Here is a 56926-nt window from a genome sequence, read left to right as displayed (position 1 = left end):
TGACCTCGGCATCCTCATCGCGACGCTGGGGCCGGTGGCGTTGGCGGCGCGGGCCCAGGCGAACCTGCAGACCGCGCAACTGGAGGCGTACCTGATCGCCGCCTTCACCAAGATCCAGTCGACGTTCCAGGTGTACTGCGACATGTACTTCGACCGGTTCTTCCTGCCAATCCCGAACGAGGAAGAGGTTTGGCAGATCTACCCGGAATTGTTCATCCCCGGCTACTTCTACTGCTCGGAACATGCTGGCGGACCGATGGCCACCCGGCACGAGTACGCGCTGTGGCGCTGGGGGGTGTTCGCCGGCTATCCGGATCCGTCCAACCCAGGTCGGATGTTGAACTACTATCCCCACTGGCAAGCGCTTCGCGACAGTGTCGCACAACGATCGCTGTCCGGAATCCTCACCAACGCCCTCGCCGAGCTTCGATCCTAATCCCCCGTTACCCCACCAGCCCCGAACGGCCCGCAGGAAGCAGGTGGGGCAAAGGAAACACGTTGCCCTGGTCGCGATGGCGCATGTCCGGTCATTGCCGAACAGCGAACACCGGTCAGGACAGGTACTTTGCGAACCAGTCGAGCATGGGCTCGGGGCGGCGCTGGAACTCCAGGTAGCCGTCCCAGCGCGCGGTCGTCCCTTCGATCCAGTGCAGCTTCTTCTCGGTGATGGGGATGTTGTCGTACATCGTCTGGACGTCGCTGGGGTCGGTGAGGATGTCATCGCGTACCTGGTAAAGGAAGGTGGGGACGCGGACACTGCGAGCCCATTCCTGCGGGCTGCGGCGGGCGAAGCCGATGCCGGTCTGCCGGATGATGAGCTGTTCCAGGTCGTCGAGCCGGCCCGCCGCGTCGAGCATCGCCAGTCGGCGTTCCATGATGACCCGCGCGGTCACCGGCTGCGGTGCGACGAGGCAGCGTACGCCCTCGAACGCCTCGGGGAACTGGGTCATGGCAGCGAAGGTGGAGCTGGCGCCGAGGCATCGGCTGAACAGGCCGATGGCCGCGTCGCGGGTGTCCGGGCGGTGGCGGGCGTAGGTGAGTGCGCCGACGACGTCGCGGGCCTCGAAGAGGCCGCTTGAGCTGATGCCGCCGTTGCCGGCGCCGCTGAGACCGTGGTTACGCAGGTCGTAGGCGAGGACGTGGTAGCCGGCGTCGTGCAGGATCCGGTAGTCGGGTACGAAGTCGACCTCGAATCCGTTGCCGCTGGCTGCCCAGGCCGAGTGCCAGGGCTCCAGGTGGGTGGGCAGGCCGGCGCGGGTGAAGCCCATCGGGTGGTTCGCGATGACCAGCCTGGTCGCGCCGGGCGCGGGCAGGAACCAGCCCTCCAGCGGCACTCCGTCGCGGGACGGGAAGGTGACGTCCTCGACGTCGAGTCCGAGTTCGCCCGGCGAGCGCAGCACCGGTGAGCGGGGTGGGTAGCTGAATCCGGCCGCGATCCGGTTCAGCAGGTCTGCGATCCGGTCCTCGGCCGGCGCCTGTCGTACCTCGGTCATGGTGGTCAGCTCCTTTCCTTGCGGTCGTCCTCGCCGAGCAGACGCGCACGGGCTGCGGCGAGAGCGTTGGCCATCGCCCCGAGGGGACGGGCGAAGGTGGTCGTGGGTGCCGGCGCGGGACCGGTCTTGACGGTGATGGCGTGCGGGTAGACGAATTCGAGGAGTCCTTCGTCGCCGTGCTTGCGGCCGTGGCCGCTGTGTCCGCGCCCGCCGAACGGCAGCCCGGCGTGCTGCGAGAAGGCGAGCGCGTCGTTGACGCTGGTCATACCGACGCGCAGGCGGCGGGCGATGTCCTCGCCCCGGTCGCGGCTGAACACGGCGCTGCCCAGGCCGTACGGGCTGGCGTTGATCCGGGTGATCGCCTCCTCGGTGTCGCGGACCCGGACGATCGACAGCACCGGCCCGAAGGTTTCCTCGGTGGCGGCCAGGGCGTCCGGCGGGACGTCGATGAGGATGGTGGGTTGGATGTACCGGTCGTCGGTGGTCCCGTCGGCCGGTGGGCCGACCACGGCGGTGGCGCCCCGCTGGAGTGCGTCGGCGACGTGGTGGCGGATGACCGGGATCTGGGCGGGCAGTGGGACCGGGCCGATCAGGTCGTCGTCGCCACTGCCGGCATGCACCCGCCCGGCGTGTGCGGCGATCTTCTCCACCAGGGCGTCGTGCACGGCGTCCACGACGTAGGCCACTTCGAGGCTGATGCAGCCCAGGCCAGCGTTCTGGAGGGCACCCCAGGTGATGTGGGCGGCGGCGTCGTCCAGGTCGGCGTCCCCGGCCACCACGACGGCGTCGTTGCCGCCGAGTTCCAGCAGCATCGGGGTCAGGCGCGGGGCACAGGCCGCGGCCACGGCCCGACCCGAGCGGACGCTGCCGGTGAACGCGATCTTGTCCACGCCGGTGGTGAGGTGCTGACCCGTGGCGGCGAAGCCGACGACGGTCTGGAAGGCGCCGGGCAGGTCGGGTACGGCCCGACGCCAGGACCGGGCCAGCCACACGCCGACTCCGGGGGTGATCGGGCTGGGCTTGAGGATGACGGCGTTGCCGGCGGCCAGGGCGTGGATGACGATCGCTCCTGGGGTGCCGAGCGGGAAGTTCCACGGCCCGATCACGCCGACCACGCCGTAGGGAAGGTGTTCCACCCACGCCCGCTGGTTCGGCATCGAGGCCGACGGGGGAACCTCGCGGCGGCCGAGGACCCGTTCGACGTTGTCGAGCACGAAGGTCAGGTGCCCGAGGACGGAGAGCACCTCTGCCCGGCCGTCTTCCAGGGACTTGCCGTTCTCCGCGTGGATCAGCGCCGCCAGGTCCTCCCCGCCCCGGGCGATCTCCCGGCGCCAGGCACGCAGTCGTACCGCCCGTCCTTCGAAGCCGAGGTCCCACCACGGCCCGGCGGCCGTCCGCGCGACCTGGACCGCCGCACCCACCTGCTCCGGACCCGCCGCCGGGTAGCGGGCCAGTTCCCGACCGGTGCTCTGGTCGAGGGTGATCACCTCTGCGCCGGTGGCGGCCGGGTCGCCGTCCCGGGTCGTGCTGTTCCCGATCTGCGTGCTCATCGTCGTGCCCCGATCGTCGAGTGCTGGTCAGGCGTGGGCGCCGCGCCGTCGAGGGCGGTGCGCCGAATCAGCGTCAGTACGTGTGCGCGCAGCTCCGCGAATCGGGGCAGGCGCTTGGTGGTCACCTGGTCACGCGGGCGGGGAAGGTCGACCGGCACCGTTTCGAGCACGACGCTCGGACGCGCGGACATCACCACCACCCGATCCGCCAGGTAGACCGCCTCGTCGATGTCGTGCGTGACGAGGAGCATGGTGACGCCGGTGTCGTCGCGTACCCGCAGGATCAGGTCTTCGAGGTCCGCGCGGGTCTGGGCGTCCACCGAGGCGAACGGCTCGTCCAACAGCAGGATCTCCGGCGCGTACGCCAGACCCCGGGCGATCGCCACGCGCTGCTGCATGCCGCCGGAGAGCTGCCACGGGTAGCGGTCGCCGAACCCGCTCAAGCCCACCGCGTCCAGCGCCGTGGCGACCCGCTCGGCGCGGTCGGCCGCCGACCGGTACCGGTTGCGCAGCGGCAGGCCGACGTTGCGTTGCACGGTGAACCAGGGCATCAGCGAGCGGCTGTAGTCCTGGAATACCGAGGCGATCTCCTTCGGCGGCCCGGTGACCGGGGCGCCGTCGAGGGTGACCGTGCCCGACGACGGCTTCAGCAGGCCGCAGAGGCACTTCAGCATGGTCGTCTTGCCGGCGCCGGACGGCCCGACGATGCAGACGAACTCCCCCTTGTCGACCGTCAGGGTCAGGTCGCGGATCGCCTCGACGGCCTGGCCGCCGGAGCCGTACGTTTTACGCAGGTTCGTTACCGAGAGCATGTCAGTTCCTTTCCGTCATGCCGATGTGCCAGCTCAGGACGCGTCGTTGCAGGACGAGGAAGAGGGCGCTCAGCGCCACCCCGAGCAGGCCGAGCAGCACGGTGCCGGCCCACATCTGCGGTACGTCGAAGGAATTGCGGGCGCTGAGGGTGACGAAGCCGACGCCGTTGGTCGCGGCGTACAGCTCGGTGACGACCATCATGATGAAAGCGATCCCCAGCGCCGTGCGGATGCCGGCGAAGATCTGCGGTGCCGCCGCCGGCAGCAGTACGAAGGCCAGCCGCTGCGCCGGGGTGAGCCGGTACGAGCGGGCCACGTCCTCCAGGTGCGGGTCTACCCCACGGACCGCGTCGACCGTGTTCAACAGCACCGGGAACAGGCACACGAACGCGATGACCAGGATCTTCGAGCCGTCGCCGATGCCGAACAGGACGACGCTGATCGGGATCAGTGCGGTGCCGGGTAGCGAACGGCCGAACTGCACCGCCGGGTTCAGGGCCTGCATGAGCAGCCGGCTGCGGCCGAGCGCCGCGCCGACGGCGATCCCGACGACCGTCGCGATCAGCAGGCCGGCGAGTAGCCGGGTGACGCTCGGGACCAGATCCGAGCCGAGGCGTGTGAACAGCCAGGATTCCTGGAAGGCGGCCAGCACCTCGCGCAGCGGCGGGTAGAAGGGCGACGTGCTGCCCGCCGAGGTCGTCCACCAGAGCAGCACGAGCAGCACGGGTACGAGCAGCCGAAGGACGATTCTCATCACGCGTGACCTCCTCATGCCTGCTGCGTCCGGTAGGCGGAGTGCCAGCGCAACGCCCGCCGTTCCAGCCGCTCGAAGACGGCGTTGAGACCGACACCGAGCAGGCCGGCGATGACGATGACGCCGTACGTCGCGTCGTACAGGCCGTTGCCCGCGTACGTGGCCAGGGTGTTGCCGAGGCCGGGTACGGCGCCGATGAGTTCCATCGCGATCGCCACCAGCAGCGTGATCGTCGAGGCGATCCGCAGGCCGGTGAAGAAGTACGGCAGCATGCTCGGGGCCGTCACCCAGACCAGCCGCTGCGGTGTGGTCAGTCCGAACACCCGTGCCGTGTCGGTGGTGACCGGGTCGACGTCCCGCACGCCGTAGAGCGTCTGGAGCAGCATCGGCCACAGGGCCGCCACCGCCGCCAGTACGACCACCACCACCGGCCTGGCGCCGAGCAGCAGCAACATGATGGGCAGGTAGACCACGACCGGGATCGGACGGAGGAACTCGACGATGCCGAGCAGCAGTTCGTTGACCACGGGGACGCTCGCCATGGCGGCGCCGACGAGCACGCCGACCGTGACACCGACGATCAGCGCGACGGCCCAGTGCGCCAGCGTCTGCGACACGGCCGTCCAGACAACGGCGGTGCCGATGTTGGCCCAGAGCCAGGCGGCGATGTCGGAGACCGGCGGCACCTCGGCCGGGAGAACGCCTGTGCCGGACAGCACCTCCCAGCTGCCGAGCAGCGCCGCCGTGGTGAGTACGGGTAGCAGCAGGGTGGGTCTCATCGCCTACTCCGAGACCCGGAGCCCGCGCGGGGGCGTCCCGAGGTCGTGCGCGTCCGGCGATTCCGACCAGGTGAACTCGTCCAGCGCCGGTGCCGTGTCGATCCGGTCGTAGTCGACCATCAGCCGGGCGATGAGTTCCGCCGAGCGTCGGTCGATCCCGCTGACGTACCAGGGCAGTGGCAGCTCCGCCACCGCCTCGGGAGGTGCGCCGGTGGTCCGTACGATCGTCGCCCGGACCGCTTCCGGGTTGTCGTTGGCGTACGTGGTCGCCTCGCCCCACGCCTGGAGGAAGCGGCGCATCACGTCCGGATTCCGGTCCACGAACCGTTGGGAGCCCATCAGGATGCTGGGCACACTGCGCGGGCCGAGCGCACTGGTGGCGGGGTTGCCGAGGGAACGGAACCCGCCGCCGGTGAGTAGTTGACCGGCGAACGGCTCCAGGGTGCTGATCGCGTCGACGCGGCCCTGCCGCAGCGCGGCGACCTGGTCCTCGAAGGGCACGGCGAGGATCCGGACCGCGCTCGGGTCGCCGTCCGCCCGGCGCACCGCTTCGAGGACGGTCAGGTCGAAGAAGCTTTCCAGGCCGTTGACGGCGACGGTCCGGCCGGTCAGGTCCGCGAACGACCGGATGTCGCTGGCCTCCGGCACGACCAGGGAGAACGCGTCGCCCTCCGGCGACTCGTAGTCGGTGACCAGTGAGGTGACGATCTGCACCGGGAAGCCGGCGGCGACGGCGGCCGGCACTGCGGTGATCTCGCTGACGGCTAGTTGGATCTGTCCGTTGAGGAGCAGTGCGACGCTGTTGGCGCTGGCTCCGGAGCCCGGCACCTGGTCGATCTCGAAGCCGTACCGTTCGAAGATTCCCTGGTCGATGCCGAGCGAGAGCTGCGCGTTGTTGGCGGTTGGGCTGAAGTCGATGACGAGTCGGGTCAGGCCCGATTCGGTTGTCTCGGCCGGTTCGCCGTCGGTGCCGCAGGCACCCGCGACGGTGAGCAGGCCGAGGGCGAGGCTCGTGGCGATCAGCGTGCGGCGGGATCTCCGGTGTGTTGGGTTCGCCCTCTGCGTCCAGTGCATGTCCATGATCCCCTTCCGTGCTCAGCTCGCTTGAGTGGATGGAGCGTCGGTGAGGTCGACGGCATCGACCCGCATGACGAGAGTATCAAGACATTGATATGGCGCAAGGCATGAATCCAGATCAAGGTGCGGTAAGCTCCTTGACCGTGACCGACGAAACGGCAGTGACTTTCGATCGCGAAGAGATGCTCGGCCGCGTCGCGTCGACACTGCGCCGGGCCGACCTCGCCGTACTCGCCGCCAAAGAGCCGCCGCTACGCAAGATCGGCGTGTCAGGCTCGCTCTACGCCCTCCTGGCCAACCTGGGAGTGACGCCCGGCCTGACCGGCGCCGAACTGGCCCGCGTGGTCGGGGTGACGCCGCAGGCGATCACACCGCTGGTCGTGAAACTCGTCGAACGCGGCCTGATCGAACGCCGAACCCACCCGCGCCACGCGAACATCCAGGAACTGCACCTCACCGACAGCGGACGCCGCGAGACGGCCAGAGCCGACCGGCTCATGCTGCACCTGGACAACCACATCCGCGATTCGCTGGGCGACGAGGACTACCAGCGACTACGCGTACTGCTTGACGTGGTCATCAAGACCATGCCCTCCTGGGTTCCTCCGCCGGACGAATCGTCCTGACGTTCGGTCGCCCTGCGGCAACCTCACCTCGACTACGGCGACGCACTGGTGCGACCAAGCGATCCACGCCGGGGCAGTGCGGGCGATCGTGTTCATGCGGGTTGTGGCCATCGGGTGTGGTGGCCGTCGATCACGACGCGGTGGGTGTGGACCCACGCGGCCCCGTCCCACGTGGCGTCGTCCAGGTGCTCGTGGTCAGTGCCAGCGCCGTGCCTGTGCCGGACGGTGACGGTGAGACCGGCTGGCCAGAGTCGGGCGGCGATGAATCCGGCCGTGAGCACCATGCCCGCGAGGAGCGTCCACGCTGCGGTGAAGCCTGCGGTTGCTCCGACCCAGCCGGTGAGGGGGTAGGTGATCAGCCAGCCGGAGTGGGACAGTGAGAACTGGGCTGCGAACAGGGCTGGCCGGTCGGAGGTGGCCGACGATGCACGCAGGATCCGGTTGATCGTGACCATGATGAGGCCGCCCGCGAAGCCGATGAGGAGCCACACGCAGATCGCGAGGGGCCACGACGGCACCGCAGACAGCAACAGTGCTCCCAGCATTGCGACCAAGGCCGTGGTGGTCCCGACACGTAGTGCGCGTCGTTCCTGAAGCCGGCGCAGCAGCGGCGGCGTTCCGAAGGCCGCCGTGACCGTTCCGAGGCCGGCGACGGCGAGCAGGAGTGGGACCTGTGATTCGGGGGCGTCCAGCAGGTCGCGTACGACGTTGACGGTGCTGACGACGGTGATGGAGCCCGAGCCGGCGACCACCATGTTCAGTGCCATCACCGCCCGTAGGCGCGGGGTGGCCGCGAACACGCGCAGTCCCGCCAACAGTCGCTCAGCAAACCGGATGCGGCTGCTGCGTCGTGCTCGGGGAACCACGGCTGCGCTCACGAACAGCGCCGACACGAGAAACCCTACGGCGGTCCCCACGAAAAGAAAATTGAAGTCGATGACGAGGAGCAGTCCGGCGGCGATTGCCGGGCTGGCGATGTTCTCCGCCGAAACGGCTACCTGCGACGCGGAGACCGCCTTCGTGTAGTCGTCCTCGTCTTCGATGACATCGGGGAGCACGGATTGGAAGGTGGGCGTGAACGTGGCCGACGCGGCCTGTAGTACGGCGATGAGGACGTAGACCTGCCAGACCGCGTCGACCCACGGCAGCAGCAGGACCACCCCGAGCCGGATCGCGTCAGCGCCCACCATCACCACGCCACGCGGCACCCGGTCCAGCCCTGCTCCGACCAGTGGCGATACGCACACGTACGCGACCATCTTGATCGCCAACGCGGTCCCGAGAACCTCGCCAGCCCGCGCCCCCGCGATGTCGTACGCGAGCAGGCCGAGAGCCACCGTCGCCAAACCAGTGCCGACGAGCGCGATCACCTGGGCAGCGAACAGCCGCCGGTAGGTTCTGTTGCCCAGTAATCCACGCACGGAATATCGGTCACCTTTCCCGCAGCGATTGCCAGGAGGACGATATTCGGCAAAGTCGAATGCGACAACGGTGCTATTGCAAGAACAGTGCAATGAGGAAACCCGTGCAATCACACATGATGCGCCGCTGCCGGACCACAGCAAAACGAGGCGGGGTCGGCGACCACGCCGCAGCGGATGTTCTTGACCGTCGGATTGCCCGCCACCACCATGGCAGCAATGGACGACGCAACGAGGTTGCGCTTCGGCCGACGCCGGCGGCACGGCCCGCACGCCACCCTGAGTCCGGTCTGGTCGACTGCGAGGGGCGCATACGTCAGCGCGCAGGAAGGCGAGGGCTGGCTTCGGCTGGGTTGTCCTCGTACCGCATCCGCTGCTTCAAGCCTGGCCCTCTCACCCGCCACCGAACTCACCGCCGACGACATCGACCACGCCGTCGCCAGTCTCACGACGTAAGCAGTGGTCGTGCAACTCGACCTGCCGCCCGAACCCGTAACCACGCTGCTGAGCCACCGCCGCGCACCGATCGTCATCGGCAACCTCGTTCCCCACCCCCAACTCGACCACAGCGTCCTGCAGCGCCTGGACATCCTCGTGGTCAATCAGCACGAAGCCGCCGCCATCCTCCGGAACACCACCGATGATCCCGTGATGGCCGCAGTCGCATTACGGCGCCTCGGCCCCCGTGCCGTCATCGTCACCGCAGGCCAGCACGGCGCCGCCTACGCCCATCCCGACGGAGTCGGCACCGCACCCGCACCCACCGTCCAGGCCGTCGACACCACCGGGGCCGGCGACGCCTTCCTCGGCAGCCTCGCCCTCGACCTCGCCCGCGACATCCCACTACCCGACGCCATCACCACCGCCGTCCGCACCGGCTCCCACACCGTTCAACACATCGGCGCCCACACACCGACCGACACGACCTAGACCGGCGCCGCGTACGGATACGCCGAGGTGCCCGCAGCCGGGGCTTATCGCTGCGAAGGCGCCCGTTGACGAGCCGTAGCCGGCCCACGGGTTCAGGTGCCGTGATGATCAACCGTGGGCGTCTCACGCTGCCCGTTGACCGTCCTCGCACCCGGGGTGTTAACTGTTAACAGTTTTCAGGAGGTGACAGTGTTCGACGGTAGGCCGATCCGGACGGAGTCGCTCGGTGAGCGACTCGCCACCGAGCTGCGGCGACGCATCATCGCCGGGGACGTGCCGACCGGCACCCGGCTGGTGGAGGAGGAGCTGGCCGAGTCCTTCCAGGTCAGCCGGGGACCGGTCCGGGACGCGATCAAGATCCTTCGGGCCGAAGGGCTGGTCACCGGCACCGGCCGGTACGCCGTGACCCGCTCGCTGAGCGCCGCGGACATCGACGAGCTGATGGCCCTACGGGAGTCGTTCGAACTGCTCGCCGCGGAGCGGGCCATCGCCGGGCACCGGGAGGTCCTCGCCGCCGCGCTGCGGGCCGCCCTGACGGAGATGGACGCCGCCGTGGCCGTACCCGACGCGGCTGCCTTCACCAGTGCGGACCTGCGGTTCCACAGCGCCTTCTTCGAGGTCGCCGGACTGACCCGGCTGAACGTGCTGTGGCACCAGTTCCGCCCGACCATCGAGGGACTGCTGCACGCCTCCGGCAAACGGCTCGACGATCTCGCCCCGTCGGCGCGAGAGCACCACGACCTCGCCGACCTGGCCGCCGCAGGCGACGTGACGGCGGTCAAGACCGAACTACACCGGCACCTACGGACCACCTGCGCGCGGCTACAGGCCACGGCCCCGGCACCCGCCACCTCAACGAAGGATTCGACACTGTGACCGCGTACCCCCAGGCGGCCCTGATCAGCGCGCTGCCCACGCTCTTCGACCAGCACGGCGCGGTCGATCTCGATGCCACCAAGGCCGCCTACGAGGGGCTGGCCGACACGCCGCTGGACGGCGTCTTCGTCGCCGGCACGACCGGCGAGTTCACCACCCTCAGCGACGAGGAGCGGCTGGCGGTCTGCGCGGTGGCCGGCGCCGTCTTCGGCCCGGAGCGGACCTACTGGCACGTCGGGGCCGCTTCCACCCACCAGGCCGGGCAGCTCACCGCGGCAGCGGTCGACCAGGGTGCCCGGCGGCTGGCGGCGCTCACCCCCTACTACTTCCCCGCCACCGAGGCCGCGCTGCTGAGGTACTACGACACGGTGGTGGCCCGGGCCGCCGGCATACCGGTGTACGGGTACGTGTTCGCCGAGCGGACCACCACCTCGGTTTCGCCGGAGCTGCTCGGTCGACTCGCCGGGACCGGGCTGGCCGGTGTGAAGATCAGTGGCGAGGGCAGCGCGGCGGTTGCCGCGTACCTCGCCGCCCTGCCCCACCCGCAGATCGAGGTCTACTCCGGCGCGGACCTTGAGTTCGCCGAGGTGGTGGGGATCGGCGCGACCGGCGTGGTGTCCGGTGTCAGCTCCGTGCTCCCCGCTCCCTTCCTGGAGGTACGCGACGCCCTGCGGGCCGACGACCCCGTGGCCCTGCGGGTCGCCCGGGAACGGGCTCGACGCGCCGTCGCCGCCACCCGGCACGGCAACCTCGCCCATCTGAAGGCGGTTCTGGAGCTGCGTGGCGTGGCCACCTCCGGCCTACGCGCCCCGCTCGACGGGATCTCGCCGGCCGACCGCCGTGCGTTGGCGGCCGACGTCGCCGACCTGTTGTGACCCCACCCCCTGCCCGTCCCGCAAGGAGACCCCTCGTGAGCACCTACCTGTTTCCCCCGCCGGCCGAGGAGATCAGCGCCGAACCTGGCGTCGTCTACACGGTGGCCAGCGGTGATCTGCGCCAGTCCGCGAACGTCACCTGCTGGCCGGCGCAGCGGCAGTTCGAGAACGACCTGGCGGCAGCGGTCGACGCTCTCGGCTGGCGGGTCCAGCGCGCGCACCCGGAGGACACCGGCGAGGGGCACGGCTTCATCGCCAGCCAACGCCAGGGCATCGAGGTCTTCCGCACCATCCCGCCGGACGCGCCGCTGATCGTCGCCGAGGCGGTCTGGCAGTACAGCCACCATGTGCTCGCCGGGCTGCGTACCCACCGGGGGCCGATCCTCGTGGTAGCCAACTGGAGCGGCCAGTTCCCCGGTCTGGTCGGCCTGCTCAACCTGACGGCGAGCCTCACCAAGGCCGACGTCGCGCACTCCATCCTGTGGAGCAAGGACTTCACCGACGACTGGGCGGTGCGCGGGCTGCGGACCTGGCTGGCGACCGGGATCCTGACCCACGACCTGAGCCACGTACGCGACCTGCCGCAGCTTCCGGCGGCCCCGGAGGTGGACCTGGGTCGGGCCCTCGCCGCGCAACTGCGCCGCGACAAGGCGATCATCGGTGTCTTCGACGAGGGTTGCATGGGCATGTACAACGCGATCATCGACGACGAGCTGCTCAACCCGCTCGGCATCTACAAGGAGCGGCTGTCGCAGAGCGCACTCGTCGCCGAGATGGCCCGGGTCGGCGACGACGAGGCACAGGCGGTGCGCGACTGGCTGGACGCCGCAGGGATGACCTTCCACACCGGTACCGACGAGGCGAGCGAACTCACCGACGCGCAGCTGCTCAGCCAGTTCCGCATGTATGTCGCCGCGCTGCGGATCTCCGACGACTTCGGCCTGGACGCCGTGGGCATCCAGTACCAGCAGGGGCTCAAGGACACCGTGCCCGCCAGTGATCTCGCCGAGGGTCTGCTCAACAACGTCGAGCGACCGCCGGTGCGCAGCCGTGACGGCGCCCGCGAGCTCTACCCGGGCCAGCCGCTGCCGCACTTCAACGAGGTCGACGAGGGCGTGGCCGTCGACTCGCTGGTGACCAACCGGATCTGGACCGCGATGGGGCTGGACCCGGCGACCACGCTGCACGACATCCGGTGGGGCGACGACCACGACGGGCGCTTCGTCTGGGTCATGGAGATCTCCGGTTCGGTGCCCGCGTCGCACAACGGCGGCTACCACCGCAGCTACAGCATGCGGCAACCGCCGATGTACTTCCCGCTCGGCGGCGGGACCCTCAGCGGGGTGTCCAGGCCGGGCGAGATCGTCTGGTCCCGGGTCTTCATCGCCGACGGGGTGCTGCACGTCGATCTCGGTCGGGGCACCGTCGTCGAACTGCCGGAGGAGGAGACCCGCCGACGTCTCGACGCGACCACTCCGCAGTGGCCGATCATGCACGCGGTGCTGCACGGGGTCGGCCGCGACCAGTTGATGGCCCGGCACAAGGCCAACCACCTCAACGTGGCGTACGGGCTCGACGCGGCCAGCGCCGACCGGGCCCTGCTGGCCAAGGCGGCGATGTTCGAGGCGCTCGGCGTGGTCGTGCACCTGTGCGGGGACGTGCGGATCTGATGGGCCCGCTGCTGATCGGCATCGACCTGGGCACCGGGAGCAGCAAGGGCGTCCTGACCGATCCCGAGGGGCGGGTGCTGGCCACGGCCGTGCGGCCCCGGCCGAGGTCGATGTCGATGCCCCGGGCGGGCTGGGCCGAGGTCGACGCCGAGGCGGTCTGGTGGGCCGACGTCACCTCGATCGCGGCCGAGTTGACCGGCCGCGCGGGTGGCGCGCCGATCGCCGCCGTCTGCGTCAGCGGGGTCGGCCCCTGCCTGGTGCTCTGCGACGCCGACGACCGGCCCGTGCGGCCGGCGATCCTGTACGGCGTCGACATGCGGGCCACCGCCGAGATCGACGAGCTGACCGACCGGTACGGCGCCGACGCCGTCCTGGAACGGTGCGGCGCGCCGATCACCACCCAGGCGGTCGGCCCGAAGGCGCTCTGGGTCCGCCGGCACGAACCGCAGGTGTGGGCACGGGCGCGTCGCTGGTACAACTCCAGTTCGTACGTGGTCGGCCGGCTCACCGGCGAGTACGTCATCGACCACCACACCGCCAGCCAGTGCGTGCCCTGGTACGACGTCACGGCCCGGCGGTGGCACGAACCGTGGTACGAGGAGATCGCGGCCGACCTGCCGGCACCCCGGCTGGCCTGGTCAGGCGAGGTGGTCGGCACGGTGACCGCCGCAGCGGCCGAGGCCACCGGTCTGCCGGCCGGCACGCCGGTCTGCGCGGGCACCGTGGACGCCTGGGCGGAGGCGGTCAGCGTCGGCGTCCGTACGCCCGGCGACCTGATGCTCATGTACGGCTCGACCATGTTCTTCGTGCAGATGCTGCGGGAGGCGGCCCGGCATCCGCAGCTCTGGAACACCGCCGGCGTCGCGCCCGGCGACCATTGCCTGGCGGCGGGAATGGCCACCTCCGGCAGCCTGACCAGTTGGTTACGTGACCTGGTGGGTGAGGTGCCGTTCGAGACGCTGGTCGACGAGGCGGCCGGAATCCCGCCGGGCGCCGACGGGCTGCTGGTGCTGCCGTACTTCGCCGGTGAACGGACGCCGATCTTCGACCCCGACGCCCGGGGCGTCATCGCCGGGCTCACCCTCCGGCACGGCCGTGGCCACCTGTTCCGGGCGGTGTACGAGGGAATCGCGTTCGGCATCCGACAGATCCTGGACCTGCTCGACACCGAGGCCAATCCGGTGCGCCGGCTGGTCGCGGTCGGCGGTGGCACCCAGGGCGGGCTGTGGACGCAGATCGTCAGCGACGTGACCGGACGCCGCCAGGAGGTACCCCGGGTGACGATCGGGGCCAGCTACGGCGACGCGTTGCTGGCGGCCATCGGGGCGGGCCTGGTGCCGCCCGAGACCGACTGGACGGTGCCGGGGCGACTCGTCGAACCGAACCCGGCGAACCAGGCCACCTACGATGCCCTCTTTCCGCACTACACCTCGCTGTATCCGAGCAGCCGACAGGAGGTACACGCGCTGGCCCGGCTCCAGCGGTTGGCCACGGTCGAGAACGGCCCCGCCGGGTCGCCGCCGGACTGACCTGTCGGCTACCCGGACACGAGGCGACATCAGCTCTGGAGGGCGCAGACCGGAAGCACGCCAGAAATCGATTTCACCGCGCGGGGGTTCACGTCGTGGCGCCCGGCCGGCGCGGCCGGGTCAACCTGCCGCGCCCGGTCGCACGCGCCTGGCCGGTCGCCTGCTCCCGGACCGGCGGCTGGCCGAGGCGGGGTGACTGCTTGGCGCCCACCACCGCGTCCGCCGCACTCGCCCGGCTTCCGGTCGGCACCGTCCGACCATCGGCCGACGCCGAACCGGTGGCCGAGGTCGCCGGAGCGGCGGTCGGGGTCGGTTCCGCCTCGGCGGTGCGGCGGGAACTGCCCCGGATCTGCAGCCGGGTCGGCAGCACGAGGCGTTGCGGCTCGATGTCGGGCGCGTGCCGCCGCTTGAGCAGCAACTCGGCGGCGGCCTGGCCGATCTCGTACGCCGGCTGATGCACGGTGGTCAAGGCCGGCCGGACCAGGTGCGACCAGAACGTGTCGCCGAAGGCGGCCAGGCCGATCGTCGGCGGTCGCAGGCCACGGTCGTAGAGCGCCTCCAGGGCGCCCGCCGCCATCAGGTTGTTGGTGGCCAGCACCGCGTCCGGCGGCTCGGCAAGGTCGAGCAGTTCACTCATCGCCTGGTAGCCGCCCCGGACCCGGAAGTCGGAGTAGATCACCCGGGGCCGCCGGCGCGGGGCCTCGCCCTCACGGTGGGCGCGCAGGAAGCCGCGTAGCCGCACCATCGCCGCCGACGAGGCGCGCGGGCCGGTGATGCAGGCGACCCGGCGGTATCCCTCGTCCAGGAGGTGCCGGGTGGCGGTGTACGCGCCGATCTCGTCGTCGGCGGTGACGGTGTCGATCGTCGCCGACTCCGGGGATCGGTCGACCGCGACGACCGGAACGCCCCGGTCCAGGAGGGCGGTGACATCGGTTTCAGCAAGCGAGGCCGGGAAGATGACGACGCCCGCCATGTGTTCGGCCAGGGCGACGTCGAGGTACTCCGCCTCTTTCTCCGGGTCGTCGTCGGCGTTGCACAGCACGACCGAGAGATTGCTGGCCCGGGCCACGTCCTCCACACCTCGGGCCAGCGCGGTGAAGAACGGGTTCTCGATGTCGGAGATGATCAGAGCGAGCACGTCGCTGCGCTGTCTGCGCAGGCCACGGGCCACCCGGTTGGGCCGGAACCCCAGCTCTTCGCAGACGGCCCGGACGCGGGCGGCGCGCTCGGGGCTGACGCTGCCGCCGTTGAGCACCCGGGAGACGGTGGCGGGCGAGACGTCGGCCGCCTTCGCCACGTCATAGATGTTGGCCATCGGGTACCCCTCTGGTTCGTCGAGCCACCGAGGGCTCTGCTCGCACGCGGTCAGGATCGCCTCTTGACACGGCCCTGACCGGGGGCGTTAACTCTTGCGAAACCAATCTGAAATCGATTCCAAGATAGTACCCCACAGCGCGTTCAGGAGGTACTCCTCAGTGGTCACCATTCTCCCGCAGCCACCGCCCACCGGTGGGGCTCCGATCGCCATCACGGTCGGCACCCTGGTCACCGGTGGTCTGGTCGCCGCTCACCGGTCGGGTGCACGCCGGTGAGCGCCACGTCCACAGTGGTCACGGCCGGCACGGATCACCGACCGTCGGCCGCCCCACCACCCGAGGGCGCTAACGCGGCCCGCCGACGCCGACTCGGCCCGGTGGCGCTCTACCTGCCGGCCCTGGTGCTCGTCGCGCTTGTCTCGGTCTTCCCGATCGCCTACGCGCTTCGGCTCAGCGTCTACCGGACCCGGGCCCTGCGCACGGTCGAGTTCATCGGCTGGGACAACTTCGCCACGGTGCTCGGGCCAGCCGGCTGGGCCGACATCGCCCGCACCTTCGTGTACGTCGTCGCCTCCCTCCTGCTGGCCGTGCCGCTCGGGCTCGCGCTGGCGGTCCTGCTCAACAAGCAGGTCCGGTTCGTCCGGCTGTTCCGGGTGGTCATCCTGCTGCCGTGGGTGGTCTCCCAGACCGTCGCGGCCCTGCTCTGGAAGTGGCTACTCAACGGCCAGTACGGCCCGCTGCACGGTCTCTTCGGCGGCGAGGGCCCACTCTCGTCGACGTGGGGCTCGATGGCGTCACTGATCGTGGTGAACGTCTGGCTCAGCTACCCGCTCGCCACGATCCTCTGCCTCGCCGCGCTACAGACCGTACCGGCCGAGCAGATCGAGGCGTCCCGGGTCGACGGCTGCACCCCACGTCAGTCGTTCTTCCAGGTCATCGTGCCGACGATCCGGTCGACGCTGCTGATCCTCGTGATCATGCTGACCCTCCTCTACTTCAACATGGTCACGCTGGTCTACACGCTCACCGGCGGTGGACCGTTCTCCGGCACGCAGGTGCTCAGCCTCAACGCGTTCCTACAGTCGTTCCAGTTCTTCAAGATCGGCGTCGGTGCCGCGTACAGCGTCGTGCTCTTCGTCCTCAACATCGTTTTCGGTGTGGCGTACATCCGGGTTCTCAAGGGGAAGAACGATGGCTGACACCCTGACCGGCACCGCGACCCCAGCCGGCACCCGGGCCTCCACGCCGAGCGTCGGCGCGGCGCGCGGCGCCGCCCGGTCCGCCCGCCGTCCGAGCCGGGTCCGGCGGGCCGGCATCTACCTCGGCCTGCTGGCTGCCTCCGGGTTCGCCGTCCTGCCGCTGCTGTGGGGACTGAGCACTTCGCTCAAGCCGGAGTCGACCGTACTGGCCACACCGGTGCGGTGGATCCCGGAACACCTCACCCTGGAGAACTACGAGGCGGTGCTGTTCCACTCCCAGATCCCGCTGAACCTGCTCAACAGCGTGATCGTCAGCGTCGTCACGGTCCTGGTCACCCTGATCATCGCCGTGCCGGCGGCCTACTCGGCGGCCCGCTACCGGTTCCGCGGCAAGGCCGGGCTGCTCTTCTTCATCCTGATGACCTCGATGGTTCCCGGCATCGCGGTCCTGGTGCCGCTCTACTACCTCGCCGTCAAGCTCGGCGTCTACGACACCTACCTCGTCATGATCGTCATCTACTCGGCCTGGCAGGTGCCGACCATCGTGTGGATCCTGCGCGGCTTCTTCGAGTCGATCCCGGTGGAGATCGAGGAGGCCGGGCGGGTCGACGGCATGTCGGCAGCCGGCGCATTCCTGCGACTGGTGCTGCCGCTGGCCAAACCCGGCCTCGGCGCCGCCGCCATCATCACCTTCGTCTACGTCTGGAACGACTACCTGATCGCCAGCACCTTCGTCAGCGATCCGGACCTGCGGCTGATCTCCGTCGGCCTCTACACCTACCTCACCCAGTACGGCACGGTCTGGGGCCAGTTGACCGCCGCGGTCATGGTCACCCTGCTGCCGATGATCATCGCTTTTGTCCTGTTCGAACGTCGCCTGGTGGCCGGCCTCTCGGCCGGCGCCAGCAAGGGCTGAACCTCACTCAGCCCCGAGCCCCTGGAGACCACAATGAGCATTCGTCTGGACCGGCGGCGGCTGTTGATGCTGGGCGCCGCCACCATCGCCGCCGCGGGTACCGGCAGCCTCGCCGGCTGCGGCTCCGACGACGCCTCCGGTGACGGAGTCGCCGACCTGCAACTCTGGACCTTCCTCGACCCGACCGGCACCGACCCGCGCGGCAAGGCGCTCCAGGAGATCGTCGACGGGTTCAACGGCAGCCAGAGCGCCGCCAAGGTCACCGTGACCAGCATCAACTACGCCAAGATCGACGGCGAGGTGATCCGGGCGGCCAACACCGGTGGCGGCCCTGACATCGTCAACATCTACCTCCCGCAGCTCGCCCAGCACGTCGAAGGCGGCAGCGTCCAGCCGATCGACGAGTTCGCCAAGGACTGGCTGGCCCAGGCCGGGTCCGACTACCTTTTCCCGGTCGACAGCGCCAAGATCGACGGTGAGCTGATGGCCCTGCCCTGGGAGTCGCGGGTCTGGTTGTTCTGGTACCGCAAGGACATCCTCGACAAGTACGGCGTCACCCCGCCGACCACTCTCGACGAGGCGGTGGCGGCCGGCGCAGCGGTCCGCAAAGCGTCCGGTAACAAGGTCACCGGCTTCGCGATCGGCCTCTCCGAGCAGTCCCTGGGCGCCGACTTCATGGAGAAGTTCGACCCGCTGACCGCTGGCTACGGAGGCGCGGTCATCGGCGCCGACGGCAAGGCGGCCTTCGCCGGTGACGCCGGCGTCCAGGCGATGGCGATGGTCAAGAAGTTCGCCGACGCCGGAGCCTTCGGCCGGGAGGTGCTCACCATGGGCGCCGACGAGGTGGTCAACGGGGTCAAGGCCGGCACCGTGGCGATGGCGATCGCGGGCAGCTTCCGGGTGGCCGCCACCCGCTCCGCCGACGGTGTCGGCGACAACCTCGTCACCAGCCCGGTTCCGGGGGTGACCGCGGGGCGCCGGCTGCCCACCGCCGTCGCCGGACAGACCCTCGCGATGGGCGCCAACACCGAGCACCCCGAGCAGGTGTGGGCGTTCATGCAGTACTACCTCAGCGCCGAGTCGCAGGCCAAGTTCGCCGCGGCCGGGGTGCTGCCGGTGCTCCGCAGCGTCTACGACCAGCCGGCGGTGGCCCAGGCGAGCAACGCCAAGGAACTCCTGGAGTGGCGCGACTACCTGGCCGCCGACGGAAAGGTTTCCGTCTACCCGCCCGACTACAGCGAACTCAGCACCAACCTGGTCAAGGCGGCCCAAAAGATGGTCTTCGACGGTGCAGCCATCCCCGCCGGGCTGACCGAGGTCCAGAACCAGTACAACCAGAACAGGAAGTGACCGGTGGATATCCGGATGCCTCAGCCCGATCCGCAGCGCTCGTACGACGTGATCGTCGTCGGAGGCGGACCCTCCGGCTTCATCGCCGCGATCGCCGCCGCCCGACAAGGCGCCCGTACGCTCGTGGTGGAGAAGTACGGCTTCCTCGGTGGCATGCCGACGAGCGCGGCACTCGGCCCGATCTCCCCGTTCCACTTCGGCGACGAACAGGTCGTGCAGGGCATTCCGCAGGAGTTCGTCGAACGGATGATGTCGATCGGCGGCAGCACCGGTCACCTGCGCACCACCAACCCGCACGGCAGCGGCGCCTACCTGTGCTTCTACGACCGTGAGGCATACAAGTGGGCGGCCCTCACGCTCGCCCTTGAGGCCGGCGTCGTGCCGCTGTTCCACTCGTTCGTCAGCGGCGTACTCAAGGACGGCGACAAGGTCGTCGGCGTCACGGTGACCAACAAGTCGGGCAACCTGGACTACCACGCGAAGGTCGTCGTCGACGCCACCGGCGACGGCGACGTGGCGGCGCTGGCCGGCGCCGAGTTCGTGCTGGGCCGGGGTGACGACCAGGTCGCCCAGCCCGGCACGATGATGTTCGACATGGCCGGCGTCGACACCCGGGCCGTGAAGGACTACATGGACGCCCACCCGGAGGAGTTCGAGTGGGCCTCCGAACTGGTCGCCGTCAAGCCGTACGCGGCCAGCCTGCCCCAGGACCACTTCGTCGGCCAGGGCTTCAGGTCTCTGATCCGGCAGGGCCTGGACTCCGGTGAGCTCTACCTCGGGCGGGACACGATCCTGTTCCTCACCACCACCCACCCCGGGGTGCTGCACTTCAACAGCACCCGGATCAGCGGCGTCGACGGCACCGACGCGGAGAGCCTGACCCGCGGCGAGATCGACGGCCGCCGCCAGGTGATGTCGCTCAGCGAGTACCTGATCAAGAACGTACCCGGCTTCGCGGACGCCCGGCTCATCGCCACCGGTGTACAGATCGGTATCCGGGAGAGCCGGCACATCCTCGGCGAGCACGTGCTCACCGGGGAAGAGGTGATGAGCGGCACCAAGGTGACCGACGTGGTGTCGCGCGGCTACTTCCCGATCGACATCCACAACCTCAAGGGCAAGGAGGGGTACGGCGCGGACGCGGACCAGGGCACCTGGGGCGACCTCGACGACTCGTACGACATCCCGTACCGCTGCCTGGTGCCGCGCCGGCTGGACGGCCTGGTCATCGCCGGCCGCGCCATCTCGGCCACGCACGAGGCGCACGGCTCGTTCCGGACCCAGGGCGGAGTGATGGGGATCGGCCAGGCCGCCGGGACCGCCGCCGCGGTCGCGGCACTCGACGGCGTGGAGCCCCGCAAGGTCGACGTGCCGCGGTTGCAGGCGGCGCTGGTCGGCCAGAACGCCTCGCTGCACCGCGACCCGGAGCAGGTCCGCCAGCAGCGACAGGCCGCCGTCGCGGCGGTCCGGCAGGCACTGGCCGAGGGGCGGATCTCCACCCAGTACCTAGCCGACGCGGGCACCTTCACCGGCACCGCGCCCCGGCTGTAGGAACCCGGCTCCGGCCCGGCCCGTACGGGCCGGGCCGGAGCCGTTTCGGCGGAAAGGCGGTATCCCAGCCGCCAGAAGCCCGCCACTCCGCCGGAACTGAGTTGATCAAACGGGTGGTCCTCCGGGCCACCGCCGATACTCCTGGGCCGGACTCCGTAGCCTTGTGCCGGTGACATCTGTGCGGGAGCGGATCAGGGCGGTTCTCGCCGGGACAGTCGACTACGAGGCGGCGCTGGACGCGCTGACGGTCACCCCGTCGGCCGAGGTCGACCCGGAACTGATGGCCGCGAAGGACGAGGCGTTCACACGGCTGTGGCGCGGCGGATGGCAACCGGCCGAGTTGCACCGGGTGGTCACCCGACGGGGCCGCCCACACCAGGCCGACCTGGTGACCGACGCGATCGCCGCGCACCTGCGACAGTTTCCCCGGGCCACCGTCGACGAGCGGTGGCAGGCGCAGGCGGACGTCCTCGGCGCGCGGATCTGGTGGACCGGCGACGCCACGTACGTCCACGAACTCGCGACCCGCTGGCGGCTCGACCGGGTGGCCGTCCTCGATCTGCTGTTGGGCCTGCTCGCCATCCTGGCCACGCTCCCGCCGATCGAAATGCTCATTGCCCCGCCCGGGTCCGCCGAAGCGCCGGCCGACGGGGCGAGCGCGGTCACGCCGTCCCGGATCGACGCCCGGCAACTGGACCGGGTACGCGCCCTGCTCGCCAAGGCCGAGTCCACGACCTTCCCGGCCGAGGCGGAGACGTACACCGCCAAGGCCCAGGAACTGGTCACCCGACACAGCCTGGACGAGGCGCTGCTCGCCGCCCGCAGCGGTGACGCGGCGCCGGTGATGCCGTACGCGCGGCGGATCGGCTTGGACCACCCGCACGACGGCGAGAAGGCGGCCCTCCTGGAGGCCATCGCCCAGGCCAACCGTTGCCACACGGTCTGGTCACCGGAACTGGCGTTCAGCACCGTCTTCGGCTTCGACACCGACATCGACGCGGTCGACCTGCTCTACACCTCACTGCTGGTGCAGGCACACCGGGCGATGGCCCGGGTCGAACCACCGGGAGGCAAGGCCGGCCGCAGCCGCCTGAGAGCGTTCCGCCAGTCCTTCCTGGTGGCGTTCACGGCCCGGATCGACGAACGACTCACCAGCGCGGCACAGCTCGCATTCGCGCAGGCCACCGGAGGCGGCGAGACCGGGGAGAGCGAACCGGCCGACCTGCTGCCGGTACTCGCCTCCCGGGACGAACAGATCCGCGAGACCATGCGGCGGGTCTTCCCCCACACCGTCCGTGCCCGGGCCACCCGGGTGGACAGCCACGAGGGCTGGACGTCCGGTCGGCAGGCCGCCGACCGCGCCACCCTGTCGACCGACACCACCCGCGGGCGATAGTCCTGCCGGGGTCAGGCCCCTCCCCCTTACCGCCCTGCGCGATATCGACCACGCGCCGACCCGCCGACTCGCCGGGATCCGCGACGCGACGCCACGCCGGTATCGTGGCCACACACCCGCAGCCCGCCCATGAGTGTGCACCGCCCGGACGGCGGCTACGCAGGTGAGGTCGCGTGGCTGACCCTCGTCACCGACGCCTACGCCCGATCACCCGTGGTGGCTCAGACACTCGCCGCTGAGCAGCCGCCGCAACCCACGGCAGGAGACGCCCGCCGATGAGAGGCCGCTACGAGAACCTGACCCGTACCCGCGCCCTGGATCCCGAGCAGGACTACCTGACGATCTACCAGACGATGCTGCGCTACGAGTTTGCCTGGGACATGAAGCTCGGCTTCAACCTCGCCTTCAACCGGTCCTTCTCCATCCCCGCCATCGCCGCCGTACACACCGCCACCGGCGAGCTGACCGAACACACCCAGAAGCGCCTCGACGACACCGGCCTCCTGATGTACGAGATGGTCCTCAACGGCTTCGACCAACCACGCGGCCGAGACGCCCTGCGGCGCGTCAACCAGATCCACCGCCCGTACGACATCGACAACGAGGACTACCTCTACGTCCTCGGCTGCCTGGTGGTGATCCCGACCCGCTGGCTGCAGCAGTACGGCTGGCGCCGCCCCTGCTGCCACGAGATCCGGGCCACCTATCTCTTCTACCGGGAACTCGGCCGGCGGATGGGCATCACCGACATCCCCGACTCCTACCAGGACTTCGATACCTGGTTCGACACCCACGACGCGGTCCACCTGCAACCCAACGACGACGCCGCGGCGATCGAGCGAGCCACCCGCATGCTGATGCTCAACCGGATCCCCACACCCCTCGCCCCACTGGGCAACGCACTGGTAAGCGCCATGTACGACGCCCCACTGCGGCGCGCCATGCGCGTCGACACACCGGCCTGGCCGATCCGGGCCGGCCTGCACCTGGCGCTGAAGACCCGCTCACGGCTCCAACGCTGGTTCGGCACGCCACCGACCACGCCACTGTTCGCCGACGGCATCACCACCAAGACCTACCCCAACGGGTACGACATCAGCCAGCTCGGCCCGCAGGAAACCCCTGCACCTCGCCGGCCGAGCAGATGACCGGCTGCCAGCCGCCGCGGTCCCCCGCAGCAGCGCTTCTCGGCCCTCATGTTCGGTTCGCTCGGCTTCCGTTCGCTCGGCTTCCGTTCGCTCGGCTTCCGTTCGCTCGGCTTCGGTTCGCTCGGCGGAGTCGCGGGGTGCCGCGCAGCCGCTAGCGGAAGGGGGCGGCGGCGTGACGTGGTGAGGCGGTCGTCCGATGTCGGTCGCCAAGGGCCCGCGCCGGGCACAGAGCGCGAAACTGTCGGCTACCGCCCGGCCGGCGAGGGGGGTGGCGAGGGATCACCCTCGATGCGAGGCTGCTGTCCGGTGTCCCGCAGTCGCATGCGGGACCCGACATCCGTCCCGGACGCGCTCGGTGCGGGCCCGCGTGTCGTGGCGAAGGTGACCGGTGCGTCGAAGGCGGCGCGGCGGGCGGCGCGGCGAAGTGCGGCCAGGACGGCGGGTCCGACCAGGACGATCGCCATGGCGGTGGTGATGGCGCGGCCAGTGTCCCAGCCGAAGGTGGAGGTTACGGCCGTGAAGACCGCGAAGCGGTGCAGGTTCTCCAGCACCGGCGCCCCGGCAACGTAGGAGAGCTGGGTGTCCGCGCCGGTGCTGAACGGCCAGAACCACAGGTTCATCAGCAGCCCGTAGCCGTAGGCGGCGATCGCGCCGTAGCCGGCCAGCACGGCGATCTCCGCCCGGCCCCGCAGCCGAGCGGGCAACAGGCCGGCACCGAGACCGATCCACGCGGCAGCCAGCATCTGGAACGGCAGCCAGGGGCCGACACCGGCGGTGAGCAGGGCGGAGGCGAACAGCGAAATGGCGCCGAGCAGGAACCCGAAGCCGGGCCCGAACACCCGGCCGGCGAGGACGAGCAGGAAGAACACCGTCTCGATCCCGGCGGTGCCGGCGCCGAGTGGACGTAAGGCGGCGTTGACGGCGGCGAGCACGCCGAGCATCGCCAGGGCCTTGCTGTCGATACCGCCGGAGCTGAGTTCGGCCAGGACGAGGGCCAGCAGGACCGGTAGTACGGCGATGAAGACCAGTGGCGCCTCAGTGGTGCGGGCCATGCTCTCGGGTTGGGCGGGCACGAAGAACGGCCAACTGAAGGTGGCCAGCGCGGCGACGGAGGCCAGGGCCAGGACGACGGCGGTGCGCGGGGCGACCCGCAGGGCGGTCGTCATCCCGGTGTTCCGGCGTCGGCCAGCGCGGTGGTGACCTGGTCCACGGTCAGCCAGGGCTCGGGTGCCATGACCTTGGCAACCTGCGGGGCGAACGCGGGTGAGGCGAGCATGACCTCGGCGGCGGTACCGTCGGCCACGATCTCCCCCTGTGCCATGACGACGACCCGGTCGGCGAGCGTGGCGACGAGCTCGACGTCGTGGGTGGCGACCACGACCGCCCGGCCTTCGCCGGCCAACCGTCGGACAACGGCGGCGAACTGCCGTTTGGCGAGGTAATCGAGTCCCCGGGTGGGCTCGTCGAGTAGCACGACCGGTGGTGCGGCGGTGAGTTGAACGGCGAGAGCGAGGGCCAGCCGCTGCCCTTCCGACAGGTCACGCGGGTGCTGGTCGCCGGGCAGCCCCGGGGTGAGCTGGTCCAGCAGTGCCCGGCACGTGCCTGCGGGTGCATCGGACTCGCGGTCGGCCTGGGCGCACTCGGCGTCCACCCGCTCCAGGTAGAGCAGGTCCCCCGGAGTCTGCGGGACCAGTCCGACCTGTCGTCGGGCGCGGCCGGCGGGAAGTGTCTTCGGGTCGATGGCGCCGTCGGGGCCGGTGACGGTGACCGTTCCGACCTGTCGGGGGCCGCTGCCCTGCAACGCCCAGAGCAGGCTGGACTTGCCGGAACCGTTGCGGCCCATCAGCGCGACGACCTGGCCGGCGGGCAGGTCGAGGTCGACGCCGGCCACGGCGACGGTGCCGGGGTAGCGGACCACGATCTTGCGGGCGGTCAGCGCCGGGGGGCCATCATGTGCCGGCGCCGTCGGCGGTGCAGTGGCGTCAGCGAGCCGCTGCCGGAGGTTCGCCGCCCGGCGGCGGGCATCGCGGACGGACAACGGCAAGGGTGCCCAGCCTGCGGCACGGCCCAGTTCGACAAGGGGTGGGGCGAGGTCGATGTCGGCGAGGACGGCGGCCGGTTCTCCGTCGACGACCGTGCCGTCGCCGGGAAGGTAGAGCAGCCGGTCGGCGTACTGCACGACACGTTCGAGACGATGTTCGGCGACGACGACGGTGACACCGAGGTCGTGGACCAGGCGGGTGACGGTGGCCAGCACGTCCTCCGCCGCGGTGGGGTCCAGGGCGGAGGTCGGCTCGTCGAGGACGAGTACCTGCGGGTGGCTGGTGAGCACCGCGCCGATGGCGACCCGCTGCTGCTGCCCGCCGGACAGTGTCCGCAAGGGGCGGTCCCGCAGCTCGGCGATGCCCAGCAGGTCGAGGGTTTCCTCGACGCGCTTACGCATGACCGACGCGGGCAGGGCGAGTTGTTCCATGCCGTAGGCCAGTTCCTCTTCGACGGTGTCGGTGACGAAGCCGGCGAGGGGGTCCTGGCCGACGACTCCGACGACGTCGGCCAGGTCGCGTGGAGGATGACTGCGGGTGTCGCGCCCCTGCACGGTGACGCTGCCGTACAGGGTGCCGCCAGTGAAGTGCGGCACCAGCCCGTTGATGGCCCGCAACAGGGTCGACTTGCCGGCGCCAGTACGGCCGGCGACCAGACACAGCTCCCCCTCGGGGATGTGCAGGTCCACCTCGCGCAGCATCGGTTCGCGGGCCTCGGCGTAGTGGACGGTGACCCGATCGAACTCGATCATCGTGGTGTCTCCGGCTGCCTGGTGTCGCGCCTCGGCGCGCTGCGGGTCGTGCCGTCCGGTGGATTGGGCGCCGACTCAACGGCGGGCTTCGCCGCCAGCGCCGGCGGCGGCGCCAGCCAGGCCGGGGCCACCGCGACCACGATGGTCAGGAGCATCAGCGGGGTCAGCTCGGGCCAGGTGAGCGGGCTGACCGGCGGGTAGAGCCGGTCCGGGTCCGCGGATCCGGCCGCCATCATCGCTGCGGCAGTGGCCGCCCCGCAGCCGGCAACAGCGAGTTCCGTGATCCGCCAGCGGTCCGGCCGGTAGCGGCTACGGTGGACCCGACGGCCGGCCAGCAGCATCCCGACGACGGCCGTTGCCAGGGCGGCGAGCAGCATCGGCAGGCCGAGGTAGCCGGGCACGGTGGCATCGAGCAGCCCGTACGTGCCGACGCAGACACCGACCAGTCCGGCGAGCACCAGCCCGCCGGTGAGGGCACGCTGGCCGGCCGGGATCGCGGCGGTACGGCCGTAGCCGCGTGAGTCCATCGCCGCCGCCAGGGCCAGGGAGCGGTCCAGGGCGTCGGCCAACACCGGCAGAGCGATCCCCCGCAGGGCACGCAGACCCTGTCCGGCGGCGCCACGCAGCCGTCGTGCCCGGCGTACCCGCAGCACGCTCTCGACCAGCTGCGGGGCGACCGACAGCGCGACCACCACTGCCGTGCTGACCGCGTACAGGGCACCGGGGACCGCCTTGAGTAGGCGTTTCGGGTTGGCCAGAGCGTTGGCGGCACCGAGGCAGACGAGCATCGCCGCCAGGCGCAGTCCGTCGTAGAAGCCGCCGAGCAGTTGTTCGGCGGCGACCGGGCCGAACAATCGGATGCCGGCCGCCCAGGCGGGCAGCGGGATCTCCGGCAGGTGAAGCAGGACGTGCTCGCCCTGTCCGCCGCCGAAAACGAGGCGGAACACGACCCGCATGGCCACGATCACCGCACCGAGCACCAGGTACAGCCGGAACGCGAACGCCCAGGGAGCGTTACCGCGGCGGCGGACGACCACCAGCGCGGCGGCGGCGATGAGCAGCGCCAGCGGCAGCGGATTGGTGGTGTGGCTGGCCGCGGTCGCCAGGCCGAACGCCCACAGCCACCACGCGCCCGGATGCAACGCCCGGGGTAGCCGCCCGGTCCCCGTCATGGCGGACCGGGCGTCCTGCGGTGCCTCCGCCAGCCGCGGGGAAACGCCGCTGCCGGCGGGGCTCCGATCAGTCATCCGGCTCGACGCTTCGCCGACGGCGGGCCGCGACGATCCCACCGCCGGCAAGCGCGACCAGCAGGAGCAGCCCGGCCAGGGTGCCCACCGGAAGCCCACCGGCGTCACGGGTGGCGCTGACCTCGGTCGGTGGGAACGCGTTCGTCGACTCGTCCGGAGGTGTAGCGGGGGCGACCCCGGGCGGCAGGACACCAGCGCCTGTCGTCGGTGCCTCCGCCGTGGGGACAGGCGGGCTGCCGGCCAGGGTCGAGCCACCTGCGGTGGTAGCTGACGGCGGCCCGGCCATGCCGGTCGGTGTGTTTCCGGACGGCGCGGCAGGTCCACCGGCGGCCGGTGGTGGGGCGGTCGGTGGCAAGGAAGGACGGGGTGGGGACCCCGGTGGCGTGGTGCGCGGTGGCGGTGCCGGTGGCGTGGTGCGCGGTGGCGGTGCCGGTGGCGTGGTGCGCGGTGGCGGTGCCGGCCGGGTGGGCGCCACCCCTGGTCGGGGTGCGTTGTCCGTGTTGCGGTTGAGGGAGAACGACCAGCCTTCGAAGCTGCCCGCCGGTGGTTTGCGGTTGAGCACACCCTTGTCGCTGTAGGTCCAGCTGCCGCCGTTGGGTGCGTGCCAGTACGACCAGTAGGCGCTGGCCGGAGGTGTGTCGACGCACTTCTCCTCGCTGGCCGAGGGTTTGCCCTCGATCCGGCAGATGAATCCCTCGCCCCAGCGCAGCGTGCCGGCTATCTGGAAGCCGGCGTTCTTCAACGCCGCGAGGCCGGTGGCCTGGTCGCCTGGGGCACATCGGACGACCGTGCCGCCGCCGAGTTCCTTGAAGTCCACCACGACGGTGACGCCGCCGCTGTCCGGGCAGTACCCGGCGCTGCCGGCAGCCGCCGCCGGTACCGGTCCGACCAGGACGCTGGCGCCGGCCAGGGCGAGAACGAGCGAGGCCCGGGCCGCCCGGGTCCTCATGTGGCCCGCCGGCGGCCGAGCACCAGCAGCACCGCTCCCCCACCGAGCAGCAGCAGCGCGGTGAGCACGTACCCGCCGATCGCCACTCCGGTGGTCGGCAGGCGACCCGGCCCGCCCGCGGCGGGACTGGTGGCAGAGGAGGTGGGAGTCGGCGCGGTCACGGTAGGCGTGGGCGTGGGCGTGGACGGCACGGCGCTCGGCGTCGGACCGCCGGTGGGCGAGGTGCTCGGTGTGGGCGACACGGTCAGAGTCGGTACGGCGGTAGGCGTGGGTGACCTGGTCGGCGACGGTGGCGCGGTTGGCGTCGGTGGCCCGGTTGGCGACGCGGTGGGCTCGCCGGAGGGCGGAAGATCGAGGCCGATCCGGCCCAGCGGTATTTGGGCCAGTCCAAGGAGCGCCTGCGCGGTGGCGCGGCGCCACTGGTCCCGGAAGTTCTCGGCGATCCCGTCGCGGACCGCCTCGGTCAGTGCGTCACTGGCGTAGGCGATGGCGCCGGCGTCGGCCGCCGCGGCTCCAGCGTTGGCGGCGGTGAGCTGCAGCGCCGCCAGGGCCGCTGCGGCCCGTGCCGCCTCGGCGTCGCGCCCCGCCGCAGCGAGGGCCTGCCCGGCCAGGCCGGTGCTGTTGGAGTTCGCGCCGCTGGTCGGCCCCGACCCGCCGAACGACCCGTCGGCGCGTTGCTGCGCCACCAGCCAGTCCGCGCCGCGCTGTGCGGCCTCGTCCGCAGCGGTGGCGCCGGCCGCGAGCAATGCTTGGACGGCCATGGCGGTCGAATCGACGTCGAGGGTGGCGTTGCCCTGGGCATCGCAGGAGGCCGACGGCGCGCCGTCGGCATCGGGGTAGAGCCGGAAGCCGCCGGCCGTGCACTGCTGCCGGATGAGGAAGTCGACGGCCTCTTGCGGCGTGCCGCCGCTGCGGGCCAGACCCAGCACGGCAAAGGACTGGTCGAAGGTGTTGCTCGGGTCCGGGCCGGTCGCCTCGGTGGTGCGGCTGGTGATCCGGCCGTGCTGGTGACCGGTGCCCGTCCCGGAGAGCAGGGTCAGGGTTTCGGCGCGTAGGTCCCAGCCGCCGAAGTCGGTGGGGTCGGCGCCGGCGGCGGAGGCAACGTAGAGCAGTTTCGCGGTGGCGCCACCGTCGGTGAAGCCCTCGATGCCCCAGTCGTCGTAGCTGTTGTAGGACCGTACGTGCGCGGCAATCTGCGCGGTCGCCGCCTGTCGAGTTGCGCCAGCCACACCAGCGGCGGTGAGGGCGATCACTCCGTCGATGCTCAGCCCCCAGTCCTCGGGAGTGAACGGGCCGGGCAGCACGCCGTCGGCGTACTCCCCCGCGAGCCAGGTCGCGGCATCACGCGCGGCAACGGCGTGAGTCGGCGACGGCGCGGCACCCACGCCGAGGGGGGTGGCTGCGAGTACGACAAGTGCGGTGGCGGTGACGGCGCCGACGCGCCGGAGCGCAAACGTGGGCAAGGGGGTGCCTTTCGCAGAGCGGTCGGTGAAAGCTCCGGAAGGCACCGGCGGCGGCATCCGCTCGCGTGGCCGCGAGGAAATGCCGTAGCTCGATTGCCCGGACTCCACCCTGTAGACCTCGACAGTGGAAGCCGCTCGTCCTGTGCGGGGCATTCCGGCTCGCGAGACAGATCTCGCTCACGGTTGCGGGTCAGCGCCGGCTTCTACCGGCTTCCCCCCATACAGGACGTATTCAGTTGTGCACCCGGCGCACCGGGTGTCGTCACCGTACCGCCCGGTCGCCTCTCGGCGCCAGCGTGGCGAGCGACACCCGGCACGTCAACGGCTCATGCAGGGTACACAGGTCAGGGGGCGGTAATGCTGGGTGCCGTGCCGGAGCCGAAGGACCAGCCCTCGACCGTGCCGGGCGCCGGGTTGTAGCTGGTCGCCCCGAGCGTGCTGTACGTCCAGGAGGCGCCACTGCCGGACGCGTGCCAGTACGACCAGTACGCGCTGGCCGGCGGGGTGTTGATGCAGGGTTCCGTCGCGGCGGTCGGCTGACCGTTGATCCGGCAGACGAAGGCCAACCCCCACCGCTGCGTACCGGCCACCGTGAAACCGGCGCCCTGCAGGGCGGCCAGCCCGGTGGCGGGGTCACCGAGCGCGCAGGCGACCTGGACGCCGCCGCCGAGCGGGCCGTAGTCGACCACCACCGTGACTCCGGACGTGCCGGTACACGCGGCGGCCTGCGCAGCCCGTGGAGACGGCTCGGTAGCGATCAGCCCGACGGCGGCGACAGCCGCCACCACGAGGCCCGCGAGCCATCGACGGACGGGATCATGGACCTGGGACATGAGTACTCCTTGGGATGGGACGGAATCTGTCGCCGGTCAGTGGCAGGGCAAGGTGGGTGCGCCGGTGGTCGCGGTGGTGGTGGAAAGCCGGGCATATCCGGTGCCGGTCAGGCCGAGCAGCGCCTGGGCGGTGGCGCGGGTGGCGGTACTGGAATCGAAGAGGCCGCCGTCGAAGTCCACCGCGCCCCGGTCGGCGACCGGGCCGGCGCAGCCGATCTGTAGACCGGCCAGGAACACCCGGGCCCGCGCCCAGGCCAGCGACCGTCCACCGTCACGCAACGCCTGGGCTGCCAACCCGGTGCTGTTGGCGTTCGCGACGCCATCCGCGTTGGTGAACCCGCCGTCGGCGCGCTGGACGGAGACCAGCCAACGCAGTCCCGCGGCGGCATCAGCCCTGCGGCCGGCGGCCCGCAACGCCTGCACCGCGATGGCGGTTGCGTCCACATCGGAGACACAAACCGGCTGCGCCGGCAGCAGCGGAAAGCCGCCGTCCGGGCACCGGGTACCCGCCAGCCAGCCGGCGGCGGCCGCCGGCACGCCGTGCGCGGTCCGGTCCAGCGCGAGAATCGCGAAGGACTGGCTGAACGCGTTGCTGAAGTCACCCCACGCGGACCGGTCGGTGAACCGGCCGCCAGGCGACTGAAGCGACCGCAGCCGGGCGATGAGATCCACACCGCCCATGTCGGTCGAGTCACCGCCGCGGACCGCCACGGCGAGAGCGAGCTTGGCGGTCGCGCCCGCGTACGCCTCGGTGACACCGTCACCGAGGTAGCCGTCGCGCACATCCGGCCGGGTAACCCACGCCAGGGCCCGAGCGCCGAAGTCTTCGGCGACACCGCCGGCGGCGAACGCGAAGACCGCATCCAGGGTCAACCCCTGGTCCGGGTACGCGACGCCGCCGAAGACAGCCTCGAAGCGTTCCCCGTCGACAAGTTGTCGGGCCAACCAGCCGGCGGCCGCATCGGATCGGACGGCGCCGACCTGCGTGGGTGTGGCGATCGCCGGTGTGGCGAGAGTGAGAGCGGCGAGTACACCGCAGAACAGCGCGAGCAGGCGGTGCCGGCTCAGGCGAACGACCATCGGAAGCGCCTTTCCGGCCCGGCGGTCGTCAGAAACCCGGCCCGCCCGGCAACGGCGCGGCTGGCCGGCCTCCGACCCGTGGGCCACGACGGGTGAGGAGCAGAAACTCGCGGGTACGGCAGGTATTCGGACTCGCCGCCGGGATTGCACCCAACGACCTACCGTTGCGGGCCAGTGCCGGACTTCGACCGGACTTCCCCCGCACGCACACGCGGTTGTTCAGTTGTCGCGCCAGTCTCGCCCCCCACACAGCCACTGTCAATCCGCGACCAACCGCGCACGGTATGCAACGGCGACACGGCCGTCGACCAATCGCGGCCACGATCCACGGCCAAGACCGGCGGACGGCGACGGAGAGATCGAGACAACCCACCGCAGGCACCCCTGGCCCGCCGGTCGTCTGACCAGATCAGGATAGGCTGGCCGACGGCGCTGGTTCGCCCGACTGTTACCGGTCGAGCGTCGTAAGAGGGAACCCGGTGGAAATCCGGGACTGCCCCGCAGCGGTGAGTGGGAACGACCGCCGTCACCACGCACTGGGCCGCAAGGCCTGGGAAGCGACGGCCAGTAGGAGACCGGCCGAGTCCGGTCCCGCCCACGAGTCCGAAGACCTGCCCGCGCTGCGCACACAAGGTGTGTGCGCAGCCGTCGACCTCGAGGGCGGGTCGGGCGGGTGACGCGCCGAAACAGCGTGTTCCTCGACGTGCGCGCCCACGGATCGGTGGCATCCTTCCCGAGGACGGACGCCCCATGCACGACACCACGCTCGCCGGCCGACCACCGTCGGCCTCCCACCTGACCCTGTCGCAGATCATGGACCAGCACCACACCAACCTGATGGGCACAGTCCACGGCGGCCGGATCCTCAACCTCATCGACTCCGTCGCCGGAGTGGTCGCCGCCCGGCACTCCGACGGCCCGGCAGTCACCGCCGCCATCGACGAGACCGCCTTCCTCCGCGCGGTCCGCGTCGGCGACGTCGTCCACGTCGATGCCCACATCACCTGGGCCGGACGCAGCTCCATGGAGGTCACCGTCAAGGTCACCGCCGACCGGTGGGACCGAGCGGTACCACCGACCGACGTGGCCACCGCCCACCTGGTCATGGTCGCCGTCGACGACGAGGGCCAACCCCGGTCGGTGCCGCCGCTGCTACCCCAGACCGACGGCGACCGACGCCGCTACCGCGAGGCGCAGATCCGCCGCGAGCACCGACTGGCGCTGCGCCAAGCCCTGCTCGACGGCACCGAGGGACACTGAGACGCGCTCGGACCTTCTCCACGGCGGCCTCGCGGAGGTCCTGCAGGGCGCGGTGCGCGTTACCGGCGACGAGATCGAAGATCGCCTCGCACGTCAGCCGAAGATCGGAGGGTCGCGTCCGGCAACCCGGCCGGACCGATCCCCGGGAACCTGTCATGCCTGTTCGACGGTCACCGACATGGTGGTCGGGTTGAAGGCGTTGCACGGGTTGTGCTCCTCGGGACAGTTGGAGAAGCCCAGGTAAAGCTCGTCGAGCACCTCGAAGACGATGCTGTCGCCGGGCTTGGTGGTGGGCTCGACGATCTCCATCCGCCCGTCCGGATGGTGCAGGATGTTCATGAACAGCGATATGCACTGATCCGGGTTGATCTTGGTGACGTCGAGCCCGAGTTCGGCCCAGTCCCCGGCCAGGTTGTCCAGACAACCCCAGGTGTCCTGGACGGCGTACCGGAAGGCGTTGGAGTACCTCGTGCAGTATCCGCCGGTCATGTTGTGGATGCCGTTGTCGTCGTGGACGACCTTCAGCATCGGGCGGCACTTGTCGCTGTAGATGGTGTGGCCCTGCTGGAGATCCCACCGCCCGGAGCTGACCCGGGTGAACATTGCCGACAGTCGCTCGTCCGGGTCGGCGACCATCGCGGCGATGAAGTCCATCACCTGCTGTCCCTCAAGGTCGGTGACGGTGATCCGCTGGCCGGGGCGCACCCGCAGCGCCAGCCGGCCCTTCGGCGCCAGGACTGTGGTGCCCGGGCTCGCCCACCGTGTGTGCGTACCGCTCATCGAAATCTCGTTCCTTCCTGAATGAATGGATCAAGCCGGGCCGAAGCCGCCCCCGGCGGGCGTACGCAGCAGAATCCGCGAGCCGGGTGGCAACGCGGTGCGGCCCTTGGGCTCCGCGACGTCGACCCCGTCGACCTGGAGCAGGCCGACCTGCCCGTCCTGGCCGCCGGCCAGGCCGGGCGCGGCGTGCTCGATGCGTTCGGTGAGGAAGATGATGTCGAGCGGGTCGGGATGCACGGACCGGATGGTGATCTCCTGTCCGTCGCCGCCGCGCCACCGTCCCGCCCCGCCGGAGCCCCGGACGATCCGCTTGCTCTCCACCAGGACCGGAACCTGGCTCTCCACCACCTCGACCGGGGTGTTCGACACGTTGCTCGGGGTGCTCAACGTCGGATGGCCGTCCTGCCCGGCCGAGGCACCCTGCCCGCCGTTGAAGCAGAGCAGGGAGGCGAAGCTGCCGTCGGCGGCGGTGCCCCGGATGCCGACCACCCAGAACGGGGTGCCCGCCGCGGCGGCGACCCGGTCCGGCAGAGGTTCCAGCAACGCCCGGGACAGCACCGCCGGAATGGCGTGGGCCGGGAAGTTGGCGCTCACCGCGGCCCGCTTGTCGGGGTTGAGCAGTGACCCCTTCGGCACCCGGATGGTGATGGGCCGCTGGGCGCCCTCGTTGTTCGGCACGTCCGGGGCCAGCAGGCAGGCCAGCCCGTACCGGGTGTAGCCGTACGTCGGTGCGGCCGAGTTGATGCCGAACCGGCTCTGCGGGGAGGTGCCTTCGTAGTCGACCACCAGCGAGTCGCCGGCAACCTCTACCGTCACGACGATCTTCTTGGGTTCCTCGAAGCCGTCCAGATCCACCTCGGCGGCGTACCGGCCGTCGGGGATCCGCCGGATCGACTCCCGGACCGCCCGCTCCGTGACACCGCAGATGTGTTCGGCCGCCGTACCCAGATCCAGCTCCGGATCGCTGTCGAGCATCGCCCGTACCCGTCGTTCCCCGAGCGCGTTCGCGGCGATCAGGGCGTCGACGTCGCCGAGCACCTGGCCCGGCACCCGTACGTTGCGGGCCAGGATCTGGCGGACCAGCTGGTTCGGCGTACCCGCGTCGACGAGTTTGACCGGCGGCAGGCAGAAACCCTCCTCGTACACGTCCTGCGCGAACGCGCCCTCCGAGGCGCCGCCGATGTCCGACAGGTGGCAGATGCTGGCGACGTACGCCACGATCCGGCCGTCCCGGAACACCGGCGTGGCGGCGGTGAGGTCGGGTAGGTGGGTGTTGCCGTACCAGGGATCGTTCGTGGCGATCACGTCGCCGGGGCGCAGGTTCTCCGCCCCGAAGTGCTCGACCATCGCCCGTACCGTGCCGGAGACGCAGCCGGTGAAGACCGGCACCGAGCGGCCGTACTCCACCAGCAGCTCGCCGTCGGCGGTCAGTACCGCGCAGGCCAGGTCGTTGGATTCGCGGACCACCGAACTGAAGGCGGTACGCAGCAGCACGGCGGCCATCTCGTCGGCCACCGAGATCAGCCGCTGCCACCAGATCTGAAGTGTCGCGGCATCCCAGGTCGTCATCGCGGGGCTCCTAGAACTCGGGTTGGTCGGATGGGGTCGCCGAGGGTTCGAGTCGCGTCACCAACTGCTGGTCGAGCAGCAGCTGGTGGGTGATCGCGGCGAGTTGCCGTGGTGACGGCGGTTCGTCGGAGAAGTCCTGGGCGGCGTTCCCGGTCTTCAGGTAGACCGGGGCGGCGACCCGCACCATCTGCGGCACGTCGTAGCCCCGGACGAAACCGCCGGTGCCGGGTGGGTTGTCCGTGTGCAGGTCCAGTGCCACGTCGGTGGCGGCCCGAACCGCGGCCAGCATGCGGACGTCGAGATCACGTTGCAGGTTGACCGAGTCGGCGCCGAGCTGGGCGAGCAGCCTCGCGTGGGCGGGATTGCCGGCGCCCATGTTGGACGAGGCCTTCAGCCGCAGTTCGGCCGGCAGCACCCCATCGGCCCGGAGCCGGTCCAGCACGGTCAACAGTCCCTCGTCGAAGACGAGGAAGCCGCGTACGCCGAGGTCGACGGCGTGTGCCACGTCCTCGACGGCCTGGGCGAGCTGGTCGGTGCCGCGCAGCCGGTAGGCGCTGGCGGCGGCGACCGGGCCGGCGGCGAGTTTCTGTCCGCCGATGTCGAACAGGCCCCGCGGGCCGACCGCCATCCGCAGCTGCACGCCCAGTTCCCGGCAGGTCTGCACCAGGTCGACCACCTCGGCGTCGAGGTAGCGCATCGTGCCGACCGTGTTGGTCGCCTGGTGCAGCCGTACCCCGTGCGGGGCGAGCAGTTCGGTCAGCCGGCGCACCGAGGCCGCGTCGAGCGCCCCGGCGACCTCCCACTTGTACCAGCCACCGTCGGCGAATCGGCCGGTGCTGGTGGCCGGCTGCGCCGGGTCACCGGGTGGCAGCCCGATCCGGTCCAGCCAGTCGAGGGATCTCATGCCGCCACCTCGCTGCGCCGAATGTCCTGGTTGGCCGAGGGCAGGTTCACCATGATGTGCAGGTTGCCGTCCCGGTCCACCTCGGCCAGGTCCCCCGGGCCCACCACCGCGGTGCTCTCCGGCAGTTGGAAGATCGCCGGGCCGACGACCCGGGTGCCCGGCGGCTGGGCCAGCATCCGCAGCACCGGCGCCTCGGTCAGGCCGGTCTCCGGGAACCACACCTGCCGGGTACGCGGCGCGTCCGCCGCCGCGCGGGTGTCGGGCGCGGTCCGGACCAGTTCCGGCTGGGTGAAGCGGCCGTAGGCGCGGACTCGCCAGGTCACCACCTCCGCCCGCTGGTAGTCCGGACGGACGCCGTAGACCCGCTGGTATTCGGCGGCGAACCGGGTCAGGTACTGCTCCGGCCCGTCGGTGTCGGCCACCGGCACCTCGATCTCGAACCCCTGGCCGACGAAGCGCATGTCGACGAAGCGTTCGACCCGGTCGACCGGCTCGGCGAGTTCGGCCGCGGCCTGGCCGACCAGCCCGGCGTACACCTCGGCGACGGCGGCGTCCGACCACTGCGCGAGTTCGGTCAGCCGGGTCCGTGAGGTCTCCACCATCGGCGGCGCGACGAGCAGACCGGTCGCCGACAGCACCCCGGCGGCGGTCGGGATCACGACCCGGCGTAGGCCGAGGATCCGGGCCACCCGGGCGGCGTGCACCGGCGCGGCGCCGCCGAAGGCGAGCATCGTGAAGGTCCTCGGGTCGTGTCCGCGTTCGGTGGCGTGCACCCGCATCGCCAGCGCCATGTGCTCGTCGACCACCCGGACGATGCCCGCCGCTGCGGCGACCGGGTCGTCGTCGAAGGCCGGCCCGAGGTGGGCGAGCATGGCCCGCCGGGCGGCATCGACGTCGAGGCTCATCCGGCCACCGAGGAAGTAGTCCGGGTCGAGGTAGCCGAGGACCAGGTCGGCGTCGGTGACGGTCGGCTGTTCGCCACCGAGGCCGTACCCGGCGGGGCCGGGGCGGGATCCGGCGCTGTGCGGCCCGACCTTGAGCAGCCCGAGTGGATCCAGGGCGGCGATCGAACCACCGCCGGCACCGATCTCCAGCATGTCGACCACCGGCATGGCCACCGGCAGTCCGCTGCCGGGCTTGAGCCGGTGCACCCGACCCACCTCGAAGCCGTGGTGCACGGCCGGGGTGCCGTTCTCCACCACGCACACCTTGGCGGTGGTGCCGCCCATGTCGAAGGCGATCAGCCGGTCCAGGCCGAGCCGTTGCCCGACGTACGCGGCGCCGATCGCGCCGGCCGCCGGCCCCGACTCCAGCAGCCGCAGCGGATACTGCCGGGCCGTCGCCGTGGAGACGACACCACCGTTGGACTGCATCAACACCAGCGGTTGGGCGATGCCCACCTGACCGATGGCGCGTTCCACATCGGCGAAGTGCTCGCCGGCCACCGGCCGCACGTACGCGTTGGCGAGCGTGGTGACGGTGCGCTCGTACTCGCGGATCACCGGCACCAGGTGGCTGGAGAGGGTGACCGGCACGCCGGGCAGTCGCTCGGCGAGGACGGCGCCGACCGCCTCCTCGTGCGCGGAGTTCGCGTACGAGTGCAGCAGGCAGACGGCCACCGACTCGACGCCGCTCTCGGCGATCCGGTCCGCGATCCGGCCGATCTCGTCGAGAGCGAGGGGCGTGTGGACGGCGCCGTCGGCGCGCAGCCGTTCGGTCACCTCGAACCGTTGCCGCACAGGCACCAGCGGATCGGGCAGTTGCAGCTGCTGGTCGTACAGGTCGTAGCGCCATTCCCGGCCGATCTCGACGGTGTCGCCGAAGCCTCGGGTGGTGATCAGGGCGGTGTCGGCACCCCGGCGTTCGATGAGCGCGTTGGTGACCAGGGTGGTCGCACCGACGACCGGGTGGTCCACGTCCGCGGGTCCGAGGTCGCCGGTGCCGAGCAGTTCACGGATGCCCTGGGCGATGGCGCGGCTGAAGTCGTCGTAGGTGGTCAGGCACTTGCCCAGCCAGGCGCGGCCGGATCGCTCGTCCAGCAGGACCAGGTCGGTGAAGGTGCCGCCGATGTCGAAACTCACTCGCATGGTTGGTGTCCTTGGACTCGATGACGGGCGGGGTACGAAACGGCGGGTACGGTCACGGCGGCACCACAAGCGGGTAGGCCGCCACGGGCAGGACGAGTCCGAGCTGACCGGCGTACTGCACGCGGGCGATCAGCCGGACCTGGGCACGGTGTCCGGTGGCGACCGCCAGGGCGGTGTCGTAGCCGATCCCGGCGGCGGCACCGAGCAGGATCCCGCCGGTGAGCGCCACCGGCACCGTGTCGGCGCGCAGGCCCGCGACGAACATGACGGTGCCGAGCAGCGCGACCGCGAGGGCGACCCCACGCACCACGGCGGCCGGTGCCCGGGTCACGCCCAGCCGGGCCGCGCCGGCGGCGAGCAGGACCAGTCCGGCGCTGGCCCCGGCCACGAGTTCCGACCCGCCGGAGCGCTCCGCGATCAGCCCGGGCAGGGTCGAGCTGAACAGCCCGAGGACGCCGTTGGCCGTGAACGCCAGTGCGGCGCCGCCGATGATCAGGGTGTTCCCGCCGCCGGTCGCCCTCGGCGGCGGGGCCGGCGCCTCGGGGCGAACCGGTTCGACAGGGCGGTCGCCGCCGGGGTCCTCGGCGGCCGGCCGGTGCACGTCGGGTTGCCGGCGTCCGGCAGCGGCGGCCGCGGCGAGCAGGCCGAGCGCGCCGATGCCGAAGACCGCTTCCCGGGGCAGGCCGGATGCCGCCAGTGCGCCGGCGATGAGCGCACCGCCGCCGACGCCGCCGAAGATGGCGCCGGTGGCCAGGACGGTGCCGTGCCGGTGCTGGGCCAGCACGGTGGTGGTCAGCGGGGTCAGTGCCCCCATCGCGGCGCCGGTGATGATCCGGCCGAGCAGCAACGGGCCGACTCCCGCCGGCTCCGGTGCGAGGATCAGCGGTACCGCGCCGGCCGCGTCGATCAGCAGCAGGGCGGGTATCAGGCGGCCGGGCCCGAGCCGGGTGACCCGCGCGGCCAGGGCCGGGCGGGTCAGCAGCGCCATCGCCGCGGCTGCGGCTGTACCGTGCGCGACGAAGAGCAGGGTGGTGGTCCACGGCGAACCGGTGGCGCCGGCGATCCGGTGGTAGAACGGGCTGGGAAAGCTGGAGAAGCCGGCGGCGGCGGTCTGCGCCACGACTATCGGGCCGAGCCGGCCCGGCCGGCCGAGTCGGTACGTCATGACAGCCGCCCCGGCGACGCCGCGTCCGGCTGGGGGTCCGCACCGCGCGGCGTGAGCCGGCCCGGGTCGGCGGTACGCAACAACAGCGATGCCAGTGCGGCGTCCGCGACGGCGCTGCCCGCCACGTCCAGCAGCAGCCGACCGGCCGGCGGTTCGACGCCGCAGAACATTCGCGCCACGCTGGGGACCCGTCCGGCAACCACCCGGTCGTCGAGCAGTTCCGCCGCGCCACCGTGCCGCCAGATGTGCGCGCCGTCGAGACATACCACGACACCGTCGGGGGCGATCAGGTCGAGATCGGCCACCGCCGCCGTGGCACCGGTGGCCGACACGGCGAGGTCGACGCCGGCCAGCGCCGCCGGGTCGGTGCCGACACTGACCGTCGGCCCGCGCCGGGTCGACTGCCGGCGTACGAGCTGGGCGGTGCGCTCCGTACGGACCACTATCCGGACTTCCTCGACCGTGTCGAGGGTCGCGAGCACGGTGTCCAGGACGCTCCGGTTGGTCGGCCCGAAGCCGAGCAGGCCGATCCGACGCAGCACCGTGTCCGGCCGGGCCGCCCGAGCCACCGCCACCGCGGTGGCCGCGGTGCGTGCCTCGGTGGCCCGCATCCCGTGGATCCGCGCCAACGGGTCGCCCCGGTCGGCGGCGCTGACCAGGATCGTGGCGGTGGACCGGCTCGCGGCGCCGTCGGCCGTGGGCCGGTAGGACGCCCATTTGGCCACGGCGAGACCGAGCCGGGGCACGACACCGGCCAGGGTGAGGAAGAAGCCGCCACCGACCATCGGCAGTAGTTGCTTCGGTGCCTGCTCGGCCTCGCCCCGGCCCAGGTCGGCCAGGCAGCGGGTCACCTCGGCGACGAGGGCCGCCCGGTCGACCCACCGATCGACGTGGGCGTCGTCGTACTCACGCATCGTGCGCCCCTGGTCGGCCGGCCTGCGCGGCGAACGCGAGCGACACCACCCCGGCGACGGTGCGCAGGAACGCGGTCCGGGCCGGCGTGAAGGCCCGGTCGGTACGCGAGACGAAGGCCAGGTCGCCCCAGATCAGACCATGTACGTGCAGCGGGAACAGCACGCAGGCGTGCAGGTCCTCGTCGTAGGACATGCGGGCAGTGAACGGGAAACGCTTGGCCAGGCCACTCATGTCCCGCAGCTGGACGACCTTGCCGCTGCTGTAGACCTCGGCGCCGAGGAAGCCGTCGCTGATCGGGTGGCCGGTGGAGATGGACTGCTGCCACCGGGCCGACATGCCGGCGGAGGCGACCAGGCGGGACGCTCCGGCGGTCCGGCGGAGGGGATCAGTCTGGTCGAGGTCGAATCGGAATACGGTGGCCGCGTCGCTGAACCCCCGATCGACCGCCCACTGCACCACGGTTTCCGCGACGGCTGTCTCGTCCGCCGCCGCCGTCACACCGTCGACGAGTGCCTTGAGCGCGTCGGCCTGGGCGTTGAGCAACGCCATGGACTCCCGCAGCCGGTCGGAGCCCCGGTCGTCACCGAGTTCGGCCACCGGCGGCAGGAACTGGTAGCCGACGCCGCGTACCGAACCGATCCACTGTGGCCGGACGGCGGTGTCGCCGAGCTTGCGGCGCAGTCGCCCGATGTGGATGCGCAGGGTGTTGCTGCCATCGCCCTGTCGCCAGCCCCAGACCTGCTGGAGAATCTCGTGTTGCGGCACCACCTGCTGCGACCTGCCCATCAGGTAGGCGAGCAGGTCGAACTCGTTGTGGCCGAGCGGGATCGGTGTCTCGGCGAGGACGCAGCGCCGCGCGGCGAGGTCGAGACGCAGTTCGCCGGCGTGCAACCAGCGCACCTGCCCGCCGGAGTCACCGAGCGAGCTGCGGCACAGCGCCAGCAGTCGGGCGAGCACCTCCCGAGCCCCGGCGTGGCTCTCCAGAACGAGATTGGCACCCGCGTCGAGCAGGGTCAGCACCTGTTCGGGTTGCACGTCGGTGGCGAGCACCGCGATCGGGAACCGACCGGCCGGCCGCAGTGTGCGCACCGCCTGGTGCACCCAGCCGAAGGAGCGCCCGCCAACCAGAACCAGCCGGGTGTCGCGTACGGTCGCCGCCTGCACCGCGCCGGTGGCGTCCTGGCGTACCAGGGTGGGCCAGTTGGTCCGGCCCACCCGCACCTGGAGCCGGGCGGCGGTCGAGCCCGGCTCGCCACAGAGCAGGGCGGGACTCATCAGCGCGGCGTCGCGGGGGCGCAGCAGCCGGCCGATCGCCTGGTCAATGGGGGGTGACGTGGGCGCCATCGGGTCAGAGCACCTTCGACAGGAAGGCGCGGGTGCGCTCGTGCCGTGGCGCGACGAGCAGATCCTGGGGCGGTCCCTGTTCGACGATCAGGCCCTCGGACATGAAGGCCACCTGGGAGGCCACCTCGCGGGCGAATCCCATCTCGTGGGTCACCACGATCATCGTCATGCCGTCGGCGGCGAGACCTCGCATGACGTCGAGGACCTCGCCGACCAGCTCCGGGTCGAGCGCGGACGTCGGCTCGTCGAAGAGCATCAGTCGGGGCCGCATCGCCAGGCCGCGGGCGATGGCGACCCGCTGCTGCTGGCCGCCGGAGAGGCTGCGGGGGTAGGCGTCGACCTTCGGGGCGAGGCCGACCCGGGCGAGCAGATCGTGGGCGGTCGCCTCGGCGGCGGACCGGGAGTAGCCCAGCACCCGCATCGGCGCGGTCACCACGTTCTCCAGCACGGTCAGGTGCGGGAAGAGGTTGAAATGCTGGAACACCATGCCGATACCGGCCCGCTGGGCACGGATGCGACTTTCCGGCAGCTCGTGCAGCCGGCCGTCGCGTTCGACGTAGCCGACCAGTTCACCGCCGACCAGCACCCGGCCCGCGTCCGGCCGTTCCAGGTGGTTGATGCAGCGCAGCAGGGTGGACTTGCCGCTGCCGGAGGCACCGACGAGGCAGAGGACCTGGCCGGTGTCGACATCGAGGTCGACGCCGCGCAGCACCTCGTGGCTGCCGAACCGTTTACGGATGCCGCGCAGCTGAACGAGCGGCTGCTCCGTCGGTGTCAGTGGTTGCCGGACCACCATCGGGCCCACCTGCCCTTCCGTGGATTGGCGTCGCCACCGGCGCCGGTCCGGAAGCCGACGCCGAGCCGGCGCTCCAGCCAGTGCTCCAGCAGCGTCAGCAGGGTGACGACGACGAGGTACCAGATGCAGACGACGAGCAGGACCGGGATGGTCTCGTAGGTGCGGGCGTAGATGAGCTGGCCCGAGTAGAGCAACTCGGGCAGCGCGATCACGCTGACCACCGACGAGTACTTGAGCAGCCCGATCGCCTCGTTGGAGGCCGGCGGGACGGTGACACGCAGGGCCTGGGGCAGCACGATCCGCCGGAAGGTGTCGACCCGGCTGAGACCGAGGGCGTTCGCCGCCTCGGTCTGTCCCCGGTCCACGGAGACGATGCCGGAGCGGATGATCTCGCCGAGATAGGCGGCCTCGTTGAGGGCCAGGCCCAGGATGGCCGCGGTCCAGGGCGTGATGATGGTGTTCGTCTGGGCCGAGAACAGGGTCGGGCCGAACGGAATCCCGATGCTGACCGACGGTACGAGAATCGCCAGGTTGTACCAGAGGATCAGCTGCACGAGCACGGGCGTACCGCGGAACAACCAGATGTAGACGCCGGCCGCGCCACGGGGCAGCCGACCACGTGACAGACGCATCACGGCGAGCAGCAGACCCAGCGCCGAGGCCAACACCATGCTGACCACGGTGAGCTGGAGCGTGGTGAGCAGACCGTCGAGGATGCGTGGGTCGAACAGGTAGGTCGCCACCACGTCCCACTGGTAGTTGGGATTGGTGAGGAACGAGTTGGCCACCGCCGCGACGATCAGGACCGACACCACCGTGCCGACCCACCGCCACGGGCGCCGGCGCGGGACGACGACGTCGCTGTCCTCGTCCCGCGTCGTGTTGGCCGGTAGTACGGTCATCAGAACGTGGCCCCGTTGATGATCGGCGCTTCCAGCCCCCGGTCCGCGACGCCCCACTCGCGCAGGATCTCGGCGTACGTACCGTCATCGATGATCTCGCTGAACGCGGCCTCGACCTTCTTCGTCAGCTCGCTGTTCTTCGGGAAGGCCGCCGCGAAGTACCCCTCGTTGAGGTAGCCGCCGGAGACCTTCATCGTGTCCTTGTTCTGCGAGTTGATGTACGCGTTCGCCGCGGAGTCGTTCGGGGTCACGTCGATCCGGCCGGAGCGCAGGGCCAGGACGGTGGCGTCGAGGTCGGCGAACTCGTTGACGTCGACAGCCGGCTTGCCGGCCTTGACGCACTCGGTCGAGGCGTCGGCCAGCAGAGTGGATTCGAGCGCGCCCCCGGGGATGCCCACCCGTACGCCGCACAGGTCGTTCATCGAGGCCACGTCACGGAACGTGTTCAGCGTGAGGAAGTTGTTCTTCGCCGCCAGGTAATCGACGAAGTCGACGGTCTTCTGCCGTTCCAGTGTGTCGAACATCCCGGTCAGAGCCAGGTCGAAACGTCCGGCGGCGAGCCCGGGGACGATAGTGTCGAATCCCGCGCTCTGAAAGGTTATGGGGCTACCGAGCTTCTCCGACAACGCCGCCGCCAGATCGACGTTGATACCCTTCCAGGTCTTCCCGTCAGTATCGAGGAAATTGTATGGCAGCAGCGATGGATCCGCTGCGGCGACGAGGGTGACGGCAGCCGCGCCATCCGCGCCACCGTCCGTCGTATCGGCTGAACACGCGGCGATGGACAGGGCAAACAGAGAAGCGGCAAATCCGGCGACGAGGGATCGGGAGCGAGGTTTGCGCATGGGAACTCCGTTTTCGACAAGAAGGCTGGGCCGTACTTTCTGTCCGATTTCGAAATCGCGGCACTGATCGTGACCTGGTTGCCGCCATCCGTGGGCGACGGCGACATGTTGAATGAAAAACGGAGCTTGTTACCGACGCATTTCACAACTGGTCGACGGCGGTTTCCACCACGCCAGGACGACATCCTCACGACAGGAAACCGCGCCTAGCATTGGCTGCGGAGTCGGCGGCGGTCCCGCTGACGACATGTCGCCGACGCACGGGAAAGAGGTGACCGAGTGAGCTCGGGCGTAGCGGAGAGTAACCGGCCGGCGCTGGACACGGCCGTCCGGCGGATCATGGCGGGAGCGGTCGCCGACGGGGAGATCGACCTGAGCATCGGCGAGCCCGACCAGGCGCTGCCCGACATCCTGGTCGAGACCGCGGTCCGCAGCCTGCGTACCGGTCGGACCGGCTACACACCCAAACTCGGCCTACCAGAACTGCGCGAACTGGTCGCCGACGACGTGGCGACGAGTACCGGCCACCGGCCGGCGACCGACGACGTGGTGATCACCGTTGGTGGCACCGGCGCGGTCGCGGTCGCCCTGGCCGCGGCCAGTTCCCCCGCAACCGGGATAGTCGTTCCCGACCCGGCCTGGCCCAACTACCGGATCCTCGCGACGCGACTGGGCATCCCGGTGCACAGTTACCCGCAGGGCGGCAGCGGAGCCGGCTTCGCCGACCTGGCCCGCATCGAGGACGGTCTGCGCGCCGGTGCCCGGCTGGTCGTCGTCAACTCGCCGGCCAACCCCACCGGCGCCGTCGCCTCCGGCGACGCGCTGCGATCGCTTGTGGACCTGGTCCGCCGCCACGACGCGTACCTGCTGTCCGACGAGGCATACGAGTCGATCGTGTACGCGGGTGGCCGAGCCCCATCGCCGCTGAGCCATGGACCCGACGTCACCTTCTGCGCCCGCACCTTCTCCAAGACCTACTCGATGACGGGGCTGCGGGTCGGCGCTCTGATCTCCCCACCCCGGTTCCGTGGTGACGTGGCGGCGCTGCACGGCACGGTCGCGGGCTGCGCGCCGATCACGGCACAAGTCACCGCCATGGAAGCACTACGCTCGCTGTCCGGCCGGGGCAGCGAACTCGCCGCCATCTACCGTGAACGGCACCGCAGCGCCGTCGACGTGCTCGGCCCCTGGGCCCCGTCGGCCACCACCGACGAACTCGGCGGCTTCTACCTGTGGCTGGACGTGCGGTCGACCGGTCACACCAGCGACGAGGTATGTGACGCGCTGCGAGCACGCGGAGTCGTCGTCTCCTCCGGCCGCGTATATTCCGGTATGGACGTATTCGTACGGCTGGCCCTCACCGCTCCGGACGCCCGACTCGGTCAGGCGCTGCGGACCATCCGCGCGGAACTGGACCGGCTCGCGGCCGGGCCTCCGCCGCTGGACGACCCGCTCTACAGCCAGCCGAAGATCGCGGGCACCGCACCGTAGCGCCAGATCAACCGGCCAGGCGGCCCGCCACGGCGTGAGACGTTGTTCTGCAGGAGGCCGAAGAAGGACTCCCTAGCGGCGTTGTCGCCGGCGGCGCCGACGCGGCCCATCGATCCGGCCATGTGGTGGCGGTTGAGGGCTCCTTGATCGCGCAGAGGTGGAGCTTGCCTCGGCGGTGTGGTGCTCGGTGATGTCGGACAGCCACAGCCGGTTCGGGCCGCCGGCGGTGAAGTCCCGCTGAACCAGGTCGTCGCGTTCCGTCTCGGTCTTGCACCAAGGGACGTCTCGCAACCCCTACCAGGACAAGAGCAACGTCTAACCGCGAGCTACGACTCGCCCTCACCTACAACCCGGCCAAAACAAAATCAGCGTCGAGGCTAAGCCTGACGCTGATTACTGTGGGGTAACTGTACGTGTCCGAGGGGGGACTTGAACCCCCACGCCCTATACGGGCACTAGCACCTCAAGCTAGCGCGTCTGCCATTCCGCCACCCGGACCTACTCTGTCCAGCCTACCCTGCCGGCCTCGATGGTCCACCATCCGAAGGCCGCCCGGCGGGCCGCACGGGGAGTTACTGTACACGCCGCAGATGGATCATGCACATCGGCATCCGCCGCCGGCGCCGGCCGACCTGAAAGGCGGTTTCTGGACGCTTGTGTGACGCGTACGCGGGTCGGGTGGCGGCACGGCGGCGGCACCCGGCAGCATGGGCCACGTGCCCCATGCCTCTCCCCTGGCCGTCTTCCAGCAGCGTGCCCTTGCGCTTCGTGGGGCGGGCAACCTCGCTGCCGCCCGCGACCTGCTGAGCGACGCGATCGAGTCTGCCCGGCCGCCGTTCGGCAAGGATCACCCGGACGTACTCAGCACCGCGCACTTGCTGGCCAGGCTGCACCGGGAGGCGGACGATCCGAGCGCCGCCCGTCGGGTGTTGGAGGAGGCGTTCGCGGCCGGGGAGCGCACGTGGCCGCAGTCCGACCCGTTGATGCTGGCGTTGTCCTACGAGTTGGGCTCCGTCGCCGACGAACTGGGCAACCGCCATGAGGCCCGCCGCAACTACACCCGCGTCGCGGCCGCCGGCCCCGCCGTGCTCGGCGTCGATCATCCGGCGGTACGCACCGCACGGGAGTATCTCGGCGATGCCGCGCCCGCCCCTCAGCCGCCGGTGCCCTCTGCCGGTCAGCCGCTCACCGGCCAGTCGCCTCATGACGCACTCGCGGAGCCGACGGTGTCACTGGCGGTGTTGTCGACCGCCTGGAAACCGCACGACGCGTCGACCGCTGCGACGCCATTCCACTCGGCGGCACCGGCTGCGCCGGGCACCCCGATTGTTCCCCCTGCACCCATGGTGCCGGCTTCCGCGTCGACCGTCGCGCCCATGCCGCCGTCCACCGCTCCGGCTGCCGCACCGATGCCGCCCGCCCCCGAGCCGACCATCCCGCCGGTGCCACCGCACGTGACGCCACCCCCGCCGACCGCCCTACCCGTGCCACCACACGGCACGCCAACCCCGCCGACCGCCCCACCAGCGCCACCACACGCCACGCCATCCCTGCCAGCGCCACCACACGCCACGCCGTCCCTGCCGGTGCCACCAGCCCTCACGCCGGCTACTCCTCCGTATGCAGCGCCCCCGCCGGTGATACCGCCTCCCGCACCGGCCATGCCAGCGGCGCCACCGGTCTCGGGCCCACCAGCGGCATTCCCGGTGGCTCCGCCGGTCACCAGCCGGCCGCCCGCTACGGGTCGCCCCGCCCCAGGAGTGCCGCCCGTTCCGGTGGTACCACCCCCCAGGGCTGCCTTCCACGACCAGCCCGCCCCGTCCGGCGGACCGGCCCTGCCGCTGCCGACGCCCCCCACGGACCCGGCTGGCGCCATGGCCCGTACCACCCACCCGGCGCCAATCGGCCTGCCGCCCACTTCACCCGCCGCACCACCCCAGGCACCGTCACCGCAGGCATCACCAGACCAGACACTGTCACCGCAGGCACCGACGTCCGCGGCTGCCTCGCAGGGGATGCCGGACACCGAGGTAACCGGCATGTCGGCGGGACCTCGTCCCGCCGACGCAGGGCAGGCCGTCAGTCGAACTGCGGCACCGGAGCATCCGCAGTGGGCGACGCCGACGATCCCGGTCCAGCAGATCGGGCCGCTGTTGGCCGACGAGGCCGCCCGCCTCGGCCCTCCTCAGAGAGCTACGGCGCCGGCCACCGACACCCCGCCGCCCACCAGCGCACCACCAATGAGCGCACCACCGGCCAGCGCACCACCGGCCAGCGCGCCGCCCATCAGCGGACCACCGGCCAGCGCGCCGCCCATCAGCGGACCACCCATCAGCGCATTGCCGAGCAGCGGACCGCCCACCAGCGCTCCAGCAGCTGATCTGTACCTGCCGCAGCTACCGACGCACCAGGTGCCGGGATTAGGCGGCACGGGATACCCCTCGCTGACGACTCCGGCAGCGCACGAGTTGACCGCACCGCTGCCTCAGCCGGGACCGACCAGCGGGCCGCCGGGTCAGGTGCCGTATCCGTTCGGTCCGCCCGGCACGCCGCCCGGCCAGGAAGCCACGAACACGCCAACCACGAACACGCCAACCACGAACACGCCAATCACGAACACGCCGATCACGAACGCGTCAATCACGAACCCGCCGGCCGGCACAGCGCCGTACGGTGTGGCGCCGCATCACGGCCCGGGCGGCAGCCCACCGGTCGGCTACGGTCCGACGGCTGGCGGGCAGCAGCACGGCGGGTTCGGTGGCGGGTATCCGCAGGGGGTGGCTCCGCAGGTTCCGCCCGCGCCGCCGGGTTACCCGGCGGCGGGGTGGGGACAGCAGCCGGCCGGGCAGCCTTCGGCGGTGGTGCCGGGGCGGCCGGCGGTCGCCCCGCCGTACCAGGGTGCTCTGGTGATGCCGGCGGTGGAGCCGGCACCGGGGCGTAGCCGGGCGGCGGTGGTGGTGGCGGTGGTCGCGGTGGTGGTGGCGCTCGCGGCGGTGGTCGGGGTCGGGCTGTTGCTGCTGGACCGGCGAGCCGCGGCGCCGCCGCCGACGGTGCCCGAGTCGTCGGCGCCGGTGCAGGGCGGGGCGCCGCCGGAGGAGCTGAAGCTGCGCGACGACACGACCACGATCACGTTGACCTGGGCCGATCCGTCGGACGGGCTGGTGCCGTTCATGGTGGCCGGTGGGCGTGCCGGCCAGCCGCTGGGTGTAATGGCCACGGTGGGTCCGGGACAGACCAGTTACACGGTGAACGGGCTGAACTCCCGGGTGGACTACTGCTTCACCGTGCTCGCCGTCTACGGCACCGATCAGTTCGCCACCTCCGGGCAGGTGTGCACGTCGCGGGAGGGTGGCAACCCGCCGAACTGACCGGGAACGGGGCAAGTGTCGCGGCCCGACAGTGGTGAGGGGACACGCCGACGACACGCCACGCTGGGTGTCCACAGCCCGACGGTGCGGGTTCCCGGGGTCCGCAGCGTGACCATATGATGGCTCCCGGCTCAGGGGAGGGGTCGCCGTGAGGGGCGCCACCTGCCAGGACGACACGGGAGGCGCCGGCTGTGGCGAGCATGGACGAGGTCGTTCCGACCCGCACGACCCGGTCCCGGTCCCGGCTGCGGGGTGGTCTGGTCACCGTGGGCACCGTGCTGGCGCTGCTGGCGGCGATGGGTCTGACCGTGCTCGGTCTCGGCTCGGCGGACAACGCGGTGGCCAGCTACGACGCGAGTTCCTGGCTGTGGAGCGCGGCGCGCAGTGAGCTGGCCCGGGTCAACGGGGTGACCGCCCGGGTGGACACCCGGGTGGAGGTGCCGGCGGCGCGGCGGCATCCGATGCAGGTGGTGCAGACCGACCGGGTGCTGGTCCTGCGTGATCTGCACACGGGTCAGATCAGCGCGCTGGACCTGGCCACGCTTCAGATCACCGCGACCACGCCGACCGCGCCTGGTCTTGGGGTGAGTGTGGCGTTGCACGAGGACGCGGCGTTCGTGGTGGATGCGGTGCAGGGCGTGGTGCGGCAGTTGGACCCGCGGTCGTTGGCGCCGGTGGGTGAACCGGTGCGGTACCCGCCGGGGATCACCGGTGGCACGTTCGACGGCCAGGGTCGGCTGTGGATCGCGGTGCCGGCCGAGGGCACGGTGTCGGCGATCACCGCGGCCGAGTTGCCGTCGTCGCCGGCTGCGGGTGCGGCGGTGGCTCCGAGGCAGGTGGAGACCCATGACGTGGCCGAGCCGAGCCACGAGTTGGTGGTTTCCACGCTGGACGACGGGGTGGCGGTGCTGGACCGCACGGCGGGGACGCTGGTGACGGTGGTGCGGGGCACGACGCGGCGTACGGGGTTGGGTGAGCAGTTGACCGGGCCGGGCATGTTGCCGGTACGCACCAGCGGGCCGGTGGTGCCGGTGACGGTGGCCGGGCAGCGGCAGGTGCACGCGATCACCGACGGTGGCGAGGTGCGGTCGTTCACGGTGCCGGGTGAGGGTGACCGGCTGGGTGCCGCGGTGGCGTGGGCGGGTCGTTTCTACTGTGCCGATGACGCGGCGGGCGTGGTGTACGCGTTCGACGCGGCGGGCCAGCTGGTGGAGACCATCCGGGGCCGCTGGGGCGGGCCGTTGGAGCTGGAGGTACGGGAGAACCACCTGTTCATCAACGCGCCGGACGCGGCGACCGCCCGGGTGGTCAACGACCGGCACGAGGTGCGGGAGGTCGACAAGTACGCCAACGACGTGCTCGGCGGTGACCCGCCGGTGGAGCCTCCGCCGCCGCCTCCGCCGCCGAAGAAGCCGCAGGTGAACAAGCCGGGTGCGCCGCGCAGCGTGACCGCGGCGGCTGGTGACGCGCAGGCGCGGGTGAGTTGGCGGCCGGCGGCGGCCAACGGCGCGGAGATCATGCGGTATGTGGTGGAGGGTGCCGGGCAGCGCCTGGAGGTGGGTGCGAACCAGCGGTCGGTGGAGGTCAAGGAGCTGACCAACGGGGAGACGTACACGTTCTCGGTGCACGCGGTGAACGCCAAGGGGGCGGGTCCGTCCCGCAGGAGCAATCCGGTGACCCCGACGGCGGAGGTGCCGGACGCGCCGACCAGCGTCTCCGCGCAGGCCCGGCCGGACGGCACGGTGGTGGTGAGCTGGCCGGAGGCGAATGGGCAGGGCAACACGATCGCCCGGTACGCGGTGACGGCCACCTCGGCGGGGACGAACGCCCCGGCCGGTGAGTCGGAGGGCACCGAGCTGGTGATCGCCGCCGGTGAGTTGGAGTACGGCACGCAGTACGCGTTCACGGTGGTGGCGGTCAACGACAAGGGTGCGGCGTCGGAGGCGTCTCCGGTCAGCGACACGGTGGTGCCGTTCACGGTGCCGGGTGAGCCGGTGGAGTTGCGGGCGAGTACGGTGGCCGATCAGCCGGGGACGGTGTCGGTGCAGTGGGCGCCGGCGCAGGCCAACGGCCGGCCGGTTTCCGGGTACGTGGTGGATGTCGCGGGCAAGAGCAGCGAGGTCACCGACACCCGGACGACGGTGGGTGGTCTGGGTGACGGGCAGAACGTGACGGTGCGGGTCCGGGCGGTCAACGAGGCCGGTGAGGGTCCGGAGGCGACGACGACGGCGCGTACGGTGGCGGCGCCTCGGGTGACGGTGACCGGGTCGTCGGCGACCGCGACGTCCGCGACGGTGGTGTTCACCGTGGACGCCGGTGGTGGGCAGGCGACGTGCACGTTGACCCGGTCGGGTCAGCCGGCCACGAGCGGTCCGTGTTCGCGCATCACGATGAATGGGTTGACGCCGGGCACCGGTTACACGTTCACGGTGACGGCGTCCAACGCCGCCGGTTCGGGTACGGCGACGCGGGCGCAGGCGACCGACGCCCTGATCGGCGTCGCCACCTGCGTCAACGGCAGCGACCCGGACCAGCGCACCTACTGCGACCGGGATGTCGACGGCCGTAACGGCAACGAGATCTTCTCGGTGCCTCGGCAGGACAACGACCGGCAGGTCGGCTGGGCCAGGCCGGGCACCCGGTTGACCGCGCTGTGCAAGATCCGCGGCGAGGAGGTGTACGCCTTCGTCTACAACGACCACAAGAAGAGCACCTGGTGGGTGCGGGTCGAGTACAGCGGGCGCAACTACATCCCGTGGGCCTGGTTGAACCTGGAGGGCGGCGACAACATCAACGTTCTGCCCACCTGCTGATCCATCCCAGCCGAGGAGCACCACCGTGAACAGCCAGGAACCCCTCAACCACCAGGAGGTGCAGGGCTTCGCCGCCCTCGCCGCCCGGCTGGCCGAGAACGTCAACGCGGTGGTGCTCGGTAAGCCGGAGGTGGTCCGGCTGGCGTTGACCGCGCTGTTCGCCCAGGGGCACGTGCTGTTGGAGGACGTCCCGGGGGTGGGTAAGACGACCTTGGCGCGGGCGATCGCGGCCACGGTGAAGGGACAGTGGCGGCGGATCCAGTTCACGCCGGACCTGCTGCCGTCGGACGTGTCCGGGGTGACCATCTTCAACCAGGCCACCCGGGGGTTCGAGTTCCATCCGGGTCCGGTGTTCGCCAACATCGTCATCGCCGACGAGATCAACCGGGCGTCGCCGAAGACGCAGTCGGCGTTGCTGGAGGTGATGGAGGAGCGCACGGTCACCGTGGACGGCGTACGCCATCCGGTGCCGCAGCCGTTCCTGGTGGTGGCGACGCAGAACCCGGTGGAGATGGACGGCACCTACCGGCTGCCGGAGGCGCAGCTGGACCGGTTCCTGGTCAAGTTGTCGGTCGGGTACCCGGACGAGTCGGTGGAGGTGGAGGTGCTGCGCGGGGCCACGGTCCGCTCCCCCGAGGCGCTGGCCGCGATCACCGACACCGCCACGGTCGGGGAAATGGTCCGGATGGCCCGCCGGGTGCACATCGCCGAGCCGCTGTACGCGTACGCGGTGCGGCTGGCGGCGGCCACCCGTACCCACCCGCAGGTCCGCGTCGGGGTCAGCCCCCGTGGGGTGATCGCGTTGACCCGGGCGGCGTGCGCGTACGCGCTGATCGACGGCCGGGGTTGGATCATGCCGGAGGATCTGAAAGCTCTCACCGAGCCGGTGTTCGCCCATCGGCTGCTGCTCACCCCCGATGCTCAGGTGCGGGGCGTGACCGCCGGGGACGTCCTGCGCCAGGCCGTCGCGTCGGTGCCGGTGCCGCTGCCGTCGGGGCAGCCGGCTCCGGCGCACCCCTGAGCGGCGAGGACCGGCGTGGGGATCACCGCCCGGGGCATCGGTCTGCTCGTCGCCGCGGTGCTGCTGCTCGGCGCCGGTTTCCGGTTCGGGTATCCGGAGTTGTCGTTGCTCGGGGCGGCTGCCGGCGTCGCGCTGGCGGTGGCGGTGGTCACCGCGGCCTGGCGGCCCACCTTGCAGGTGCACCGCCAGGCCGATCCGGACCGGGTGGCCCGGGGTGAGCCGGCGGCGATGACGTTGACCGTCCGCAACGCCGGTCGACTGCGGTCGGCGAATCTGCTGGCCGCCGACCGGTGCGGCGACCAGGTGGTGCCGGTGCCGGTGCTGCGGCTGCGTCCGGGCGCGGACACCTCGGTCCGCTACGACGTGCCGACCAGCCGCCGTGGGGTGGTGCCGGTGGGTCCGCTGCGGGTCACCCGCCGTGATCCTCTCGGCCTGGTCGTGCTGGCCCGGGCGTACGGCGGCAGCGTGCCGGTGTGGGTGCATCCGCGGATCCATCCGTTGAGCGCGGTGCCCACCGGCGCCGGTCGGAGTCTCGACGGGCGGGTCGACGCGGTACCGCACGGCTCGATCACCTTCGACTCGCTGCGGGAGTACGTCGTCGGCGACGAGTTGCGTCGGGTGCACTGGCGCACCAGTGCCCGGGTCGGTGAGCTGATGGTGCGGGAGAACGTGGACACCAGCCTGCCGCGAATCGTGGTGTTGCTCGACAATCGGGCCGCCGCGCATCCGGTTCGGGTACACGGGGTGGCCGAGTCGTTCGAGGCGGCGTGTGAGGCGGCGGCATCGGTGGTCACCGCGGCGGTGCGGGAGGATCTGCCGGTGGTGCTGCTGTTCGTCGCCGCAGCCGATCCCGTCGACACCGCCGGCGAAGTGGCCGACGCCGGTGGGCCGACCGGGCCGCTGGACCGGTTGGCGGCGGTGTCGCTGACCGACGACGGCACGCTCGATGCGGCGGCGGCACGGCTGCGCCGGGACCGGCTCGGCGACACCCTGGTCGTGCTGACCGGGCCGGGTGGCCGCGACGACCTGGGGCACGTCGGCGCGCTGCGCGGCGCGTACCCGTCGGTGGTGGTCGGGGTGTTCGGGGCGGCGGATCCGACGCCGCCGGGCGCGGGCGGGCTGGTCGTGGTGGACGCCGCCGACGGTGCGGCGTTCGCCGCCGAGTGGGACGGGGTACGCCGGTGGTGAGGCTGCTGCGGGCGGCCGTGGTGCCGGCGGCGCTGGTCGGCATGGTCGTCCTGGCCGGGGTGACGCTGGACCGGGTGTACGCGGGATCGGTGCTGACTGTCCTGGTGGGCGGTGCGGCGCTCGGGTCGGTGCTGGTGAGTGTGGCGTCGCGGCGGTTGCCGTCGTGGTTGGTCGCGCCGGTGTCGGTGCTGGCGATGGTGGCCTGGACGGCGTGGTGCCTGCGGCTGACGGCGAACCGGGCCGGTCTGCCGGGCGGGTTTGTCGAGGTGGCCGGCGATGCCGCCGCGAACGGTATCCCCCGGCTGCTGACCGCGATGATCCCGGTGGAGCCGACCCCGGACACCGTGCTGGTGCCGCTGGTGGGCGCCTGGCTGGCCGGGTTGGCCGGGGCGGAGGTGGCGTTGCGGGCCGGGCGGGTGCTGCTGGGTTACCTGCCGCCGGTGCTGCTCTTCGCCGGTGCGGTGTACGTGGTCGGGCCGAATGCCGAGCCGGCGACCGGTCCGACCGTGGCGCTGGTGGTGGTGGCGGGGCTCGGGCTGGCGGCCTCGGCGCGGCCCGGCGGCGGTGACCCGGTCGACGGGTTGGCGCCGGCGGTGCGTTCGGGGGTGCGGGCCCGCCTGGCGGTGGCCTCGGCCGTCGGCACGGCGGTGGTGGTCGGCGCGGCGACGCTGCTCGGCCCGGCGGTGGCCGCACTGGTGGACGCCCGTCCGGTGGACCCGCGCCGCTATGTGGAGCCGCCGCAGGTGGAGACGTTGGACGAGAACCCGCTGATCCGGATTTCCGGTTGGGCGTTGAACCCCGACCAGGAGTTGTTCCAGGTGGCCACTGCGCGGGGCACGGCGGCCGAGTCCGCTGCCGGGACGCGGATCCGGCTGGCGGTGCTCAGCGACTACGACGGGGTCACCTGGCGGGTCGGCGCCACGTACCGCAACGCCGGCCGGATCCTGCCGGCCGGGGAGCCGGCACCCCACAGCACGGTGGAGACGGTCCGGCAGGAGTTCACCGTCGGCGATCTCAGTGGACGGTTGCTGCCGGCGGTGGCCACCCCGCGTGAGGTCACCGGTGCCCGGGTGGCGTACGACCCGGGCACCGGCACCCTGATCCGTCCCGACGGGCTCAGCCCGGGGCTGCGTTACACGGTGGTCTCGGCTCGGGAACGTCCGGACGTGAACCTGCTGGCGACCGCGAACACCCCGGCCGGTGACGAGGTGGCCCGGGTGCTGCACGTGCCGGACGGGGCACCCGAGCAGCTGCGTCGGCTCGCCGCCCAGCTGGCCGAGGAGAACGGTGCCCCCTACGCTCGGGCGGCGGCGATCGAGCAGTGGCTGGCCGAGCACTACCGGCTGGTCGCCGACGCGCCCAGTGGCCACGCGTACCCGAATCTGGGGTTCTTCCTGTTCGGGCCGCGTAACGGTGGCGGGCAGCGGGGTACCTCGGAGCAGTTCGCGGCGTCGTTCGCGGTACTGGGCCGGCTGGCCGGGCTACCGACACGGGTGGTGGTCGGGTTCGCCGCCCCGGGTGACGGGCCGGTGCGGGCGGCCGACGCGTACGCCTGGCCGGAGGTGCTCTTCGACGGGTTGGGCTGGGTGCCGTTCGACCCGCTGCCCCGGCCCGAGGACGAACCACGGCCGGTGGAGGAGGACTTCCGGCCGCAGCCGGAGAACCCGCCGCCGTCGGAGCAGCCGGAGCCGACCCTGGAGCCGACCGCTTCCCCGCCGCCGCAGGCCACGCCCGATCGTGGCGCCGATCGTGGCGGTGTGCCGACGCCGGTGCTGGCCGCCGGCACGACCGGCGGGTTCCTGCTGCTGGTCGTGGCGGCGCTGGTCGCCCTGGCCGGGATGCGCCGCGCGCAGACCCGCAACCGGCTGCGTCGGGGCACCGCCGAGCACCGGGTCGCCGGCGCCTGGCGGGAGCTGACCGACGCGCTGCGGCTGGCCGGGCAGCCGGTCGCCGCCGACCTGTCCGCCACCGAGGTCGCCGACGTGGCCCGCCGCGCTCTGACCGCCGCGTCGCCGCCGGCATCGGGCGGACACCCGACCGGGCAGCAACCGGCCGAACCCGACACTGACGGGTCGGGGGTGGCCGCGTACCGCGCGGTGGACGAGTTGGCTCGGCTGGTCAACCAGGTCGGGTTCGCTCCGGGCGGCGTCACCGACGGGCAGGCCGCTGCCGCCGCCGACGCGGCCACCGGCTACATCGGCGCGTTGCGTGCCACCCGGTCGCGGTGGCGGCGGCTGCTCTGGTCGGTGCATCCGGGCCCGCTGCGCTGGCGACGCTGAGACACGCGATCATCGAGAACGCCGCCTACGGCGACGCGGCCGGTGATGGCGGCGGTGACTGACCGGCACGGCGGTCCCGCCGTGACACCAACCCCGGTCGGTGCGGTTCAGGCCGGTGTCCGGGCGCGGGGCCCGAGCCGGGCGAGCATGGTGGCCAGGGCCGCCGGGTCCCCGGCAGCGAGTTCGGGAGTGGGCAGCAGGGCCAGCACCGGTACGTCCACCCCGGCCTCGGTGTACCGGTGGACCTGGGCCCGGCACTGCTCGGGCGAGCCGTGCACGATCAGCGCGTCCACGACCTCGTCGGGCACGGCGGCGAGGGCGGCCCGCCGGTCGCCGGCCGCCCATGCCTGCCACATCGCGGACAACGCCTCCTGACGGCCGAGCCAGCGGTGGAATTTCGCGTACGCGGGCACGGTCAGGTAGCTGGTGATCATCCGGCGGCCCAGGGTGCGGGCGTGCCGGGCGTCTTCGGTGGGGCAGACGAAGATCCGTGCGACCACCTCGAAGTGCGGGCGACGTTCGCCGAGTTCGGCCACCGCGCGGGGCACGTCGGTGGCGGCGAGCC

49 protein-coding genes, 1 tRNA gene, 2 pseudogenes and 2 riboswitches (2 of these 54 running past the window's edge) are annotated in these 56926 nt (G+C 71.4%); of the genes and pseudogenes, 21 read left to right on the top strand and 31 right to left on the bottom strand.

Annotated features, from left to right (window positions below; translation table 11 throughout):
• Positions 1–436 carry the end of a hypothetical protein gene (locus E0H26_RS13010; RefSeq protein ID WP_131303856.1) on the top strand. The gene continues 437 nt to the left of window position 1, outside the view, so 436 of the gene's 873 nt are visible here — the last part of the coding sequence; the start codon falls outside the window, past its left edge; the stop codon is at positions 434–436.
• A gap of 115 nt (positions 437–551) precedes the next feature.
• Here the strand turns inward: E0H26_RS13010 and E0H26_RS13005 are convergent, their stop codons facing one another.
• Genes E0H26_RS13005 through E0H26_RS12980 form a run of 6 tightly spaced genes read right to left on the bottom strand, consistent with a single transcriptional unit; the run spans position 552 to position 6462 of the window.
• The gene (locus E0H26_RS13005) at positions 552–1493 is read right to left on the bottom strand and encodes an alpha/beta hydrolase (protein ID WP_131303855.1); all 942 of its coding nucleotides are present in this window, start codon (positions 1491–1493) and stop codon (positions 552–554) included.
• 5 nt (positions 1494–1498) lie between these two features.
• Positions 1499–3043 (bottom strand): aldehyde dehydrogenase family protein, encoded by a 1545-nt coding sequence (locus E0H26_RS13000; protein WP_131303854.1) that lies wholly within the window; start codon positions 3041–3043, stop codon positions 1499–1501.
• The gene (locus E0H26_RS12995) at positions 3040–3855 is read right to left on the bottom strand and encodes an ABC transporter ATP-binding protein (RefSeq protein ID WP_131303853.1); all 816 of its coding nucleotides are present in this window, start codon (positions 3853–3855) and stop codon (positions 3040–3042) included. The genes E0H26_RS13000 and E0H26_RS12995 overlap by 4 nt, the downstream gene beginning before the upstream one ends.
• A 1-nt stretch (position 3856) precedes the next feature.
• Positions 3857–4609, bottom strand: coding sequence for an ABC transporter permease (locus E0H26_RS12990; RefSeq protein WP_131303852.1), 753 nt, complete (start codon positions 4607–4609; stop codon positions 3857–3859).
• A 14-nt stretch (positions 4610–4623) separates the two neighbouring features.
• A complete protein-coding gene (locus E0H26_RS12985) occupies positions 4624–5388 on the bottom strand; it encodes an ABC transporter permease (RefSeq protein WP_131303851.1) in 765 nt (254 codons plus the stop codon).
• Between the two features lie 3 nt (positions 5389–5391).
• Positions 5392–6462 (bottom strand): ABC transporter substrate-binding protein, encoded by a 1071-nt coding sequence (locus E0H26_RS12980; RefSeq protein ID WP_165521838.1) that lies wholly within the window; start codon positions 6460–6462, stop codon positions 5392–5394.
• 146 nt (positions 6463–6608) lie between these two features.
• Here E0H26_RS12980 and E0H26_RS12975 point away from each other — a divergent pair, with 146 nt between their 5' ends.
• A complete protein-coding gene (locus E0H26_RS12975; RefSeq protein ID WP_206025052.1) occupies positions 6609–7091 on the top strand; it encodes a MarR family winged helix-turn-helix transcriptional regulator in 483 nt (160 codons plus the stop codon).
• A gap of 92 nt (positions 7092–7183) precedes the next feature.
• Here the strand turns inward: E0H26_RS12975 and E0H26_RS12970 are convergent, their stop codons facing one another.
• Positions 7184–8512, bottom strand: a complete 1329-nt coding sequence (locus tag E0H26_RS12970; protein ID WP_131304002.1) for an MFS transporter — start codon at positions 8510–8512, stop codon at positions 7184–7186.
• A 465-nt stretch (positions 8513–8977) separates the two neighbouring features.
• Between E0H26_RS12970 and E0H26_RS29870 the strand changes: the two genes are divergently transcribed.
• From E0H26_RS29870 to E0H26_RS12945, 5 genes are all read left to right on the top strand, one after another.
• Positions 8978–9442 carry a PfkB family carbohydrate kinase gene (locus E0H26_RS29870; protein ID WP_240742129.1) on the top strand — a complete coding sequence of 155 codons (465 nt, stop codon included), beginning with the start codon at positions 8978–8980 and terminating at the stop codon, positions 9440–9442.
• A 189-nt stretch (positions 9443–9631) separates the two neighbouring features.
• Positions 9632–10318 carry a GntR family transcriptional regulator gene (locus E0H26_RS12960; protein ID WP_165521837.1) on the top strand — a complete coding sequence of 229 codons (687 nt, stop codon included), beginning with the start codon at positions 9632–9634 and terminating at the stop codon, positions 10316–10318.
• Positions 10315–11193, top strand: a complete 879-nt coding sequence (locus E0H26_RS12955; protein ID WP_206025050.1) for a dihydrodipicolinate synthase family protein — start codon at positions 10315–10317, stop codon at positions 11191–11193. Before E0H26_RS12960 ends, E0H26_RS12955 begins: the two co-directional genes overlap by 4 nt.
• A gap of 35 nt (positions 11194–11228) precedes the next feature.
• A complete protein-coding gene (locus E0H26_RS12950; protein ID WP_131303848.1) occupies positions 11229–12863 on the top strand; it encodes a fucose isomerase in 1635 nt (544 codons plus the stop codon).
• Positions 12863–14392 (top strand): FGGY-family carbohydrate kinase, encoded by a 1530-nt coding sequence (locus E0H26_RS12945; protein ID WP_131303847.1) that lies wholly within the window; start codon positions 12863–12865, stop codon positions 14390–14392. The genes E0H26_RS12950 and E0H26_RS12945 overlap by 1 nt, the downstream gene beginning before the upstream one ends.
• Positions 14393–14480: 88 nt before the next feature.
• On the opposite strand, the gene E0H26_RS12940 is transcribed toward E0H26_RS12945, so the two are convergent.
• The gene (locus E0H26_RS12940; RefSeq protein ID WP_206025048.1) at positions 14481–15707 is read right to left on the bottom strand and encodes a LacI family DNA-binding transcriptional regulator; all 1227 of its coding nucleotides are present in this window, start codon (positions 15705–15707) and stop codon (positions 14481–14483) included.
• Between the two features lie 273 nt (positions 15708–15980).
• Here E0H26_RS12940 and E0H26_RS12935 point away from each other — a divergent pair, with 273 nt between their 5' ends.
• From E0H26_RS12935 to E0H26_RS12910, 6 genes are all read left to right on the top strand, one after another.
• The gene (locus tag E0H26_RS12935) at positions 15981–16907 is read left to right on the top strand and encodes a carbohydrate ABC transporter permease (protein ID WP_131303846.1); all 927 of its coding nucleotides are present in this window, start codon (positions 15981–15983) and stop codon (positions 16905–16907) included.
• Positions 16900–17823, top strand: a complete 924-nt coding sequence (locus E0H26_RS12930; RefSeq protein ID WP_131303845.1) for a carbohydrate ABC transporter permease — start codon at positions 16900–16902, stop codon at positions 17821–17823. Before E0H26_RS12935 ends, E0H26_RS12930 begins: the two co-directional genes overlap by 8 nt.
• 33 nt (positions 17824–17856) lie before the next feature.
• Positions 17857–19173: an ABC transporter substrate-binding protein gene (locus E0H26_RS12925; protein WP_131303844.1), complete on the top strand. Its 1317-nt coding sequence runs from the start codon at positions 17857–17859 to the stop codon at positions 19171–19173.
• Between the two features lie 15 nt (positions 19174–19188).
• Positions 19189–20724 (top strand): FAD-dependent oxidoreductase, encoded by a 1536-nt coding sequence (locus tag E0H26_RS12920; protein WP_131303843.1) that lies wholly within the window; start codon positions 19189–19191, stop codon positions 20722–20724.
• A gap of 169 nt (positions 20725–20893) precedes the next feature.
• The gene (locus E0H26_RS12915) at positions 20894–22120 is read left to right on the top strand and encodes a DUF2786 domain-containing protein (RefSeq protein ID WP_240742128.1); all 1227 of its coding nucleotides are present in this window, start codon (positions 20894–20896) and stop codon (positions 22118–22120) included.
• A 275-nt stretch (positions 22121–22395) separates the two neighbouring features.
• Complete coding sequence (locus E0H26_RS12910) at positions 22396–23268, top strand: oxygenase MpaB family protein (RefSeq protein ID WP_131303842.1); 873 nt, start codon at positions 22396–22398, stop codon at positions 23266–23268.
• A 245-nt stretch (positions 23269–23513) separates the two neighbouring features.
• Here E0H26_RS12910 and E0H26_RS12900 read toward each other — a convergent pair whose 3' ends face one another.
• The 7 genes from E0H26_RS12900 to E0H26_RS12870 all read right to left on the bottom strand — a co-directional run bounded on the left by E0H26_RS12900 (position 23514) and on the right by E0H26_RS12870 (position 31634).
• Positions 23514–24434 carry an ECF transporter S component gene (locus tag E0H26_RS12900; protein WP_240742127.1) on the bottom strand — a complete coding sequence of 307 codons (921 nt, stop codon included), beginning with the start codon at positions 24432–24434 and terminating at the stop codon, positions 23514–23516.
• Positions 24431–26062, bottom strand: coding sequence for an ABC transporter ATP-binding protein (locus E0H26_RS12895; RefSeq protein WP_131303841.1), 1632 nt, complete (start codon positions 26060–26062; stop codon positions 24431–24433). Before E0H26_RS12895 ends, E0H26_RS12900 begins: the two co-directional genes overlap by 4 nt.
• Positions 26059–27309 carry a CbiQ family ECF transporter T component gene (locus tag E0H26_RS12890; RefSeq protein ID WP_206025046.1) on the bottom strand — a complete coding sequence of 417 codons (1251 nt, stop codon included), beginning with the start codon at positions 27307–27309 and terminating at the stop codon, positions 26059–26061. Before E0H26_RS12890 ends, E0H26_RS12895 begins: the two co-directional genes overlap by 4 nt.
• The gene (locus E0H26_RS12885; protein ID WP_131303840.1) at positions 27302–28258 is read right to left on the bottom strand and encodes a hypothetical protein; all 957 of its coding nucleotides are present in this window, start codon (positions 28256–28258) and stop codon (positions 27302–27304) included. The genes E0H26_RS12890 and E0H26_RS12885 overlap by 8 nt, the downstream gene beginning before the upstream one ends.
• On the bottom strand, positions 28255–29721 hold the full coding sequence (locus E0H26_RS12880; RefSeq protein WP_240742126.1) for a prenyltransferase/squalene oxidase repeat-containing protein: 1467 nt from the start codon (positions 29719–29721) through the stop codon (positions 28255–28257). The genes E0H26_RS12885 and E0H26_RS12880 overlap by 4 nt, the downstream gene beginning before the upstream one ends.
• A gap of 344 nt (positions 29722–30065) precedes the next feature.
• Positions 30066–30554: a hypothetical protein gene (locus E0H26_RS12875; protein WP_131303839.1), complete on the bottom strand. Its 489-nt coding sequence runs from the start codon at positions 30552–30554 to the stop codon at positions 30066–30068.
• 36 nt (positions 30555–30590) lie between these two features.
• Positions 30591–31634, bottom strand: coding sequence for a prenyltransferase/squalene oxidase repeat-containing protein (locus E0H26_RS12870; protein ID WP_131303838.1), 1044 nt, complete (start codon positions 31632–31634; stop codon positions 30591–30593).
• 100 nt (positions 31635–31734) lie between these two features.
• Positions 31735–31923, bottom strand: a riboswitch (cobalamin riboswitch).
• 127 nt (positions 31924–32050) lie between these two features.
• A riboswitch (cobalamin riboswitch) is annotated at positions 32051–32267 on the top strand.
• Positions 32268–32384: 117 nt separating this feature from the next.
• On the opposite strand from E0H26_RS12870, the gene E0H26_RS12865 reads away from it, so the two are divergent.
• A complete protein-coding gene (locus E0H26_RS12865; RefSeq protein ID WP_131303837.1) occupies positions 32385–32894 on the top strand; it encodes an acyl-CoA thioesterase in 510 nt (169 codons plus the stop codon).
• A 153-nt stretch (positions 32895–33047) separates the two neighbouring features.
• Here the strand turns inward: E0H26_RS12865 and E0H26_RS12860 are convergent, their stop codons facing one another.
• Genes E0H26_RS12860 through E0H26_RS12815 form a run of 10 tightly spaced genes read right to left on the bottom strand, consistent with a single transcriptional unit; the run spans position 33048 to position 44201 of the window.
• Positions 33048–33674 carry a DUF1989 domain-containing protein gene (locus tag E0H26_RS12860; RefSeq protein WP_131303836.1) on the bottom strand — a complete coding sequence of 209 codons (627 nt, stop codon included), beginning with the start codon at positions 33672–33674 and terminating at the stop codon, positions 33048–33050.
• Between the two features lie 30 nt (positions 33675–33704).
• The gene (locus tag E0H26_RS12855) at positions 33705–35243 is read right to left on the bottom strand and encodes a hydantoinase B/oxoprolinase family protein (protein ID WP_131303835.1); all 1539 of its coding nucleotides are present in this window, start codon (positions 35241–35243) and stop codon (positions 33705–33707) included.
• Between the two features lie 10 nt (positions 35244–35253).
• Positions 35254–36147, bottom strand: coding sequence for a U32 family peptidase (locus E0H26_RS12850; protein WP_131303834.1), 894 nt, complete (start codon positions 36145–36147; stop codon positions 35254–35256).
• Positions 36144–38234, bottom strand: coding sequence for a hydantoinase/oxoprolinase family protein (locus E0H26_RS12845; RefSeq protein WP_131303833.1), 2091 nt, complete (start codon positions 38232–38234; stop codon positions 36144–36146). Before E0H26_RS12845 ends, E0H26_RS12850 begins: the two co-directional genes overlap by 4 nt.
• Positions 38235–38286: 52 nt before the next feature.
• Positions 38287–39399 carry an MFS transporter gene (locus E0H26_RS12840; RefSeq protein ID WP_131303832.1) on the bottom strand — a complete coding sequence of 371 codons (1113 nt, stop codon included), beginning with the start codon at positions 39397–39399 and terminating at the stop codon, positions 38287–38289.
• Positions 39396–40313: a hypothetical protein gene (locus E0H26_RS12835; protein WP_131303831.1), complete on the bottom strand. Its 918-nt coding sequence runs from the start codon at positions 40311–40313 to the stop codon at positions 39396–39398. The genes E0H26_RS12840 and E0H26_RS12835 overlap by 4 nt, the downstream gene beginning before the upstream one ends.
• Positions 40306–41658 (bottom strand): winged helix-turn-helix domain-containing protein, encoded by a 1353-nt coding sequence (locus E0H26_RS12830; protein ID WP_131303830.1) that lies wholly within the window; start codon positions 41656–41658, stop codon positions 40306–40308. The genes E0H26_RS12835 and E0H26_RS12830 overlap by 8 nt, the downstream gene beginning before the upstream one ends.
• 4 nt (positions 41659–41662) lie before the next feature.
• Complete coding sequence (locus E0H26_RS12825; RefSeq protein WP_165521836.1) at positions 41663–42454, bottom strand: amino acid ABC transporter ATP-binding protein; 792 nt, start codon at positions 42452–42454, stop codon at positions 41663–41665.
• Complete coding sequence (locus tag E0H26_RS12820; protein ID WP_131303829.1) at positions 42433–43356, bottom strand: amino acid ABC transporter permease; 924 nt, start codon at positions 43354–43356, stop codon at positions 42433–42435. The genes E0H26_RS12825 and E0H26_RS12820 overlap by 22 nt, the downstream gene beginning before the upstream one ends.
• A complete protein-coding gene (locus E0H26_RS12815; RefSeq protein ID WP_131303828.1) occupies positions 43356–44201 on the bottom strand; it encodes an ABC transporter substrate-binding protein in 846 nt (281 codons plus the stop codon). The genes E0H26_RS12820 and E0H26_RS12815 overlap by 1 nt, the downstream gene beginning before the upstream one ends.
• A 339-nt stretch (positions 44202–44540) precedes the next feature.
• Here E0H26_RS12815 and E0H26_RS12810 point away from each other — a divergent pair, with 339 nt between their 5' ends.
• Positions 44541–45692 carry a pyridoxal phosphate-dependent aminotransferase gene (locus E0H26_RS12810; RefSeq protein ID WP_420812840.1) on the top strand — a complete coding sequence of 384 codons (1152 nt, stop codon included), beginning with the start codon at positions 44541–44543 and terminating at the stop codon, positions 45690–45692.
• Here E0H26_RS12810 and E0H26_RS12805 read toward each other — a convergent pair.
• Together E0H26_RS12805 and E0H26_RS12800 are read right to left on the bottom strand one after the other, a co-directional pair.
• Positions 45659–45944, bottom strand: a pseudogene (locus E0H26_RS12805) (IS3-like element ISAar45 family transposase); the annotation flags it as partial. The gene E0H26_RS12810 and the pseudogene E0H26_RS12805 overlap by 34 nt on opposite strands.
• 162 nt (positions 45945–46106) lie before the next feature.
• Positions 46107–46190: transfer RNA gene (locus tag E0H26_RS12800), tRNA-Leu, on the bottom strand.
• A gap of 209 nt (positions 46191–46399) precedes the next feature.
• Between E0H26_RS12800 and E0H26_RS12795 the strand changes: the two are divergent.
• Positions 46400–46847: pseudogene (locus tag E0H26_RS12795) on the top strand (tetratricopeptide repeat protein); the annotation flags it as partial.
• Positions 46848–46893: 46 nt separating this feature from the next.
• Here E0H26_RS12795 and E0H26_RS29305 read toward each other — a convergent pair.
• From E0H26_RS29305 to E0H26_RS30295, 3 genes are all read right to left on the bottom strand, one after another.
• A complete protein-coding gene (locus tag E0H26_RS29305) occupies positions 46894–47127 on the bottom strand; it encodes a hypothetical protein (protein ID WP_165521832.1) in 234 nt (77 codons plus the stop codon).
• A 750-nt stretch (positions 47128–47877) separates the two neighbouring features.
• Positions 47878–48054: a hypothetical protein gene (locus E0H26_RS29300; RefSeq protein ID WP_165521831.1), complete on the bottom strand. Its 177-nt coding sequence runs from the start codon at positions 48052–48054 to the stop codon at positions 47878–47880.
• Positions 48055–48207: 153 nt separating this feature from the next.
• Positions 48208–48336 (bottom strand): hypothetical protein, encoded by a 129-nt coding sequence (locus E0H26_RS30295; protein WP_276320393.1) that lies wholly within the window; start codon positions 48334–48336, stop codon positions 48208–48210.
• Between the two features lie 133 nt (positions 48337–48469).
• Between E0H26_RS30295 and E0H26_RS29295 the strand changes: the two genes are divergently transcribed.
• From E0H26_RS29295 to E0H26_RS12770, 5 genes are all read left to right on the top strand, one after another.
• On the top strand, positions 48470–49060 hold the full coding sequence (locus E0H26_RS29295; protein WP_240742156.1) for a fibronectin type III domain-containing protein: 591 nt from the start codon (positions 48470–48472) through the stop codon (positions 49058–49060).
• 200 nt (positions 49061–49260) lie between these two features.
• Positions 49261–51873 carry a fibronectin type III domain-containing protein gene (locus E0H26_RS12785; protein WP_131303996.1) on the top strand — a complete coding sequence of 871 codons (2613 nt, stop codon included), beginning with the start codon at positions 49261–49263 and terminating at the stop codon, positions 51871–51873.
• Between the two features lie 25 nt (positions 51874–51898).
• Positions 51899–52894 (top strand): AAA family ATPase, encoded by a 996-nt coding sequence (locus E0H26_RS12780; RefSeq protein ID WP_131303826.1) that lies wholly within the window; start codon positions 51899–51901, stop codon positions 52892–52894.
• Between the two features lie 15 nt (positions 52895–52909).
• Positions 52910–54082 carry a DUF58 domain-containing protein gene (locus E0H26_RS12775; RefSeq protein WP_131303825.1) on the top strand — a complete coding sequence of 391 codons (1173 nt, stop codon included), beginning with the start codon at positions 52910–52912 and terminating at the stop codon, positions 54080–54082.
• Entirely contained in the window at positions 54058–56361 is a 2304-nt protein-coding gene (locus tag E0H26_RS12770) for a transglutaminase TgpA family protein (protein WP_420812832.1), read from the top strand. Before E0H26_RS12775 ends, E0H26_RS12770 begins: the two co-directional genes overlap by 25 nt.
• A gap of 107 nt (positions 56362–56468) precedes the next feature.
• On the opposite strand, the gene E0H26_RS12765 is transcribed toward E0H26_RS12770, so the two are convergent.
• On the bottom strand, positions 56469–56926 hold the 3' portion of the coding sequence (locus E0H26_RS12765; protein ID WP_131303994.1) for an LLM class F420-dependent oxidoreductase. It continues 523 nt past the right edge of the window; the window shows 458 of its 981 coding nt (coding positions 524–981); its start codon lies off the right edge, out of view — the gene reads right to left on this strand; the stop codon is at positions 56469–56471.

This window comes from Micromonospora zingiberis (assembly GCF_004331455.1).
GTDB classification, from domain to species: domain Bacteria; phylum Actinomycetota; class Actinomycetes; order Mycobacteriales; family Micromonosporaceae; genus Micromonospora; species Micromonospora zingiberis.
The sequence above is the reverse complement of the archived record's forward strand: the minus strand, read 5'-3'. Positions and strand labels throughout refer to the sequence as shown.

What these genes read in the sequence shown, in the direction of transcription:
- E0H26_RS12945 (WP_131303847.1), top strand. Translation starts at nt 12,863, where the DNA reads ATGGGCCCGCTGCTGATCGGCATCGACCTGGGCACCGGGAGCAGCAAG.
- E0H26_RS12925 (WP_131303844.1), top strand. Translation starts at nt 17,857, where the DNA reads ATGAGCATTCGTCTGGACCGGCGGCGGCTGTTGATGCTGGGCGCCGCC.
- E0H26_RS12930 (WP_131303845.1), top strand. Translation starts at nt 16,900, where the DNA reads ATGGCTGACACCCTGACCGGCACCGCGACCCCAGCCGGCACCCGGGCC.
- E0H26_RS12980 (WP_165521838.1), bottom strand. Translation starts at nt 6,462, where the DNA reads ATGCACTGGACGCAGAGGGCGAACCCAACACACCGGAGATCCCGCCGC.
- E0H26_RS29305 (WP_165521832.1), bottom strand. Translation starts at nt 47,127, where the DNA reads ATGGTCGGCTCGGGGGCGGGCGGCATCGGTGCGGCAGCCGGAGCGGTG.
- E0H26_RS12990 (WP_131303852.1), bottom strand. Translation starts at nt 4,609, where the DNA reads ATGAGAATCGTCCTTCGGCTGCTCGTACCCGTGCTGCTCGTGCTGCTC.
- E0H26_RS12920 (WP_131303843.1), top strand. Translation starts at nt 19,189, where the DNA reads ATGCCTCAGCCCGATCCGCAGCGCTCGTACGACGTGATCGTCGTCGGA.
- E0H26_RS12840 (WP_131303832.1), bottom strand. Translation starts at nt 39,399, where the DNA reads ATGACGTACCGACTCGGCCGGCCGGGCCGGCTCGGCCCGATAGTCGTG.
- E0H26_RS12875 (WP_131303839.1), bottom strand. Translation starts at nt 30,554, where the DNA reads ATGTCCCAGGTCCATGATCCCGTCCGTCGATGGCTCGCGGGCCTCGTG.
- E0H26_RS12910 (WP_131303842.1), top strand. Translation starts at nt 22,396, where the DNA reads ATGAGAGGCCGCTACGAGAACCTGACCCGTACCCGCGCCCTGGATCCC.
- E0H26_RS12810 (WP_420812840.1), top strand. Translation starts at nt 44,541, where the DNA reads ATGGCGGGAGCGGTCGCCGACGGGGAGATCGACCTGAGCATCGGCGAG.
- E0H26_RS12940 (WP_206025048.1), bottom strand. Translation starts at nt 15,707, where the DNA reads ATGGCCAACATCTATGACGTGGCGAAGGCGGCCGACGTCTCGCCCGCC.
- E0H26_RS12835 (WP_131303831.1), bottom strand. Translation starts at nt 40,313, where the DNA reads ATGCGTGAGTACGACGACGCCCACGTCGATCGGTGGGTCGACCGGGCG.
- E0H26_RS12900 (WP_240742127.1), bottom strand. Translation starts at nt 24,434, where the DNA reads ATGACGACCGCCCTGCGGGTCGCCCCGCGCACCGCCGTCGTCCTGGCC.
- E0H26_RS12785 (WP_131303996.1), top strand. Translation starts at nt 49,261, where the DNA reads ATGGACGAGGTCGTTCCGACCCGCACGACCCGGTCCCGGTCCCGGCTG.
- E0H26_RS12870 (WP_131303838.1), bottom strand. Translation starts at nt 31,634, where the DNA reads ATGGTCGTTCGCCTGAGCCGGCACCGCCTGCTCGCGCTGTTCTGCGGT.
- E0H26_RS12825 (WP_165521836.1), bottom strand. Translation starts at nt 42,454, where the DNA reads ATGGTGGTCCGGCAACCACTGACACCGACGGAGCAGCCGCTCGTTCAG.
- E0H26_RS13005 (WP_131303855.1), bottom strand. Translation starts at nt 1,493, where the DNA reads ATGACCGAGGTACGACAGGCGCCGGCCGAGGACCGGATCGCAGACCTG.
- E0H26_RS12865 (WP_131303837.1), top strand. Translation starts at nt 32,385, where the DNA reads ATGCACGACACCACGCTCGCCGGCCGACCACCGTCGGCCTCCCACCTG.
- E0H26_RS12815 (WP_131303828.1), bottom strand. Translation starts at nt 44,201, where the DNA reads ATGCGCAAACCTCGCTCCCGATCCCTCGTCGCCGGATTTGCCGCTTCT.
- E0H26_RS12995 (WP_131303853.1), bottom strand. Translation starts at nt 3,855, where the DNA reads ATGCTCTCGGTAACGAACCTGCGTAAAACGTACGGCTCCGGCGGCCAG.
- E0H26_RS12860 (WP_131303836.1), bottom strand. Translation starts at nt 33,674, where the DNA reads ATGAGCGGTACGCACACACGGTGGGCGAGCCCGGGCACCACAGTCCTG.
- E0H26_RS12855 (WP_131303835.1), bottom strand. Translation starts at nt 35,243, where the DNA reads ATGACGACCTGGGATGCCGCGACACTTCAGATCTGGTGGCAGCGGCTG.
- E0H26_RS13000 (WP_131303854.1), bottom strand. Translation starts at nt 3,043, where the DNA reads ATGAGCACGCAGATCGGGAACAGCACGACCCGGGACGGCGACCCGGCC.
- E0H26_RS12885 (WP_131303840.1), bottom strand. Translation starts at nt 28,258, where the DNA reads ATGAGGACCCGGGCGGCCCGGGCCTCGCTCGTTCTCGCCCTGGCCGGC.
- E0H26_RS12830 (WP_131303830.1), bottom strand. Translation starts at nt 41,658, where the DNA reads ATGGCGCCCACGTCACCCCCCATTGACCAGGCGATCGGCCGGCTGCTG.
- E0H26_RS12820 (WP_131303829.1), bottom strand. Translation starts at nt 43,356, where the DNA reads ATGACCGTACTACCGGCCAACACGACGCGGGACGAGGACAGCGACGTC.
- E0H26_RS12890 (WP_206025046.1), bottom strand. Translation starts at nt 27,309, where the DNA reads ATGACTGATCGGAGCCCCGCCGGCAGCGGCGTTTCCCCGCGGCTGGCG.
- E0H26_RS12985 (WP_131303851.1), bottom strand. Translation starts at nt 5,388, where the DNA reads ATGAGACCCACCCTGCTGCTACCCGTACTCACCACGGCGGCGCTGCTC.
- E0H26_RS12845 (WP_131303833.1), bottom strand. Translation starts at nt 38,234, where the DNA reads ATGCGAGTGAGTTTCGACATCGGCGGCACCTTCACCGACCTGGTCCTG.
- E0H26_RS12895 (WP_131303841.1), bottom strand. Translation starts at nt 26,062, where the DNA reads ATGATCGAGTTCGATCGGGTCACCGTCCACTACGCCGAGGCCCGCGAA.
- E0H26_RS12850 (WP_131303834.1), bottom strand. Translation starts at nt 36,147, where the DNA reads ATGAGATCCCTCGACTGGCTGGACCGGATCGGGCTGCCACCCGGTGAC.